Origin of the sequence: Janthinobacterium sp. J1-1, from assembly GCF_030944405.1 — a bacterium.
GTDB lineage: Bacteria > Pseudomonadota > Gammaproteobacteria > Burkholderiales > Burkholderiaceae_D > Janthinobacterium.
In genome coordinates, this window is sequence record NZ_CP132339.1 from 4,554,583 (window position 1) to 4,610,197 (window position 55,615).

General features: G+C 63.5%; 55 protein-coding genes (2 of these 55 running past the window's edge). 22 read left to right on the plus strand and 33 right to left on the minus strand.

The window, feature by feature from the left end:
* The 9 genes from Q8L25_RS20745 to Q8L25_RS20785 all read right to left on the minus strand — a co-directional run.
* A protein-coding gene (locus tag Q8L25_RS20745; RefSeq protein ID WP_308921187.1) for a GMC family oxidoreductase crosses the window boundary here: on the minus strand, nucleotides 1–1,287 show its 5' portion. It extends 318 nt beyond the left edge of the window; the window shows 1,287 of its 1,605 coding nt (coding positions 1–1,287); it begins with the start codon at nucleotides 1,285–1,287; the stop codon falls past the left edge of the window.
* 9 nt (nucleotides 1,288–1,296) lie between these two features.
* Complete coding sequence (locus tag Q8L25_RS20750; RefSeq protein ID WP_308921188.1) at nucleotides 1,297–1,791, minus strand: sugar dehydrogenase complex small subunit; 495 nt, start codon at nucleotides 1,789–1,791, stop codon at nucleotides 1,297–1,299.
* 9 nt (nucleotides 1,792–1,800) lie between these two features.
* Entirely contained in the window at nucleotides 1,801–3,393 is a 1,593-nt protein-coding gene (locus Q8L25_RS20755; protein ID WP_308921189.1) for a methyl-accepting chemotaxis protein, read from the minus strand.
* The gene (locus tag Q8L25_RS20760) at nucleotides 3,390–4,790 is read right to left on the minus strand and encodes a cytochrome c (RefSeq protein ID WP_308921190.1); all 1,401 of its coding nucleotides are present in this window, start codon (nucleotides 4,788–4,790) and stop codon (nucleotides 3,390–3,392) included. The genes Q8L25_RS20755 and Q8L25_RS20760 overlap by 4 nt, the downstream gene beginning before the upstream one ends.
* Complete coding sequence (locus Q8L25_RS20765; RefSeq protein WP_308921191.1) at nucleotides 4,787–6,421, minus strand: GMC family oxidoreductase; 1,635 nt, start codon at nucleotides 6,419–6,421, stop codon at nucleotides 4,787–4,789. Before Q8L25_RS20765 ends, Q8L25_RS20760 begins: the two co-directional genes overlap by 4 nt.
* Nucleotides 6,422–6,440: 19 nt before the next feature.
* Nucleotides 6,441–6,965: a sugar dehydrogenase complex small subunit gene (locus Q8L25_RS20770; RefSeq protein WP_308921192.1), complete on the minus strand. Its 525-nt coding sequence runs from the start codon at nucleotides 6,963–6,965 to the stop codon at nucleotides 6,441–6,443.
* Nucleotides 6,955–8,124 carry a porin gene (locus Q8L25_RS20775; RefSeq protein ID WP_308921193.1) on the minus strand — a complete coding sequence of 390 codons (1,170 nt, stop codon included), beginning with the start codon at nucleotides 8,122–8,124 and terminating at the stop codon, nucleotides 6,955–6,957. The genes Q8L25_RS20770 and Q8L25_RS20775 overlap by 11 nt, the downstream gene beginning before the upstream one ends.
* A gap of 70 nt (nucleotides 8,125–8,194) precedes the next feature.
* Entirely contained in the window at nucleotides 8,195–9,580 is a 1,386-nt protein-coding gene (locus Q8L25_RS20780; protein WP_308921194.1) for a sodium:solute symporter family protein, read from the minus strand.
* Between the two features lie 6 nt (nucleotides 9,581–9,586).
* Nucleotides 9,587–10,432: an IclR family transcriptional regulator C-terminal domain-containing protein gene (locus Q8L25_RS20785; RefSeq protein WP_308921195.1), complete on the minus strand. Its 846-nt coding sequence runs from the start codon at nucleotides 10,430–10,432 to the stop codon at nucleotides 9,587–9,589.
* A gap of 88 nt (nucleotides 10,433–10,520) precedes the next feature.
* Between Q8L25_RS20785 and Q8L25_RS20790 the strand changes: the two genes are divergently transcribed.
* The gene (locus Q8L25_RS20790) at nucleotides 10,521–10,685 is read left to right on the plus strand and encodes a hypothetical protein (protein ID WP_308921196.1); all 165 of its coding nucleotides are present in this window, start codon (nucleotides 10,521–10,523) and stop codon (nucleotides 10,683–10,685) included.
* Between the two features lie 263 nt (nucleotides 10,686–10,948).
* Here Q8L25_RS20790 and Q8L25_RS20795 read toward each other — a convergent pair whose 3' ends face one another.
* The 10 genes from Q8L25_RS20795 to Q8L25_RS20840 form a co-directional block, all read right to left on the minus strand.
* Nucleotides 10,949–14,152, minus strand: coding sequence for a PAS domain S-box protein (locus Q8L25_RS20795; RefSeq protein WP_308921197.1), 3,204 nt, complete (start codon nucleotides 14,150–14,152; stop codon nucleotides 10,949–10,951).
* A 43-nt stretch (nucleotides 14,153–14,195) separates the two neighbouring features.
* On the minus strand, nucleotides 14,196–15,713 hold the full coding sequence (locus Q8L25_RS20800) for a PepSY domain-containing protein (RefSeq protein WP_308921198.1): 1,518 nt from the start codon (nucleotides 15,711–15,713) through the stop codon (nucleotides 14,196–14,198).
* Nucleotides 15,713–17,782, minus strand: a complete 2,070-nt coding sequence (locus Q8L25_RS20805) for a TonB-dependent receptor (RefSeq protein ID WP_308921199.1) — start codon at nucleotides 17,780–17,782, stop codon at nucleotides 15,713–15,715. Before Q8L25_RS20805 ends, Q8L25_RS20800 begins: the two co-directional genes overlap by 1 nt.
* 130 nt (nucleotides 17,783–17,912) lie before the next feature.
* Nucleotides 17,913–18,293: a DUF2946 domain-containing protein gene (locus Q8L25_RS20810; RefSeq protein ID WP_308921200.1), complete on the minus strand. Its 381-nt coding sequence runs from the start codon at nucleotides 18,291–18,293 to the stop codon at nucleotides 17,913–17,915.
* Between the two features lie 32 nt (nucleotides 18,294–18,325).
* Entirely contained in the window at nucleotides 18,326–19,513 is a 1,188-nt protein-coding gene (locus Q8L25_RS20815) for a PepSY-associated TM helix domain-containing protein (protein WP_308921201.1), read from the minus strand.
* A gap of 8 nt (nucleotides 19,514–19,521) precedes the next feature.
* Nucleotides 19,522–21,921: a TonB-dependent siderophore receptor gene (locus Q8L25_RS20820; RefSeq protein ID WP_308921202.1), complete on the minus strand. Its 2,400-nt coding sequence runs from the start codon at nucleotides 21,919–21,921 to the stop codon at nucleotides 19,522–19,524.
* Between the two features lie 98 nt (nucleotides 21,922–22,019).
* Complete coding sequence (locus tag Q8L25_RS20825) at nucleotides 22,020–23,510, minus strand: FecR domain-containing protein (protein WP_308921203.1); 1,491 nt, start codon at nucleotides 23,508–23,510, stop codon at nucleotides 22,020–22,022.
* Between the two features lie 160 nt (nucleotides 23,511–23,670).
* Complete coding sequence (locus Q8L25_RS20830; protein ID WP_308921204.1) at nucleotides 23,671–24,771, minus strand: hypothetical protein; 1,101 nt, start codon at nucleotides 24,769–24,771, stop codon at nucleotides 23,671–23,673.
* 70 nt (nucleotides 24,772–24,841) lie between these two features.
* Nucleotides 24,842–25,600 carry a LytTR family DNA-binding domain-containing protein gene (locus tag Q8L25_RS20835; protein WP_308921205.1) on the minus strand — a complete coding sequence of 253 codons (759 nt, stop codon included), beginning with the start codon at nucleotides 25,598–25,600 and terminating at the stop codon, nucleotides 24,842–24,844.
* A 10-nt stretch (nucleotides 25,601–25,610) separates the two neighbouring features.
* Nucleotides 25,611–26,690: a histidine kinase gene (locus Q8L25_RS20840; protein ID WP_308921206.1), complete on the minus strand. Its 1,080-nt coding sequence runs from the start codon at nucleotides 26,688–26,690 to the stop codon at nucleotides 25,611–25,613.
* Between the two features lie 134 nt (nucleotides 26,691–26,824).
* Here Q8L25_RS20840 and Q8L25_RS20845 point away from each other — a divergent pair, with 134 nt between their 5' ends.
* A complete protein-coding gene (locus Q8L25_RS20845; protein ID WP_308921207.1) occupies nucleotides 26,825–27,652 on the plus strand; it encodes a DUF2306 domain-containing protein in 828 nt (275 codons plus the stop codon).
* Here the strand turns inward: Q8L25_RS20845 and Q8L25_RS20850 are convergent.
* Nucleotides 27,632–28,573, minus strand: coding sequence for a LysR family transcriptional regulator (locus Q8L25_RS20850; RefSeq protein ID WP_308921208.1), 942 nt, complete (start codon nucleotides 28,571–28,573; stop codon nucleotides 27,632–27,634). The two genes, Q8L25_RS20845 and Q8L25_RS20850, sit on opposite strands and share 21 nt — an antisense overlap.
* 111 nt (nucleotides 28,574–28,684) lie before the next feature.
* Here Q8L25_RS20850 and Q8L25_RS20855 point away from each other — a divergent pair, with 111 nt between their 5' ends.
* The 5 genes from Q8L25_RS20855 (at nucleotide 28,685) to Q8L25_RS20875 (ending at nucleotide 33,092) form a co-directional block, all read left to right on the plus strand.
* Nucleotides 28,685–29,461: an SDR family oxidoreductase gene (locus Q8L25_RS20855; protein WP_308921209.1), complete on the plus strand. Its 777-nt coding sequence runs from the start codon at nucleotides 28,685–28,687 to the stop codon at nucleotides 29,459–29,461.
* 17 nt (nucleotides 29,462–29,478) lie between these two features.
* Nucleotides 29,479–30,465 (plus strand): aldo/keto reductase, encoded by a 987-nt coding sequence (locus Q8L25_RS20860; RefSeq protein WP_308921210.1) that lies wholly within the window; start codon nucleotides 29,479–29,481, stop codon nucleotides 30,463–30,465.
* A 42-nt stretch (nucleotides 30,466–30,507) separates the two neighbouring features.
* Nucleotides 30,508–31,434 carry a Gfo/Idh/MocA family oxidoreductase gene (locus Q8L25_RS20865; protein ID WP_308921211.1) on the plus strand — a complete coding sequence of 309 codons (927 nt, stop codon included), beginning with the start codon at nucleotides 30,508–30,510 and terminating at the stop codon, nucleotides 31,432–31,434.
* A gap of 66 nt (nucleotides 31,435–31,500) precedes the next feature.
* Nucleotides 31,501–32,076, plus strand: coding sequence for a DJ-1/PfpI family protein (locus Q8L25_RS20870; protein WP_308921212.1), 576 nt, complete (start codon nucleotides 31,501–31,503; stop codon nucleotides 32,074–32,076).
* A 242-nt stretch (nucleotides 32,077–32,318) separates the two neighbouring features.
* Nucleotides 32,319–33,092 carry a ferredoxin--NADP reductase gene (locus Q8L25_RS20875; RefSeq protein WP_308921213.1) on the plus strand — a complete coding sequence of 258 codons (774 nt, stop codon included), beginning with the start codon at nucleotides 32,319–32,321 and terminating at the stop codon, nucleotides 33,090–33,092.
* A 259-nt stretch (nucleotides 33,093–33,351) separates the two neighbouring features.
* Here the strand turns inward: Q8L25_RS20875 and Q8L25_RS20880 are convergent, their stop codons facing one another.
* The 4 genes from Q8L25_RS20880 to Q8L25_RS20895 form a co-directional block, all read right to left on the minus strand.
* Entirely contained in the window at nucleotides 33,352–34,818 is a 1,467-nt protein-coding gene (locus Q8L25_RS20880; protein WP_308921214.1) for a serine hydrolase domain-containing protein, read from the minus strand.
* Nucleotides 34,819–34,912: 94 nt separating this feature from the next.
* On the minus strand, nucleotides 34,913–35,236 hold the full coding sequence (locus tag Q8L25_RS20885; RefSeq protein WP_308921215.1) for a hypothetical protein: 324 nt from the start codon (nucleotides 35,234–35,236) through the stop codon (nucleotides 34,913–34,915).
* Nucleotides 35,237–35,239: 3 nt separating this feature from the next.
* Nucleotides 35,240–35,569: a hypothetical protein gene (locus Q8L25_RS20890; protein ID WP_308921216.1), complete on the minus strand. Its 330-nt coding sequence runs from the start codon at nucleotides 35,567–35,569 to the stop codon at nucleotides 35,240–35,242.
* 127 nt (nucleotides 35,570–35,696) lie between these two features.
* Complete coding sequence (locus tag Q8L25_RS20895; protein WP_308921217.1) at nucleotides 35,697–36,305, minus strand: hypothetical protein; 609 nt, start codon at nucleotides 36,303–36,305, stop codon at nucleotides 35,697–35,699.
* A gap of 314 nt (nucleotides 36,306–36,619) precedes the next feature.
* Here Q8L25_RS20895 and Q8L25_RS20900 point away from each other — a divergent pair, with 314 nt between their 5' ends.
* Complete coding sequence (locus Q8L25_RS20900) at nucleotides 36,620–36,982, plus strand: hypothetical protein (protein ID WP_308921218.1); 363 nt, start codon at nucleotides 36,620–36,622, stop codon at nucleotides 36,980–36,982.
* Nucleotides 36,983–37,113: 131 nt separating this feature from the next.
* Complete coding sequence (locus tag Q8L25_RS20905; protein ID WP_065308447.1) at nucleotides 37,114–37,362, plus strand: DUF3297 family protein; 249 nt, start codon at nucleotides 37,114–37,116, stop codon at nucleotides 37,360–37,362.
* A gap of 66 nt (nucleotides 37,363–37,428) precedes the next feature.
* Here Q8L25_RS20905 and Q8L25_RS20910 read toward each other — a convergent pair whose 3' ends face one another.
* From Q8L25_RS20910 to Q8L25_RS20920, 3 genes are read right to left on the minus strand one after another with little or no spacing between them, the layout of a single operon-like run.
* Complete coding sequence (locus Q8L25_RS20910) at nucleotides 37,429–38,277, minus strand: DNA-binding domain-containing protein (protein WP_308921219.1); 849 nt, start codon at nucleotides 38,275–38,277, stop codon at nucleotides 37,429–37,431.
* Entirely contained in the window at nucleotides 38,270–39,181 is a 912-nt protein-coding gene (locus tag Q8L25_RS20915; protein WP_308925767.1) for a DUF692 domain-containing protein, read from the minus strand. The genes Q8L25_RS20910 and Q8L25_RS20915 overlap by 8 nt, the downstream gene beginning before the upstream one ends.
* 17 nt (nucleotides 39,182–39,198) lie before the next feature.
* Nucleotides 39,199–41,226 (minus strand): ferritin-like domain-containing protein, encoded by a 2,028-nt coding sequence (locus Q8L25_RS20920; protein WP_308921220.1) that lies wholly within the window; start codon nucleotides 41,224–41,226, stop codon nucleotides 39,199–39,201.
* Nucleotides 41,227–41,554: 328 nt separating this feature from the next.
* Here Q8L25_RS20920 and Q8L25_RS20925 point away from each other — a divergent pair, with 328 nt between their 5' ends.
* The gene (locus Q8L25_RS20925) at nucleotides 41,555–41,803 is read left to right on the plus strand and encodes a hypothetical protein (protein ID WP_308921221.1); all 249 of its coding nucleotides are present in this window, start codon (nucleotides 41,555–41,557) and stop codon (nucleotides 41,801–41,803) included.
* 74 nt (nucleotides 41,804–41,877) lie between these two features.
* Here the strand turns inward: Q8L25_RS20925 and Q8L25_RS20930 are convergent, their stop codons facing one another.
* Together Q8L25_RS20930 and Q8L25_RS20935 are read right to left on the minus strand one after the other, a co-directional pair.
* Nucleotides 41,878–42,696, minus strand: a complete 819-nt coding sequence (locus Q8L25_RS20930; protein ID WP_308921222.1) for a glutaminyl-peptide cyclotransferase — start codon at nucleotides 42,694–42,696, stop codon at nucleotides 41,878–41,880.
* Nucleotides 42,697–42,721: 25 nt separating this feature from the next.
* Nucleotides 42,722–43,639, minus strand: coding sequence for a LysR substrate-binding domain-containing protein (locus Q8L25_RS20935; protein ID WP_308925768.1), 918 nt, complete (start codon nucleotides 43,637–43,639; stop codon nucleotides 42,722–42,724).
* A 98-nt stretch (nucleotides 43,640–43,737) separates the two neighbouring features.
* On the opposite strand from Q8L25_RS20935, the gene Q8L25_RS20940 reads away from it, so the two are divergent.
* From Q8L25_RS20940 to phnE, 8 genes are all read left to right on the plus strand, one after another.
* The gene (locus Q8L25_RS20940) at nucleotides 43,738–44,199 is read left to right on the plus strand and encodes a CidA/LrgA family protein (protein ID WP_308921223.1); all 462 of its coding nucleotides are present in this window, start codon (nucleotides 43,738–43,740) and stop codon (nucleotides 44,197–44,199) included.
* Nucleotides 44,196–44,885, plus strand: coding sequence for an LrgB family protein (locus Q8L25_RS20945; RefSeq protein ID WP_308921224.1), 690 nt, complete (start codon nucleotides 44,196–44,198; stop codon nucleotides 44,883–44,885). Before Q8L25_RS20940 ends, Q8L25_RS20945 begins: the two co-directional genes overlap by 4 nt.
* Nucleotides 44,886–44,951: 66 nt before the next feature.
* Nucleotides 44,952–46,055, plus strand: coding sequence for a tRNA 2-selenouridine(34) synthase MnmH (gene mnmH / locus Q8L25_RS20950; protein WP_308921225.1), 1,104 nt, complete (start codon nucleotides 44,952–44,954; stop codon nucleotides 46,053–46,055).
* A complete protein-coding gene (gene selD / locus Q8L25_RS20955; RefSeq protein ID WP_308921226.1) occupies nucleotides 46,045–47,100 on the plus strand; it encodes a selenide, water dikinase SelD in 1,056 nt (351 codons plus the stop codon). Before mnmH ends, selD begins: the two co-directional genes overlap by 11 nt.
* Nucleotides 47,101–47,123: 23 nt before the next feature.
* Complete coding sequence (locus tag Q8L25_RS20960; protein WP_308921227.1) at nucleotides 47,124–47,990, plus strand: putative selenate ABC transporter substrate-binding protein; 867 nt, start codon at nucleotides 47,124–47,126, stop codon at nucleotides 47,988–47,990.
* 128 nt (nucleotides 47,991–48,118) lie between these two features.
* The gene (locus tag Q8L25_RS20965) at nucleotides 48,119–48,931 is read left to right on the plus strand and encodes an ATP-binding cassette domain-containing protein (protein ID WP_308921228.1); all 813 of its coding nucleotides are present in this window, start codon (nucleotides 48,119–48,121) and stop codon (nucleotides 48,929–48,931) included.
* Between the two features lie 17 nt (nucleotides 48,932–48,948).
* Nucleotides 48,949–49,761, plus strand: a complete 813-nt coding sequence (locus Q8L25_RS20970) for an ABC transporter permease (protein WP_308921229.1) — start codon at nucleotides 48,949–48,951, stop codon at nucleotides 49,759–49,761.
* A complete protein-coding gene (gene phnE, locus Q8L25_RS20975; RefSeq protein WP_308921230.1) occupies nucleotides 49,758–50,564 on the plus strand; it encodes a phosphonate ABC transporter, permease protein PhnE in 807 nt (268 codons plus the stop codon). Before Q8L25_RS20970 ends, phnE begins: the two co-directional genes overlap by 4 nt.
* Nucleotides 50,565–51,235: 671 nt before the next feature.
* Here the strand turns inward: phnE and Q8L25_RS20980 are convergent.
* Both Q8L25_RS20980 and Q8L25_RS20985 read right to left on the minus strand, forming a co-directional pair.
* Nucleotides 51,236–51,544 (minus strand): transposase, encoded by a 309-nt coding sequence (locus Q8L25_RS20980; protein WP_308925769.1) that lies wholly within the window; start codon nucleotides 51,542–51,544, stop codon nucleotides 51,236–51,238.
* Entirely contained in the window at nucleotides 51,429–51,755 is a 327-nt protein-coding gene (locus tag Q8L25_RS20985) for a DUF6444 domain-containing protein (RefSeq protein ID WP_308921231.1), read from the minus strand. The genes Q8L25_RS20980 and Q8L25_RS20985 overlap by 116 nt, the downstream gene beginning before the upstream one ends.
* Before the next feature lie 227 nt (nucleotides 51,756–51,982).
* On the opposite strand from Q8L25_RS20985, the gene Q8L25_RS20990 reads away from it, so the two are divergent.
* From Q8L25_RS20990 to Q8L25_RS21005, 4 genes are all read left to right on the plus strand, one after another.
* On the plus strand, nucleotides 51,983–52,330 hold the full coding sequence (locus tag Q8L25_RS20990; protein WP_308921232.1) for a hypothetical protein: 348 nt from the start codon (nucleotides 51,983–51,985) through the stop codon (nucleotides 52,328–52,330).
* Nucleotides 52,331–52,435: 105 nt separating this feature from the next.
* Nucleotides 52,436–52,798, plus strand: a complete 363-nt coding sequence (locus tag Q8L25_RS20995; protein ID WP_308921233.1) for a hypothetical protein — start codon at nucleotides 52,436–52,438, stop codon at nucleotides 52,796–52,798.
* A gap of 42 nt (nucleotides 52,799–52,840) precedes the next feature.
* Complete coding sequence (locus tag Q8L25_RS21000) at nucleotides 52,841–53,482, plus strand: hypothetical protein (protein WP_308921234.1); 642 nt, start codon at nucleotides 52,841–52,843, stop codon at nucleotides 53,480–53,482.
* Complete coding sequence (locus tag Q8L25_RS21005; protein WP_308921235.1) at nucleotides 53,479–53,967, plus strand: GNAT family N-acetyltransferase; 489 nt, start codon at nucleotides 53,479–53,481, stop codon at nucleotides 53,965–53,967. The genes Q8L25_RS21000 and Q8L25_RS21005 overlap by 4 nt, the downstream gene beginning before the upstream one ends.
* Before the next feature lie 46 nt (nucleotides 53,968–54,013).
* Here the strand turns inward: Q8L25_RS21005 and Q8L25_RS21010 are convergent, their stop codons facing one another.
* Together Q8L25_RS21010 and Q8L25_RS21015 are read right to left on the minus strand one after the other, a co-directional pair.
* A complete protein-coding gene (locus tag Q8L25_RS21010; protein WP_308921236.1) occupies nucleotides 54,014–54,571 on the minus strand; it encodes a response regulator transcription factor in 558 nt (185 codons plus the stop codon).
* Nucleotides 54,561–55,615, minus strand: the 3' portion of a protein-coding gene (locus tag Q8L25_RS21015; protein ID WP_308921237.1) for an ATP-binding protein. It continues 295 nt past the right edge of the window; only the last 1,055 of its 1,350 coding nucleotides appear in the window; its start codon lies off the right edge, out of view; it ends in the stop codon at nucleotides 54,561–54,563. The genes Q8L25_RS21010 and Q8L25_RS21015 overlap by 11 nt, the downstream gene beginning before the upstream one ends.

Here is a 55,615-nt window from a genome sequence, read left to right on the forward strand (position 1 = left end):
GTCGATATGCCAGGACAGATGTGGCGTGGGCAGGCCCAGCGCATCCTTCTTGCCGCTCAGTGTGACGCGGTTTTCAGGGTCGGGCAGTTGTTCCAGCGCATTCTTGAGGCTGACCCGGCGCGCGGCGCGCTGCACGATATTGGCATCGAGCCTGGCGCCATGGAAACCCTCCTGTATCAGCTCCTTCGTCACCGACGCCACCTGCGAAGCGTTCGATATATCGAGACGGAACGGCGCGTGCTCCTTGCGGAAATCGCCATCGCGGAACTGGCCGATGGAACAGGGACTGACGGGGCCACGGCCCGGCCAGACGGCCTCGTCCATGTCGAAGGTGACGCCGATGGCCGGATGGTCGGTCAGGTTGCGGCCCACCTGGCCGGTGCGATTCGCCAGGCCGTCGGGAAATTGCGTGCTGGTCGACATCAGCAGCAGCTTTGCCGATTCGATGGCGTTGGCGGCGATGACGAAGGTCTTGCCCGTCACCTTGTGGCTGGTCTTGTTCCAGTCATAGTAATGGACGGCGGTAATCGCGCCTTGCGCGTCGTGCTCGATGCGGTAGACCACCGCTTCCGTCAGGATCTGCACGCCGGCCTGTTCGGCGCTGGCGGCGGCGATGCCGCCATGGTATTGCGCGTCGATCGGGCATACCGGCATGCAGTTATTGTTGCCGCAGCAGGCCGGGCGGCCGTCGAAACTGCGGCTGTTGCGCGCCGTGCAGTCGTCCTCGACCTTGAAGGCGGGCGCCAGGCGCTCGGTGATACGTTGCTGGAAATACGAGGCCGGCACGCGGTCCATGGGAAACGGCTGCTTGCGCGGCGACCCCGTGTCGGGCGAACCGCCGGTGCCGGTGATGACTTCCGCTTCATAATAATAGGCTTCGAGTTCGTCATACGCGATCGGCCAGTCCTTGCCCACGCCATACATCGACTGGGTACGGAAATCGTTCGGCAGAAAGCGCCACATCTGCGCCGCCCAGTGCCAGCTGGTGCCACCCAGCATGCGGATATATTGCGCCTGGAACGGGTGCGGACCGCCCTGCTCCAGGTAGTTATTCGCTTCCGGCGTAAATACCGGGTGCGGCGCCATCTCGGAAAACGGGTATGGCGCCATGAAGTCGGACTTGAAGGCGGAATGGCGGTAGCGGTTGACCAGCTCGCCACGCGCCACGCGCGGGCCGGCTTCCAGCATCAGCACGGACTGGCCGGCCAGGGCGAGTTTGCGCGCCAGCAAGGACCCGCAAATGCCGGCGCCGATCACGACGACGTCGGCGGAAGGTATGTTTTTCATGGTATTCATTTATTCAGGTTTCGTGGTCCAGGTGCCGATCGGGCCATAGGAGTAGCTGGGCGGCACCAGTATTGGCGCGGCCACCTTGTTGGCCAGCGCTTCGGTATAGGTCACGCAGACGGCTTTTTTTCCTTTGCCGACCACGCCCAGGTACCAGGCTTGCAGGATGGACTGGCTCAGGCTTTGCTCGGCTTTTTGCTCGTCAGAAAATGTGATGTCCTTGCCGTTGATGGCGCCGTGCAGCTTGAGCAAGGTCGTATCGAAGTCTTTGACCGCCAGCTGGAACGCCTGGTACAGGGCTTGCGCCAACGCGGGATCAAGACTGCCGCGCCCCGTCAGCGCGGCGGACACGGTGGTAAAGACAGCAAGATTGCCGGCCGCTGGCGGCAAGCCTGCCCTGGCCTGCTGCGACAGCAGCAAGGGGCCGGCGATGCTGGAGAGCATGACGGCGCCCAGGCCGGCCGCCTTCAGGACCAGCCGGCGTTTGATTTGTTGTGGATGCATGGTTGTTGTTTACTTCAATAAAAGTTGAGCTGGCGCCAAGGTGGGGCGATTGAGCACGAATTTGCCCACCACCTCGGCCAGTTGGCCCGCCTGCGCCTGCAGCGAGGCGGCGGCGGCCGCCGATTGCTCGACCAGCGCCGCATTCTGCTGGGTCACGCTGTCCATCTGCACGATGGCCTGATTGATCTGCTCGATGCCCACCGTCTGTTCGCCGCTGGCGGCCGTGATGTCGGCGATGATGTCGGACACGCGGCGCACGCTGTCGACCACCTCCACCATGGTGGCGCCGGCCGTGTCGACCAGTCTGGCGCCGCTGTCGGCCTGCTCGACCGAGGCGGTGATCAGCTCCTTGATTTCCTTGGCGGCCTGGCTGGAGCGCTGGGCCAGGTTGCGCACTTCGGTGGCGACCACGGCAAAGCCCCTGCCCTGCTCGCCCGCGCGCGCCGCTTCCACGGCCGCGTTCAGGGCCAGGATATTGGTCTGGAAGGCGATGCCGTCGATCACGCCGATAATGTCGACGATCTTTTTCGACGAGGCATTGATGGCGCCCATGGTCTCGACCACCTGCGCCACCACCGCGCCGCCACGGCTGGCGACAGTCGAAGCCGACAAGGCCAGGCTGTTGGCCTGGCGCGCATTGTCGGCGTTCTGGCGCACGGTGCCGGTCAGCTCTTCCATCGACGAGGCCGTCTCTTCCAGCGAACTGGCCTGCTCTTCCGTGCGCGACGACAGGTCCAGGTTGCCGGCCGCGATCTGCACGCTGGCCGTGGCCATCAGGTCGGTACCCGAGCGCACCTGGCCGACAATCTCCTGCAAGCCGTCATTCATGCTGCGCAGGGCCGCCAGCAGCTGGCCCGTTTCATCGGTGCCGCCGACCTCGATGCGGCTGGTCAGGTCGCCGGCGGCCACGGTACGGGCGATGGCCACCGCGCGGTGGATCGGTACCGTCACGCTGCGCGTGATAAACCAGGCGATGCCGGCGCCGAACAGCACGGCCAGCGTCGCCAGGCCCACCGTCAGGTTGCGGGCGAACAGATAAGACCGGGCGGACAGCACGCTGGCTTCCTCGTTCAGCCGCGTCTTGATGGCGACCAGGGCCATCAGTTCCTTGCTCCAGCGGACCTGCAAGGGTTTGAGCTCCTGGAACAGCACGCGGGTCGCCTGCTCGTTGTCATTGGCCTGGCCCAGCGCAATCACCTTTTGCATGACGGGCGCGGCCGCCTCGCTGGCTGCGCCTACGCGGGCCAGGGCCTGGCTTTCTTCGTCGGTCACGCCGAATTGCGCAAATGCGTCCCGCAAGGCTTTTTCCGCCGTCGCGTAGCGCCTGGCGTGCTCGTCAAACAGGGCCGCCTCGGCATCGATATCGGCTTTTTCCTGCAACAGCACCAGGTTGCGCAGGGCCAGCATGCGGTTCGAGACGCCAAAGCGCATGGCGGTGGCCGCATTGGCCTCGACATTGCTGGCCCTGGTGATATAGTCGATTTCCCCCTGCAGCATGGCCATGCGGCTGATGCCGAGGGCCGCCACGCCTACCAGCATGCACAGCACGATGGCGAACGCGGCGCCCAGGCGGGTGCCGATCTTCAGGTTGGCGATTTTCATGCTGATACTTTCCGGCGACGGCGGCGCACGATCAAAACAACGATGGCGATAACGGCCAGCAACCCCGCGGCCATGCCCAGGCGCGCCAGCAGCAACAGGTGCGATGCCGGGCCACCCTGGCGGATGACTTCCACGTCACTCGCCTTGACGGTGGCCGCGTCCGCACCGGCGCCATATTGCACCTGGACATAGTTGGCCAGCGAGGCGATCTCGTCATTGGACAGGCTGTTCAGCGCGTTGGCCTGCTTGCCGAACGGCGGCATAAAGACGTGGCCCTCCTGCGTCTTGCGATCCACCCCCAGCAAAATGGTCGCCAGCAGATTGCTGGTGTTCACCGTGGCCGAGTTGTGGAACAGGCTCGGGTAGTAACTATCCTTCGTGCCTTGCGCGCTGGCGCCGTGGCAGGACGCGCAGTTGGCCGAAAACAGCTGGGCGCCTTGCAGCTGGCCCTGCATGGCGGTCTTGTAGCCGACGCCGCGCAGCTGGTCCAGCGCATGGCCGGGCTGACCCTGGCCGAAACGCGCGGCTTTTTCGCCACTGTCGACCGGCGGCACGCTCTTGATATAGGTGGCGATCGCCTGCAGGTCGCCGTCCGTCATCTTGCTGAAGCTGAAACTGATCGCTTCGGCCATGCTGCCCGCCGCCTGCGCCTTGCCGGCGATGCGGCCGGTGCGCAGGTATTGCACCAGTTCCGCTTCGGTCCAGCCGCCGATGCCGGCCGTGGCATGCGAGGTGATATTTGGCGCATACCAGCTGCCCACCTGCGCGCCGCCGAGGAATTCGCCGGCTTTCTCCTGCATCAGCACGCCGCGCGGCGTATGACAGGTGCTGCAGTGGGCCGCGCCTTCGGCCAGATAGCGCCCGCGCTGCCATTGCTCGGAACGGGCCGGTTCCGGCGTCAATGGTTTGTCGTTGAGGAACATCGCATTCCACACATGCATCGAGGAACGGATATTCATCGGGAATGGCAGCGTCGTTGCCGCAGTTGGCTTGTCCACTGGCGCCACGCCCTGCATGAAGTAGGCGTACAGGGCATGCACGTCGGCGTCGCTCGTGATGGCGTACGCCGTGTACGGCATGGCCGGATACAGCGGCGCGCCGTCGGCGCGGATGCCCTTGCGCAAGGCGTCGGCAAATTGCTGCTCGGTATAGTTCCCTATGCCGAACTGTTTGGACGGCGTGATATTGGTCGACACGATCTCGCCCACCGGCGACGCCATGCGCAGCCCGCCCGCCATCGGCGTGCCATTGTGCACGCTATGACAGGCAATGCAGTCCGAGGCCGTGGCCAGGTAGCGGCCCTGTTCGATCAGCGCCGGCGAAAAGGCCGCCGCGCTGGCCTGCAGTGCCAGCAGGCTGGTCGCTGCCAGAAAACACAGTTTTTTCAAGGTGGTCATGCCGCACCCCGCAGTTGGCGCACGATGGCATCGGCCGCCTTCAGGCCCAGCGACACCATGGTGATGGTGCTGTTGCCGCAGGCCGTGCTGGCCATGGCGCCGCCACCGGGCAGGAACAGATTGTCGTGGTCGTAGGCGCGGCAATCGGCGTCGACCACGGAATCAGCCGCATCGAGGCCCATGATGGTGCCACCCATGATGTGCTTGCTTTGGGCAAATTTCGGGCTGATCTTGATGTCCGTGGCGCCCATCGCTTCGGCGATGCGCTTGCCGATCGGCAAGGAATAGACTTCCGCCGCCTTGCGCGTGTAGTCGCCGACGTCATAGTGGATGGCCGGCTTGGGCAGGCCCAGCCAGTCTTTCTTGTTCGACAGGGTCAAGCGGTTGTCGGCCTGCGGCAATACCTCGTGGGCCAGCACGATATCGGCCGTGCAGGCCGTCATGCGGCGAATTTCCGCATCCAGCGACTTGCCGACCAGCCCTTGTTTCAGGGCATTGAAGGTGACGAAACGGTTGCGGGCAAAATTATTGAAGCGGAAATAGGCGCCCGCGTGTTCCGAGCGGAAATCGCCCTGCGAGGTTTCCATGATCCCGCTGTTGACCACCGGACCCACGCCGGCCCAGTACGGCTCGGCCAGGGTCAGGGTCATGGTCAGCTGCGGATGATCCATCATGTTGCGGCCCACCTGGTCGGAGCTGTTGGCCAGGCCGTTCGGGTTGCGCGGATTGGCCGACATCAAGAGCAGCTTGGCCGTTTCGATGCCATTGCAGGCCAGCACGAAGAGTTTGCCCGTGATGCGGTGGCTCTGCTTGTGCTCGTCGAAATAATTGACGGCTTCGATCTTGTTGCCGGCCGTGGTCTCCACCTTGTACACGACGGCATTGGCCGTAATGGTCGCGCCCTTCGCTTCCAGGCGCGCCAGCGCCGTGGCCGCGTCGTATTTGGCGCCCACCGGGCAGACCGGCACGCAGTTGTTGTTGGCGCAGCAGGCTGGCCTGTCGTCATACGGCATGCCGCTGTTGCGCGCCTGGGCCGTCGGGATATTGTGGTAGCCGAGGGTTTTCACCACCTCGGTAAAGCGCTGCTCGCCGGGGCCGAACGGCAGCGGCGGCATCGGATACGGCTTCGAGCGCAGCGGCGGCCATTGTTCGGCCGGGTCCGACGGGCCGCAGATGCCCAGCAGGTATTCGGTGCGCGCGTAATACGGCTCCAGCGTCGCATAATCGAAGGCCCAGTCGCGGCCCACGCCATAGCGCGTGCGCAGCTGCATGTCCGCCGGCGTCAACCGCCAGCAGGTGCCGGCCCAGTGCCAGGTGGAACCACCCGCGTAGCGGATAAAGGTCTGGGCGTAGCGGTCGGGGCCGCTCAGTTGCAGATACGACTCTTCCGCCGTATCGCTGGACGGCATCGGGTGCGGCGCCCATGGGGCCGGCGGATAGCAGGACGAGGGGTCGCCCTTCAGGGCCAGCGGCAGGTTGCGGAAATTCTCGACGATTTCGGCGCGCGTCACGCGCGGGCCCGCTTCGAGCATCAGCACTTGCAGGCCGGCGTCGAGCAGCTGCTCGGCAATCGCCACGCCGACCACGCCGGTGCCGACGATAACCACGTCGGCGCTTGTTAATTTGGACATATTCTTGAACTTTTCGGGTTTAAAAGTGCGGCATCGGCGACAGCGGCACGATGGCGCGGCTCCACTGGTTGGGGCCGGATACGCCGTAGGACGGGATCGCCACCACGTCGCCGGTGGTCTTGTAGGTCAGCGCTTCTTCGTAGGCGAAGACCTGGGCGTCCTTTTTCGGCGACGAGCAGCCCGTGTACCAGGCAAAGATGATCCAGTGGGCGAAATCCTGCAGCGGGCCGGCCGGGATATCGGCAAAAAAGCCTTCCACCTCGGTGGCCTGCCTTGCCGTGGCAATCGCGATAATGGCCGCCATCATGTTGGCGCCGTCCGGATACTTGACGGCGGCCGCCCTGGCGATGCGCGCTCCGACGCCGGGGTTCAAGCGATGGTTGACCAGCAGGCCGGACAAACGCATGAAGGCGGCGTTATCCACTGCGGGCGCGGCGGCCGGCGCGGCAATGCTCCAGGTCACCCAGGCGCCGGTCAGCGCCGCCGCGCCCAGCAAGAACTTGCGGCGCGACGGCATCGATGATGGCGGGCGCTCAGAATGCATGGCGCACGCCGACCATGAACACATTCTGCTTGCCGTTCGACGACGGCGTGGACACCTGCGAGTCGCCCACCAGGGCCACCGCATCGATTTGCGTCACGCCGTCGGCCGCCAGGGTCTTGCCGCGCGCGTGCTGGGTCGCTTCCAGGATATAGATGGCGGTGCGCTTGCTGAACCAGTAGGTTTGCTGGAATGACAGCTGGCGGTAGTCGGCCGCGTCCTGCACGCCGTTGGCCTTGGTGGCGCGCGTGTAGGCCAGGCCGGCGCCGAACTGCCACGGCGTGGCGGTTTTCCAGTTGGCCAGCAAGGCGGCCGTGTTGAAGATGGCCGTGCCCTGGAAGCGCGAGCTCGCGTTGGGACGGTATTGCACGTTGCTCAGGTTGCCACCGAGGGTCACCGCGCCCAGCTGGTACGAGGTGGCCGCCGCCAGGTATTGCACTTCCTTCGCCGACAGATAGCCGACGTTGATCGGCGACTTGGAGAAGCTGCTGGAGGTGGTCGGGTCCCAGGTGGCCTGGTTGGGGCCGTTTTTCAGCACCTGGTACGCCAGCGCGTGGTGCCAGGCGCCCGTGTCGTATTTGACGGCCGCGCTCATGGCGCCGCCGCTGCCCGTGTGGCCGGCCTGTTCGCCGGACGCCACCATCAGGCCGACGCTGGCGCCGCGCCAGTCGGGCGAGATGTATTTAATGGAGTTATTGTGGCGCACGGTAATGTCGAAACCGTCGATATCGCCCGCATGCGCTCCGGTGGCACCGGTCACGGCAGGCACCGGTCCCAGCGGATTGAGGAAGGCGAAGTATGGCGAATACTGGCGGCCCAAGGTCAACGTGCCGTAGCGCTTGTCGGCCAGGCCGATAAAGGCTGCGCGGTTGAACAGGCTGCCGCTTTGCGCCGCCGCACCGTCATCGATGTTGTAGCCCGCTTCCAGCTGGAACAGCGCCTGCGTACCGCCGCCCAGGTCTTCCGTGCCCTTGAAGCCGAGACGGCTGCCATCCTTGCTACCGCTGCGCACATAGGTATTGGAATTGCCCTTCTGGTTGCTGGTGTAGGCCAGGCCGGCGTCGGCGATGCCGTAAACGGTGACGTTCGACTGGGCCACGGCCGTGCCGCAGGCGCCCGACAGCACGATGCCGCCCAGGAGGAAAAGTTTGTTCTGTTTCATATTCAAGTCCATGCTTCAAGTCAGGGCCAGCGTGAGCGGCCGGAAAAACGCGCCAGGCTGCGGCGCAAAATCAAATGCGGGAAACGGCTTTCCAGTGGAACAGCTTGTCGATAAAGATCACGATCGCCGGCGTCACCAGGGCGATATACATATTGTCGATGCCGTAAGGGTTGTCCAGCAGATACCAGATGGTGGTGGTCACGGTGGCCGCCAGCAGGCCGGCGGTGGCGCCGCGGTTGCTGGAAAAGAAAGGCAGGTAAAAACCGATCATGGCGACGATGGAAATCGACAGGCGCAAGGCGCGCGTAAAAAACGACAGCTGCAGCAGGCCCGGCGCAAAAAACACGAACACCAGGGGAATAAAGCCGATCAGCAGCGCCATGCGGCGCGTGGCCAGGAATTCGCGTTCCGGCGTCGGCTGGCACAGCGGCACGTAAAAGTCGCGCACCACCAGCGAGGAAATCGCCAGCGCCACGGTGCTGACACTGATAAAAATCGACGCCACCAGGGCCACCGTGACAAACCCGGCCAGCCAGACATTCATGCTTTGCAGGAACACCGGCAGCGCATACAGGCTGTCCATGTGCGGGTACAGATAGCGCGCCGCCACGCCGATCAGGCCCAGCGCCAGGCTGACGGGAATGGCCAGGCCGGCGGCGATCAGGGTCGAGCGCCGCGCCGCCTCCGCATTCGGCGTCGAGGCGATGGCCTGGATAATGTATTGGGTGGAAAACACGGAGCCCAGGGTGCCGATGAAATAGGCGACGATGGTGGTGGCGCCCAGTTCGCCATCCCAGGAAAAATACGAGACCGGCAAGGCTTGCATCATCGGCGACAGGCCACCCGTCAGCTGCAGCGCCACGCCCAGCACCACCAGCACGCCTAGGTATTTGACGGCGCTGTGGATCAGGCTGACATAGGCCAGGCTTTTCATGCCGCCAAAGGCAAAATAAAAGGTGCTGACGGCGGCGATCACGCAGGCCGCCACCGGCAAGTCGGTCTTCAGCACCACGGCGATCGAGGCGGCGCCACTGATATAGTTGCCCACATTCACCAGCAGCAGCGCGTAGATCATGATCAGCGACACCACCAGCTGGGTCGACTTGCCATAGCGCTTGAAAATCGCGCCCGAAATCGTGCATTCACCGGTGTTGTACAGGCGCTTGGCCAGCAGCCAGCCGAACAGCGGAAAGGCTGCCGCCGCGCTCAGCACCGCCCACGAGGCCGCCATGCCCGATTCGAACGCGCCCTGGGCCGTGCCGACGGTGGACTTGGCGCCGATAAATTCGGACAGCATCAAAACGCCGACCACGGTAGCCGGCACGGTACGCCCGCCCACCATGAACTCGCTGGCCGTGCGGCTGCGCGAGCGCACCGTCAGCCACGAGGTCCAGCCGATGTAGGCGATGACCATGGCAATGATGATGGCGGTGTCGCCTGAACTGAACGTGCCCATCAGGATTTACTGCGCCGCGCTGGAGGCATAGCCGCCGGTGGCCTGCAGCGCGCGCGCCAGGGTAGACGCCGCCTGCATCACGGCGCCGGCGGTGCCGGTTTCGAATTGCTGCAAGCTGGTTTGCCAGACGGGCGCGGCCACGCTGAGGGCGGCGATCGGCAAGCCGTCGATATCGAACACGGGCGCCGCCACCACATACACGCCGGAGACGTTTTCCTGGTCCGACACGGCATAGCCGCGCGCGCGCACGGTGTCCAAACGCTGCACCAGCGCATCGATATCGGTCAGGGTGGTGGCGGTGCGCTTGATCAGCGGCTGGCCGCGCAGCACGCGCAGCTGCGCTTCGCGCGGCAGCCAGGCCAGGATCGCCTGCCCCACCGCGCTGGAATACGCCGGCACCCGGCTGCCGATGCGCACATCCACGCCCAGCTGCGTCAGCCCCGCCTGCACGCGCTCGGCATACATCACGTCGCTGCCATCCATCACGGCCACCGAGGCGGCTTCATTGACTGCGCCCACCAGGCCGCGCAGGATGGGCCGCGCCAGGGTGCGCAGGTCGGAACGGGCGATCGCATGGAAACCCAGGTCCAGCACTTTCAGCGACAATCGGAACAGGCGCGAGTTGTCGACCTTTTCCACATAGCCGATCTCGACCAGGGTATTGAGGAAGCGAAACGCGGTGGCATTGTCCATGCCGCATTTGCGCGCCACTTCGGCCATCGTCAGCTCGGCTTCCTGGGCCGTAAACGCCTGCAGCACCTTGAAGCCCTTGGCCAGCGACTGCACCGTGTTCTTGGCATTGGCGGGCGCCGGCTTGCCGTTATCAAATGCTGATTGATCTGTCGTATTCACTGCTTCCCCTTTAATAATTCGGAATGCGAATTATAGTTTGAATCTTGTAGGGGAAGATTCCCCGGATGGCCACTTTTCCTGCCGGCGCATGTTGTTTGATAAACCGACTAATTCGGATGGCGAACTTTTATTCGCACTACTGACCGTAAAAAATGCCGATTCGATCGGCGGCAGTGTAGGACTTGCTGGTATTGATGCGGTACAGCTATTGCCCTTCCGCAAAATTATACGCCGTTTACCAGAAAAAATTTGATTTTGATCAAAAATACTATAAGACATAAGACCGCGGAACGCGGGCAAAACAAGGCATGCCCTGGCCCGCAGAGGGGCCAGGGCGCTCGTTTTACTGTCAAGTCAACTGAATATTTTGCACTCACCCGAACGGCGAAAGTGCTGGGGTCGGCGCCCCCTCGTACGCTGGCAATGACCTTTGCGTTAGCGGGATTGAGGGTCTGACCCTGGCTGTTCAAGGGGTTGTTGTTCTGCCGGCGTTTACCCCAAAACAGCCGCTGGATGTTACGGCAGCACCGCCTGCAGGCTGGCAAAGTCATACGGTTTGAGCAACACGGCATCGGCTGGCGCGCCGTCGATTTTTGCCTGGCCGCTGGCAATCACGATATGGATGGACGGCTGCAAGCGGCGCGCCGCCTCGGCCACGGCCGCGCCGGACAGGCCCGGCAAGCCCAGGTCGGTGATCAGGATATCGAATGGCGCCGTTTCCAGCGCGGCCAGCGCCGCAGGGCCATCGACCGCCGCCCGCACTTCGTGGCCCAGCAGTTGCAGCATGTCGAAGGTGATGGCGCGCACCGCCTCTTCGTCCTCGACCAGCAGTATCTTGCGCGCGGCAGGGGCCGCTGGCGCCGCTGACCTTGCATCGGGCGGCGCGACCGGCGCGGCCGGCTTGCGGTTGCCCAGCACCTGGCGGATCTTGCGGGCCAGGCTGTCGCGCGAGTACGGTTTGCCCAGCAACTCCACGCCCGGGTCGAGCCGGCCGCCATGCACGATCGAGTTTTCCGTATAGCCCGAGGTAAACAGCACCGCCAGGTTGGGCAGCAGCTCGACGGCCTTGCGCGCCAGCTCGGCGCTGCGCAGCGGGCCGGGCATCACCACATCGGTAAACAACAGGTCGACCGCGATGCCGCTTTCCAGGATCGACAGCGCGGCGGCCGCATCGTTGGCTTTCAGCACGCGGTAACCGAGTTCGCCCAGCATTTCCACCACGATGGTACGCACTTCTTCGTCGTCCTCGGCCACCAGGATGGTTTCCTCGCCGCCGGCCGCCTCGTCCATGACCACGGTTTCCTGGCGCGCCTCCTCATCCATCGAGCGCGGCAGATAGACCTTCACCGTGGTGCCCTGCCCCACCTCGCTGTAGATCTTGATATGGCCGCCCGACTGCTTGACGAAGCCATATACCATCGACAGGCCCAGGCCGGTGCCCTTGCCTTCCGGCTTGGTCGAAAAGAAGGGGTCGAACGCGTGCGCCAGCACCTCGGCGCTCATGCCGCAGCCGGTATCGGTGACGGATAACGTCACATACTGGCCGGGCGACACTTCCGCGTGGTTGCGGCAGTACGGCTCGTCCAGGTAGGCGTTGCCCACCTCGATCGTCAGCCGGCCCGGGCCAGCCATGGCGTCGCGCGCATTGATGGCCAGGTTCAGCAAGGCCGTTTCCACCTGCGTCGGGTCGACCAGGGTATTCCACAGTCCGCCCGAGACGATGGTCTCGATATCGATCGGCTCGCCCAGCGCATGGCGCAGCATGTCTTCCATGCCGGTGATCAGCCTGCCGATCTTCAGCACGCGCGGCTCCAGCGCCTGGCGCCGGCCAAAGGCCAGCAGGGAACTGGCCAGCTTGGCGCCCCGGTTCACGCCGCCGATGGCGTTTTCCACCCACTGCGCCGCGCGCGGATGGGCGAACGGCACCGTGGCCAGCATCTGCAGATTGCCGGAAATGACTTGCAGCAGGTTATTGAAATCGTGCGCCACGCCGCCCGTCAGCTTGCCGATGGCGTCCATCTTCTGCGACTGTTCCAGCGCCTTTTCGGTCTGCTTCATCGCCTGCGCGGCGGCGCGGTCAAAGGTGACGTCGCGCGCCACCGCGTGGATATACTGCGCGTCGGGCACGGCGCTCCAGGACAGGATGCTGTAGCCACCATCCTTGCGCAGGTAGCGGTTCTCGAACTGGATGGTGCGCTCGCCCGAAGCCATCAGCCGCACGCGCGCCAGCGTCTCGTCGCGGTCGTCCGGATGGACGAATTGCATCAGCGACTTGCCCAGCACTTCGGGCTTGCTCCAGCCCAGAAGGCGGCCGAAGGCGGGATTGAGCGACATCACGTTGGCGTCGAAATCGCTGACCAGCATGATTTCATTCGACAGGCGCCACATGCGGTCGCGTTCGGCGGTACGCATGCTGACTTGCTCGGCCAGGGTCGCGTTCAGGTGTTCCAGCTTGAGGGTATTGAGCTTCTGGTCTTCGATATCGGTATTGGTGCCGATCCAGCTGATGACATTGCCGGCCTCGTCGCGGATCGGCAGCGCGCGGATCAAGTGCCAGCGGTACTGGCCGTCATGGCGCAGCACGCGGTATTCCATTTCGTAGGTGGCGCCGCTGTCGACCGAGGCGCGCCAGCGCGTGATGGCATCGACCATGTCGTCCTGGTGCACGATGGACGGCCAGGTGTCCGCGTTCAGCTGGCCCGGCGCGATGCCGCTATAGGCATGGATCTGCTGGTTGAACCAGTCCAGCCGGCCGTTCGCATCGGCCGACCAGACCTGGTTGGGCATGGCCTGCGCCCACACGCGAAAGCGCGATTCGCCTTCGCGCCAGGCTTTTTCGGCCAGCACCTTCTGCGTCACGTCCGAGCCCTGCACGAAGATGCCGAACACGGCGCCGTCCTCGTCCTTCAATGGCTGGTAGACGAAATCGAGGTAGCTCTGGTGCGCCGCCGTGCTGCCGGTGGCGGCCACGCTGAACGGCACCGCCGTGCCGGTATATGTGTCGCCGCTGGCATAGATGGCGTCGAGCAGGCCGACAAAGCCCTGCTCCGCCGCCTCCGGCAAGGCGTCGACCACCGGTAAGCCAAGCACGTCGCGGTGGCCCACCAGTTCGACATACGCGCGGTTGGCCTGGGTGATCGTGTGCTCCGGCCCCAGCAACAGCACCATGAAACCGGGCGCCTGCTCGAACATCTGCGCCAGGCGCGCATGTTCGCCCTTGATCTTGCGCTCGGCATTGACCTTGCCGGTGGTATCGACCACCACGCAGATAATGCCGACCGCCACGTCGTGCTCGTCGAAGATGGGCGAATAGTCAAGGTCGAGCCAGTAGCGCTGCAGTTTGCCGTCGCGCATCCACGTCAGTTCCTGGTCGCGAAAGCTCAGCGCCTGGCCTTGCAGCACGGTGGGAATCACGCCGCGGTTGAAGTCGGCGATTTCCGGAAACGCGTCGGTGGCCGTCATGCCCATGATTTCCGGGTGGCGCACGCCGGCAAAGGTGGCATACGCTTCGTTATAGACCAGCGTACCGTGCTCGCCCCACATGGTGACCATCGCCACCGGCGAGCGCACCATCATGGCGACCAGGCTGCGCATGGTGGGCGTCCAGCCGGCGATCGGCCCCAGGGCGGTGGCGGCCCAGTCCCTGGCCAGGATAATGTCGCCGACTTCGCCCGCGCCCTGTAGAAATGTGGAAGTGGTAGCGGCTGGAGCGGCAGTCATGGAATCCCGGCGTGGATGGAAGGAACGAATTGATCGCGGTCAATTATACCGGCTTCAGCCTTGCTCGCCACCAAGTGCGCAGGCGCCGCCAGCCGATCACGATGCCAGTGGCACTCAGGGCCAATCCGCCCAGGCTCAGCAATATCAATACGCCTTCACGCCACGGTCCGGCGCGCAGCAGCGGCGGCAAGTCCCAGCTGTGCAGGAAGCTGAACAGCCAGCGGCCAACGCGCTGGCGCCGGTCCACAGCGAGGGCCACGGTGCCGGTATACGGGTCGAGATAGACCCAGTTGGCTTGCGGGTCATCGAAGCGTACGCGCAGCACGGGCAGGCGGCGTTCCATGGCGCCCATCATCGCTTCCGGTTCGCGGCCATAATAATAGGCGTCGTATGTCCTCAGCCACTCGCTGCCGGCGGCCATGCCCGGCATCAGCCTGTCCGCCGCCTGCAACAGTGGCTCCTGCGGCCATTGCTCGCGCACCAACATCTGGCCGTCGTGCCGCATCAGCAGCCGCGTGCGCGCCGCCCCGTCGCGGGCCAGCAGATAGGGCTGTTTGTCCAGCACCCGCCATTCCAGTTCGACCGCATGAAAACCGTGATCCGCAAGCAGATTCAACGCTTGCGGCGGCGTCACGTCCAGCCGGACTGTCGCCGGCGTGGCGCCCTGCCAGGCGGCCAGGTCCGGCCGCTGGCCATGGGGATCGAAGATGCGCAGCGGATTCATCGACATCAGCCCGCTGAAGATCCAGGCGCACACAAAGCCGGCAAACAGCAGCCCCGTCACATGGTGCCAGCGCATCCACGATTCCCGGTACGGCGTGCGCGCGCCCGACTTGTAGCGCCCCTTGAATCGCCAGCGCCAGATGCCGGCCACGGTACCCGTCAGGGCCGTGAAGGTGGCCGGCGCCGAGGCGATGATCACGATCCAGCTCCACACGGGATCGGTGGAATGGTTGCGCAAGGGATAGACCCAGTGCAGCCAGGCACCGATAAAATTCCATAGCCGCTGCTGGCGCGGCGCATCGAGCAGCACCTCGCCGGTGGCCGACGACAGGTACAACATGGTCTGCGCACCATCGTCCAGTTGTACCTGGTGCAAGGGCCGGTGGGTATCGAGGGCGCGCGAGTGCGTCCAGCGGTCTTCCTGTACCAGGCCCAGGTAGTGCGCGTCCGCACCCGGCACAAAGGCGCGCGCCGACGCCAGCGCGGTGGCAACACTTGCCGGCCCGATCGCCTTGCCGCTGCCCGCATCGAACAGCCGCGGGCGGCCAGCCCCATCGCGCACGCGGTAGGCGGGCCTGCCTGCCACCGTGGTCAGCACGATCTCGCGCGCATCGACGGGGATCGCCACCCGCGCCAGGGGCTGGCAGCAGCCGGCCGGCGACACGGTTGACGCCAGGGCGGGCAGCGCCCCCAGCCGCTCCCACGGCGTCAGCTTCGGGTAGCCGACAAACAGCATCACCATGCCGCTGACAAACCACAGCAGCATCAGCACGCAGGCAGCGATACCCGTCCAGCGGTGCAACTGATACAGCAAGCGTTTGAGTGTGAATGTCATCATCAGAAGCGGTGATGCACGGTCGCTTCCACGCTGCGCCCCGGCCCGTTGAACCACTGATTGCTGGTGTAATAGGCGGTCGTGAAATAATGTTTGTCAAACACATTGGCCGCGCGCAAGGAAACGGTGGTGTCCGGCGCCGCCTGCCAGCGCAGCGCCAGGTCCGCCGTGGCGTAGGCCGGCATGGCGATACGGTTGGCGCTGTCGGCATAGCGGCGGCCCACATAGCGGGCGCCGCCGCTGGCGCTCCAGCCCGGCATGAAATTCCAGCTCAGCCAGGCATTTGCCAGCTGCTGCGCCACATCGGGCGGCACCTGGCCGGCGCGCGAGACGGCGCGGCCGGCCTCCGCCTCGACAAAGTCGTCATAGCGGGCGCGCAGCACGCTGGCGTTGGCGTCCAGCCGCCAGCCATGCGCCACGTCCATGCCCAAGGTCGCCTCGACGCCGCGCGAGGAACGCTGGCCCACCTGCACCCGCAATTGCGGATTGAGCGGGTCTCGCGCCAGCAGATTGTTCTTGCGGATGGCGTAGGCGGCCAGAGTCCACTCGCCGCGCCGGCCCCAGAATGACTGTTTCAGGCCCACTTCCAGCTGCTTGCCGGTGGACAGGTCAAACTTGCTGTTGGCGCTGGAAATCATCAGCAGGCCGCCGACCGGATCGGCCGCGCGCGCAAATTGCGCATACAGGGCCAGGTCGTTCATGACGTCGAACACCGTGCCCAGCCGCCAGCCGGTATTGTCATACGACTGGTCGAACTCGTTCTGGCCGCTGACCAGGTTGCGCCGGCGCACGTCGGCATGGTCGTGGCGCAGGCCGGCGATCACGGCCCAGGCTGGTGTCAGTTCGATGCGGTTTTCGGCAAACAGTGCGTATTGCCGGGCGCCATTGCGGTAGCGCGGCAAGGTGGGCTGCTCGCTGAGAAAATGGCCGGCTATCGGGTTGAATGGGTCGACCGAGGCGGGATCGGGCCTGCCCGCATAGGTATTGTTGGTGTGCTGGAAGCGGCTGCTGCTCAGGTCGACGCCGACCGACGCCTGGTTGGCCAGGCCCAGCAAGGTACCGGTATGGCTGACGGTGGCGGTGGCGCCGTTTTGCCGCTGGTCGTGCAGGATCTCGGTATCGCCCGAGCGGTCGACCAGGCCGGTGCCCGCATTGTAGGCATAGGTTTCGGCATTGCGGTAATGGCGCTGGCTGTCGATATGGTAGAGCCTGGCGCGCACGCTGGTGGTGCTGGAGGCCGTCCATTCCATGCCCAGCCCGCTCCAGCGGTCGTCATAGCGGATGATGCTGTCGCTGACATTGTAGTTTTTGTCGCGCAAGGCGCTCAATTGGCGGCCGTTGACGGTGGGCGTGCCGAAATAGCGCATCGGATGCTGCAAGCCCTGGGCATGGCGCAAGGTGAAGCGCAGGTCTGGTGTCGCATTCCATTCCAGCGCGCCCGAAAACGCCAGTTCGCGCGACTGGCCCATGGCGACCCAGCCGTCCGAACGGTTGCCGCTGGCGTCCAGCCTGTACGACCAGTGTTCATCGATGGCGCCGCCGCTGCCCAGGCCCAGGCGCTGGGTGTTGTCGCTGCCGAGCGTCGCCTGCACTTCGTTGCGGATGGCGCCGCGCGTGGGTTTTTTCGGGATCACATTGACCACGCCGCCGATCGCGCCGTCGCCGTAGATCACGGACGCGGGCCCGCGCAGCACCTCGATGCGTTCGACCGACCAGGTGTCGAACGGAAAAGTCAGGCCCACGCCGCCGTACTGGCGCACGCCGTCATACAGGCGCATGACGGAGCTGGTGTCGGTAAAGCCGCGCGCCGACAGCGAACTGCCGCCATTGCCCGGATGGGCCATGGAACTGATGCCGGCGGCGCGCGTGATGGCGTCGGCCAGCTTGCTGTCGCCGCGCTGTTCCAGCTGCTCGCGCGAGATCAGCTCGACGCTGGCCGGGGTTTGCATGAGTGTCAGCGCCAGGGTGGAGCCGGTCGAGGCCGGCGTGTTCAAGCTGCCGGCCTTGTCGGCGGTGACGGTGACCGATGGCAAGGTCGCCTCTTCGGCCGCCAGGGCGGCGCAAGGAAGCATGGCCAGCGCGAATGCGCACCGGCTTGAAAGAGTGATATTCATATGGGACAGGCAAAAGAGTGAGTCGTCGGCATGCCGCCACCCGCGCGTTGTGGCGCGCAGGGACGGTCAGCCAGCAGTAAAGACGGTCTTAAGCCAGGGCGGGAGGCCCGCGCGGATTGCCGGACGACCACAGAAACAGCGGCGCCGGCGCGCGGTAATACAGGGGAGGATAGACATCATGGCCGCCGCTGACGGCAAAGCTCAGCGACAAACCAGGCAGCAGGGCAAACGAGCCCGCATGCGTGCTGCAATACGGGCAATGCTCGAAAGCATGAACGACCGGGTCCATGCCCGGTTTTTTCACGTCCGAACCCGCCTCCATCACACCGTCGACGGTACAGATCTGCATCAGCAGCGACGATGGAATGGAAACGGCGGGCGCGGCCAGCGCATGCGAAATCGACGGCGCAATGGCGGCAAACAGCACGGCCATGATGGCCAGCCAGATCTGCAGCGTTCGTCGTTTCATCGATATCAACATGGCGGCATTATAGCCGCTGTTCAGCCCATGGCGATGCGCCCTGCCCGCCTTTTTCTGAGCCACACATGCACGCCCGTCACGCTCAGCACCGTTACCGCCAGCCCCATCAGGCACACCAGCAGCTGCAGCGGCCAGCCCCACATGGCCGCCATGTGCAAGGTGGCCAGCCAGGTCGACAGCGTATCGCCGGCCGCCGCGCCGGTCGGCAGCCACAGGCCCTTGAATGCGCCTGTCTGCGCATCCATCACCAGCCGGGTATGGCCGCCCTTGTGGCGGATATCGTGGCTGCTGCGCACGTCATAGCGGTAGATGCCGCGCTGGGGATCGTACAGCAGCGACTTTTCCGCCAGCACGGTAAAACCGCGCGCCTGCGCCTGCTGCGCCATCAGCCCGCGCGCGGCCGGCAGCGCCTGTTCCCAGGCCAGCACTGGCGCCAGCTTCGGCCTGGCCAGCTTCGGGATGGTTTCCAGTCCCCGCTGGTGGGCAAGCACGGCTTTCATGGCGGGCTCATAAACTTGCGGCAGGTTGAAGGCCACGCTGCTCCAGGCCAGCACGAACAGCATGGCCCAGGTCCACAAACCGCCCGCGCGGTGCAGATTGAAGCTGATTTTATACGTGCTGCCGCTGCGAAACTTCCACGCCTGCCACCAGCGCGCCGGCCACCGCCGGGCCGGCTCGCCGCTGGCGGGCCTGTTCGGCAAGGTCAGCCAGGCGCCGGCAAAACAGTCCAAGGTCCACAGCAGGGCCACGATGCCGAACAGCACAGTGCCGATGCCGTCCAGGGCCAGCGAATAATGCAGCCGATAAATAAACGGCATCAGGTTTTTCGCGCCCTGGCGGATGTCTCCCCAGCGCCGCTCGCCCAATGTCTGGCCTGTATAAGGGTCGACAAACACCTGGTCGTTCGGCAAGGGCTGGCCCTTGGACAGTGGCCGCAAGGCGAACAGCACCGAACGGCCATCGCTGAACTCCAGCGGCAGCCGTGCCGCCAGCGCGTGCGGGTAGCGGGCCGCGACCCGCGCATGCAGCAGCACCGGGTCGATCCGCGTTGCCGTGGCTGGCGCCGTCACGTGGAACAGTTGCGGGCTGATGGCCGCTTCCAGTTCCTCGTTCCAGGCCAGCAAGCTGCCCGTGATGCCGGCCATCGCCAGGAATACCGCCAGCAGCAAGCCCACGTAACGGTGCACCGGCAACATCACCGCGCGCATGCCGCCCCTTACCACTGGTAGGACAAGGTGGCGGTGGCCTGGCGCTCATCGCCATAGCGGCAGATGGCAAACTCGCAATAGGTAAATTGCTTGTTGGCCAGGTTGCTGACATTGCCTGTCAGCTGCCAGTGGCGGCTGAGGCGGTAGCTGAGCATGGCGTCCAGCACGGTATACGCCGGCATGGCGCGGGCCATGCCGGACGGCTGGGTCGACCCTTTGTAGCGCGCGCCGGCGCCGGTGGTCAGCTGCGGCAGGCCCAGGCCGGCGAAGCTGTAGTCCAGCCACAGGGCGGCCTGGTGGAACGGCGTGTCTTCGCTGCGCTGGCCGATTTCGCTGGCAATCGTGCTGCGCGTGGTGCGCGCATCCGTATAGGCGTAGGACGCGATCAGGCTGGCGCCACGGCCGAGATCCGCCTTCGCTTCCAGTTCCAGCCCTTTCGAGCGCACCTGGCCCGCCTGGCGGTAGACGTCATTGCCGGCGTCGTATTTCAGCACATCGGTTTGCGTCAGCTCGTACACGGCCGCGCTCAGCAGCATATTGCTGCCGGGCGGCTGGTAGCGCACGCCGGCTTCATACTGCTTGCCGCCCGTCGGCTTGAAGGACTGGCCGTTGGCATCGGCCGCCGCCACCGGGAAGAACGATTCGCTGTAGCTGACATAGGGCGCGATGCCGCCGGCCGTCTTGTAGACCAGGCCGGCGCGCCAGGTGGTGGCCGAGTCGTCCTTGTCCACCCTGGCGCCGTTGCGGCGCAGGGTCTGGTCCTGACTGGCCCAGTCGTGGCGCGCGCCCAGCAGCATGGTCCAGGTCTCGCCCAGGCTGACCTGGTCCTGCAGGTAGATCCCTTTTTGTAGCGTTTCTATGCGCGAACCGCGGTCGACGCTGCGCGCGCGGTTGACCACCACCGGCTGGCCATAGTTATAGGTGAGCAAGTTCAGGGTCGGTGCGTTGCCGCGAAAGTTGCGCGAGTCATAGGTGGTCTGGTAGGCGTCCACGCCGGCCAGCACAGCGTGTTCCATGCCCATCCACTGCCAGTTGCCGGCCATATTCGTGTCGCTGACGATGCCGCGCGCCCGTTCGCGCCGGTCGCTGTACTGGCGCGCCAGCAGGCCGCGCTCGCTGGCGTTGCGGATCGCCGCCGCCGTGGTCTGCGCCTGCAGGTAGTTCCACGTCACGTCCGCCTCGAAATAGCGCAGCTTGTGGCTGAGCTTGAGCCTGTCGCTGAAGCGGTGCTCGAATTCATAGCCGATCGCGTGCATGTCGCCCGTCATCTTGTCGTAGTCGGGCTCGCCGATAAACGCCTCGCGCCCTATGCGCACCGGGCCGGTACCGACGCCTTCGACCAGCTGGTACGGCAGCGGCGCGGAAAAACGCGTGGCCGTCTTCTGATAGAACGACAGGATGGTCAGCGAGGTAGCGGCGCTGGGGCGCCAGGTCAGCGCGGGCGCGATATACAGCTTGTCGTCGTTCAGGTAGTCCTGCGCGGTATTGCTCTTGCGGTCCAGCATGGTCAGGCGATAGTCCAGCGTGTCGCTGCCGGGCACCTTGCCGCCCACGTCGATGGCCAGCTGCTTGCGGTCATTGCTGCCCGTTTGCAGCTGGAGTTCGCGCACCGGCGCGCTGGTCGGGCGCTTGCTGACGGCGTTGATCACGCCGCCCGGCGACAGCTGGCCGTACAGCACCGAGGCCGCACCGCGCAGCACTTCCACCCTTTCCAGGCCGAACGGCTCCTGCGTGCCGTCGTAGGAATTGCTTTGCAGGCGCAGGCCATCGCGCATGGAACCGCTGGTGGCGGACTCCACATCCATGCCGCGGATGCGGAAACGGTCGGCCGTGCGGTTGAAGCTGGTGGGCTGGCTGGTGAAGCCGGGCGTGTAATTGAGGGCCTGCGACAGGGTTTCGGCCTGGCGGTTGCGCAATTCGTCATTGGTGACGACCGAGATCGACTGCGGCGTATCGATGATGGCCGTATCGGTCTTGCTGCCGGCGGCCGAGCGTTTCGCTACATAGCCGGTCACCGGGCCGGTCGGCGTTTCGCGCTCGGCGCTGGCCGTGACGCTCACTCCTGCCAAGGTCACGGTATCAGCCTTGGGGACCGGCTTGACCACGACCACCCTGCCTTCCTGTGCCGCCTGCAAGCCGCTGCCGGCCAGCAAGCGCTCGAGCGCCTGCTGCGCGCTCAGGCTTCCCGACACGGCCGGCGCATTCTTGCCGGCCACCAGGTCGGGATGGACGAGCAACTGGAAGCGGGCCTGGCGCGCCAGCTCATTGAGGGCCGCGCCCAGCGGCTGGGCCGGCAAGGCGATGGCGTAGGTGGCGGCGCCTTGTGCCAGCACAGGCGCGGCGGCCAGGCTGGCGGCGATAGCGACGACGATGATCAGGGGAACAGGATAAAAACGGGGCTGCGGCATGCGGGTAGTCTCCAGGGTCAACACGGTAAATAAGAATCACTACCAATGCAGACGCATGAGCTTGCCACTAGTTGATATGTATTTTCAATTATTTTGCATTATTTGGCGGGCTTGCCCGCCGCCACGATTTCCGTCACGCCACCCTGCTCGCGCAAGCGCACCGGCAACACCAGTGGCAAGGCGCTGCCGAAATCGGCCGCCAGGCGCGCATCGAAACTGCCATTGACGCGCATGGCGGCGACGATGGGATCCTTGATCACCAGCCGGGTATCGCCATAGCGTTCGAATTCCGCCACCGCCTGCGCCAAAGGCGTGCCGTCGAAATTGATGCGGCCTTCGCGCCACAGCAAGGCGCCGTGGGCAAGCCGGGTGTCGACCGTGCCCAGCGCGCCTGCCCGGTTGGCCTGCACCGATTCGCCGGCCGTCAGTTCCACCGCGCTGGCGCTGCCGGCCGTGGCAACCCGCACACGCCCGTCCTCCACCGTCACGGCTTCACCCGCCTGCCCGAAGCCGGCATGGGTATTGCGTACGGCAAAGCGCGTGCCGACCACGGTCACGCGCAAGGTATCGGTCAGTACCTCGAACGGTTTCTGGCTGTCGTGCCGCACCGAAAACATGACTTGCCCTTCCGGCAGGCGCACTTCGCGCCGCTGGCGGTACAGGGTCACTTCCACCCTGGTGGCCGTATCGAGCTTCATCACGCTGCCGTCGGGCAGGTGCACATCGAGCAGTTCGCCGCGTGCGCTGGCAAAGCTTTGATGGAAAATCGGCTGCCGCTGGTAATGATCCCAGCCCAGCCAGCCGGTGCCCAGCACGCAGATGGCCAGTGCTGCCGTCGCCAAGCGCCGCAGGCCGAACGCCGGTTTTTTGCGCGCCGGCACCGCCCTGGCCAGTTGCGCCACGGCAGTGGGATGCAGTTCGCCCAGCCCGCTCCACACGCCTTCCATGCGCGCATAAGCCTGCCGATGCGTGGCATCAAGAGCCAGCCAGGCCTGGAACTGCGCCTCTTCCTGTGTGCTCAAGCCATCCTGGCGGCGCACCTGCCAGCTGGCCGCTACCAGGTCGAGGTCAACGGTGTGGCTGATCGTGTCATGCTGGTTCATGCCGGCCGTCCCCGCTTCACCGCCTGCGGCCAGGTGGCGGGCACGCCCAGGCGTTCCTCGCAGGCCTTGCAGGCCAGTACCGCGCGGATAATATGCTGCGCCACCATGTGCTTTGAAATACCCATTTGCTCGGCCACTTCCTGGTGCGACAGTCCCCTCGAAACGGTTCAGCACGAATGCTTCGCGGCAACGCGGCGGCAGCGCGTCGATCACGGCGACAAACGCCAGCGCATGCTGTTCGTGGGCATACACGGATTCCGGTTCCAGGTGCGCGGGCGCGGCCGGCTGTTCCGATTCGGGCAGGCCGTCGAGATCGTCGTGCTGGCGGATCGCCTCGCGCCGGTGGTGGTCGATGATCAAGCGCCGCGCCGTCTGGTGCAGCAAGGCGCGTGGCTCGGGGATCTCCTGGCCGGCATTGCGCACGGCCAGCACGCGGGCGTAGCTTTCCTGCACCGGGTCGGCGGCAGCATCGCGGTCGCGTACCATGCGCGCGCAGAAATTCAGCAGTCCTCGTTAATAACGCTCAAGCACAGGCATGGCACGGCCGTGAAAGGTGAACCGTCCAGATATCGCGGCGGCTGATCTGTAGGGGCAATTGCAAATAAGAAAGATTCTCATTATGCCGGGCGCGGCCTGGACTGTCGAGTTAAATCGCGGCGGCCAGCGTGCGGTTCAGGATCAGCAATTGCCTGGTGCTGTCCTCATCGCCGGCCATCGGATACAGCACCACCGCATAGGCGTGCTGTGCCGTGCGGTTGAGGCTGGAAATGACCAGGTTGTCCTGCGGCAGTGGCAGCAGCTCGCCGTTCAGCAGGTTGCGATAGCCGCTGTCATCCTTGCCGTAATACAGCTCAAGCAGCTGGTCCTGGCGAGTGGTCAGCCAGCCATTGCCGAACTCGCAGTTAAAGCGGGTTACAAAGGTATCATCACCGATCGCTTCGGGCCGCCAGGTATTGAAGAATTCGTCCTCGAAAGCGATCAAGTTGACCAGCTCGCTGTTGCCGGCCATATCGATTTTGACGGTCACGATATGCCCAGCATGCTGGGCCAGCAAGTACGAATCGCCGTCAAACGACAGTGCCAGTATCTGCAGGCCATAAATACCGTTGGCCGCAATGCTCCTGCGCCGCAGTTCATTGCCCTGCTCATCGATTTCACGATGCAGCCAGTTGTCGTCCACGTGAGCCAGCAATTGTATGGTCGAGTTGGTGACCGCCACCTTGTTATTGCCCGGCAGTGCCAGCTTGAGATTGCTTTTCTTTTTCAGCAAGCCATTCTCGAACCGCATCACCAGCATCTTGTCGGGCTTGGTATCGGACCAGTCCGCATCATGAAAGATCGCTGCCGTTTCCGTGCTGCCAATAAAGTCGCCCACAAACGGCCGGTTGCCTTTCGGCGCCTCGACCTGTTCGCGCCGGAACACGGGAATGCTGATTTCCAGTTCCTTGTCGGGGTGGTACGGCACGATGGACACCCAGGCTTCCTGCCGCGGGCCGAGAAACAGGGTCGGCAGGATGCCGTCGTCTTCGGCGAAATGCTCGGCCTGGCCATCCCGGTCCACCAGCGTGTACACCAGCTGGTAGGTGCCGTCCTCGCGGTACACATAGTTCGTCAGCAGGCTTTTTTCGCCCGAGGCGATGCTTTCCTTGGCCGACAGCGAGGTATCCACCGTCAAGGTGGTCAGCGCGCCATGGCTGGTGGTGGTCACGCTCGCTTGAAATGGCTGGACTGGACTGAGGTTTTTCATGGCGCTCCGAAGGAATGGCTACCCGAACAAGATTTCCGCAGATTATGCTCCATGGCAGCCCGGATGCCGCTCACATTTGGCGGAAATGATGCAGATAGCTGCGGCTGACGGGCAATACCTGGCCCCCGCCGCGCAGATGGAGTTCCGCCGTTTCGTTGAGGCCCCGCACCACTTCGCTGACATGGGCCAGGTTGACGATCACCGAGCGGTGGGTCTGCACGAAACGTTCGGGGTCCAGTTGTTCGGCCAGCTCGCGTATGCTCTTGCGTATCAGCGCCTCGCCCTCCTCCCACGCCACCAGCGTGTACTTTTCTTCGGCGCGCAGGAAGCGCACCTGCTCGACAGGGATCAGCCGCACGCTGGCGCCGACCGATGCCTTGATCCATTGCAAGCGCGCTGGCGGCTGTGCCAGGCGCGCGGCCAGCTGATCAAACATGGCGTCCAGCGCGCCTGCCGGCGGCGCACTGGTCAGGCGCTGTCGCAAACGGTCGATGGTGTCGGCCAGGCGATCCGCATCGACGGGTTTTACCAGGTAGTCGACGGCGCCCTGCTCGAACGCCTGTACCGCATATTGTTCATACGCGGTGACGAACACCAACTGGGCGCGGCGCGCCATGGCGCGCGCCACCGCGATGCCGTTTATTCCCGGCATATGAATATCGAGAAAGACGATCTCCGGCTGGTGCAGCTCGAACAGTTCCAGCGCCTCCTGGCCATTGCGTGCGTCGTCCAGCAGTCGCAGCGCGGGCCACAGCCTGGCCAGGTGGCTGCGCAAGCGTTCGCGCAGCAGCGGTTCGTCGTCGGCGATCAGCGCCGAAACTGGTTTCATGACGGGTTCCTCATGCCGCTAGGGGCGCAGTAAAACACAATTCGGCGCGCATGCCGTGCGGCGCCACTTCATGCAGGACCAGGCGTGCACCGGCCCCATAACAGCCTTGCAGGCGGCTGCGCAGATTGGCCAGACCCGTGCCGGGCTGGGCGGTTTCGCTCATGCCCACGCCCGTGTCGCTGACCCAGACGGTGATTTCTCCGCTGGCCGCCGCGACGCTGGCGCCGACCTCGATGCTGCCGCCCTCCAGGGCCGGATCGATGCCGTGGCGCACGGCGTTTTCCACCAGGGTCAGCAAGGCCATGGCAGGAAAACGCAGGCTGCCGGCCCAGGCGGCGTCAGCCACGGTAAATTGCAGGCGGTCGGGCATGCGCAGGCGCATCAGTTCCAGATAGGCGCGCACCAGCTGCAATTCCGTCGCCAGCGTGGCATCGGCATCGTGCAGGCGCGGCATGGCGGCGCGCAGGTAGGCAATCAGGTGGCGCAGCACCGGCCCGGCATTGGCCGACCCGGTGGCCACCAGTGCTTCCACGTTGGCCAGGGTGTTGAACAGGAAATGCGGCTCGATCTGCGCCTGCAGCAGGCGCAGGCGCGCGTCCACCAGTTCGCGCGCCAGGGTGTTTTTTTCCAGTTCGGCCTGCAGGCGGTCGGCGCGCTCGCGCTCCTTGCGTTCGCTGCGCATCGCCAGCAGGGAAAACAGCAGGCCGAACAACACGGCCAGCAGCACCATCAGGAAGTGGCCGACGCGGGTCTGGGTGTCGGCCAGATAGGCGATGAACTGGCCGCGCTGGGTGGCGACCGCCGTCGCCAGCGCCGCCACCGGCGCGGCCAGCACCACCGCCAGCAGGCGCGCCGCGCCCAGCGGCAGCCAGCGCGGACGCAGGGCCTCGGCCGCCGCGTAGGCCATCAGCAAGGCGGCGCCGATAAAGCCGATGCGGCCGAACACGCCCAGGTAGGAGGTACCGCTGAGCAGGTGCAATATCCACGACAGCCCCAGCGTAAATAGGGCCACCACCAGCACCTGACGCGCGGTGGGCAGCAGCCGGCGCGCGCCAGCGGAAACAGCAGGAGTGGATAGCGGTGGCGTCATGCCTACACGATAACCGCTATGCCAGCGTGGTTCAAGCCCGGAAAACCGCCGTTCGTCGCAGCGATCGCGCGATTGCCCGCATCCTGCCCGGCGCGCGCCTATCTTGATGCCTGCACAACCACCGGGAGCACTTCATGACATCGATTACTTTCAGCAATACCGGCAATCCCGCCTTGCCGCGCCTGGCCCTGGCCGGCGCCGCTGGCCTGTTCTTTCTTGTCACCGTCGCCGGCCAGCTGATCTTTGCCGGTTATATCGTCCTGCTGTATGGCGGCCACGCCGCGCGCGGCAATCTGGCGCTCTGGAACCAGGTCATGACGCACGGCCATGTGGCGGGCGACGGCGTGGGCAATGCCGCCACCGCCGTGCATTTGCTGCTGGCGGCCATCATCATGCTGGGCGGCGCCCTGCAGTTGCTGCCCCAAGTGCGCCGCCTGGCGCCGCGCCTGCATCGCTGGAATGGCCGCGTGTATCTCGCCGGCGCCGTGGTGGCCGCCCTGTCCGGGATGTATATGGTGTGGTGGCGCGGCGCGGTCGGCGATACGGTGCAGCATGTGGGCATCAGCGTCAACGCCGTGCTGGTGCTGCTGTTTGCCGGCCTGGCCCTGCGGCGCGTGCTGCAAGGCGATATCGCCGCGCACCGCCGCTGGGCCTCGCGCCTGTTCCTGGCCGTCAGCGGCGTCTGGTTCTTCCGGGTCGGGCTGATGTTCTGGCTGGCCGCGAATGGCGGGCCGGCCGGTTTCGACCCCGCCACCTTTCGCGGTCCCTTCTTGAGCTTTCTTTCCTGGGCCCAGTATCTGCTGCCGCTGGCCGTGCTGGAGCTGTATCTGCGCTGCCGCGCGCATGGCGGCGCGCTGGCACACTGGTGCATGGCGCTGCTGCTGGCCAGCTTGAGCCTGGCGATGGCGGCGGGCGTTGCCGTGGCAACCATGGGCCTGTGGCTACCGCAACTCGCCCAGTGACTGCTGGCGCCGGATAATGTCCACCAGGGTCCGCAAGGCCGGATGATTATGGCGCCGGCTGCTGTAATACATATGGAACGGTTCGCCCCTGGCGGCAAATTCGTCCAGCACCACGCGCAAGCTGCCTTCTGCCAGCTCGGCCGCGATGCGGCTTTCCAGCAGATAACCCAGGCCGACCCCGGCCTTGGCGGCGGTGATGGTGGTGGCCGTGTCGTTGATGGTGATCAGGCCCGGCACGCGGATGCCGCGCTTGGCCGGCTTGTGGGCGCCGCTGCCGCTGGCGCCACTGCTCAGCTCCCAGCGGTAGCTGGAATTGTCTCCCAGCAGCAATTGCAAACAGCTGTGCTGTGCCAGGTCTTCCAGCCGCCGCGGTACGCCATGGCGTGCCAGGTAGTCGGGCGAACCGGCCACCACCCAGCGCTGCGGTCCCGACAGCGGCACGGCGATCATGTCTTCCGGTACATAGTCGCCGTAGCGGATGCCGGCGTCATAACCGCCTGCCACGATATCGATGGGCCGGTCTTCCACCACCACGGTCAGTTTCACGTGCGGGCACAGGCGGGCAAATTCGGGCAGCGCCGGCGCGATCATCAGGTGGGCCGCGTCGGCGAACACATTGATGCGCAGCTCGCCGAAGCGGCCGGCGCCGGGCGCGTCGATCTCGGCCAGCGCATGGCCGATGGTATCGAAACCTTCTTCCAGCCGCGCGGCCAGGGCCAGGCCCGTATCGGTCGGCGCCACGGCGCGGCTGGAGCGATTCAGCAGCTTGGCGCCGAGCCGCTCTTCCAGCCGGCGCATGGCGTGGCTGGCCGCCGACGGCGTCAGGCCCAGCTGGATGGCGGCCGCCTTGAAGCTGCGCGTGCGCATAATGGTGAGAAAGACCCGCAGGTCGGCAAGTTCGATACGGTCAAAGACAGACATAAGTGAATTTCAGTAATCATTTCAATGAATCAGATTCACTTCAAATCTTATCATGGCCGCCCTCATCCACAGTACGATGGTGCCCACAACAACATCAACAGCGGAGCGGCAATGAATCCATCAACAAGCATGACCCTGGGCGACCTGGCCGGCAAGCGCATCCTGATCACGGGCGGCTCGACCGGCATCGGCGCGGCCGTGGTGCTGGGCTTTGCGGCGCAAGGCGCGCGCGTGGTGCTGCACTACAACGCCAGCGCGGAGCCGGCCGAGCAGCTGCGCGCGCAGTATCCCGAGCAGATCATCGTGCTGCAGGGCGACCTGGGCGCTGCGGGCGAAGTGGCACGCGTGGTCGGCGAGGCGGCGCGCCTGCTGGGCGGGCTCGACGGCCTGATCAACAACGCGGGCAGCATGCTGGGCCGCATTCCCACCGTGCAGGCGACGGACGCGCATTTCGACGAGGTGCTGGACCTGAACGCCAAGTCCGTCTGGCAGGCCAGCATCGCCGCCCATCCGCACCTGAAGGCGGCCGGCGGCGGCTTTATCATCAACACCACCTCGATTGCGGCCAGGAATGGCGGCGGTGGCGGCGCCGTGCTGTATGCGGCGGCCAAGAGCTTTGTCAGCAGCCTGACGCGCGGCCAGGCCAAGGAATTCGTGGCCGACAAGATCCGCGTCAACGCGGTGGCGCCCGGCTTGATCCTGACGCCGTTCCACGTGCGCGACACGCCCGACGCCATGATGGCCGCGCAAAGCGCCACCATCCCCATGGGCCGCGCCGGCCTGCCGCAGGAATGCGTGGGAGCATTTTTGTTCCTCGCTTCGGAAGCGCTGTCCGGCTATATCACCGGGCAGATTATTGAAGTCAACGGCGGCCAGTTAATGCCCTAACGATAGAAAGATAAAACATGAAACAACGCGTATTCGGCCGCACCGGCCACAGCATTTCCGAAATCGGCTTTGGCGCCTGGGCCATCGGCGGCGCCTGGGGCGACGTCAGCAGCGAGGACGCCAAAGCGGCCCTGCATGCGGCGCTCGACGCCGGCACCAGCTTTATCGACACGGCCGACGTCTACGGCGACGGCCGCTCCGAGCGCTTTATTGCCGAAGTGCTCAAGGAACGCGGCGGCGCACGCCCCTATGTGGCCACCAAGGCCGGGCGCCGTCTGTCGCCGCACGTGGCGGATGGCTATAACGAAGAAAACCTGGTCGCCTTTGTCGAGCGCTCCCTGGTCAACCTCGACACCGATTGCCTGGACCTGGTGCAGCTGCACTGCCCGCCGCCAGACGTGTATTACCGCCCGGAAGTGTTCGACGCCATGGACCGCATGGTCACCGCCGGCAAGATCCGCCACTACGGCGTGTCGGTGGAAAAGGTCGAGGAAGCGCTGAAAGCCATCGAATACCCGAACGTGGCGTCTATCCAGATCATCTACAATATTTTCCGCCAGCGCCCGAACCAGCTGTTTTTCGCGCAGGCGAAAAAGCGCGAGATCGGCGTGATCGTGCGCGTGCCGCTCGCCTCCGGCGTGTTGACGGGCAAGATGAACGCCAATACGGCGTTTGCCGCGGACGACCACCGCGCCTTCAACCGCAATGGCGAAGCCTTCGACAAGGGTGAAACCTTTTCCGGCGTGCCATATGAGGTGGCCCTGGACGTGGTGGAGGAGATTCGCCGTCTGGTGCCGGACAACGCCACGATGGCACAGTTCGCCTTGCGCTGGATCTTGATGGAAGACAGCGTCAGCACCGTGATTCCGGGCGCGCGCAATGCGCAGCAAGCCAAGGCCAACAGCGCGGCCAGCGGCCTGCCCGCCTTGAGCCCCGATACCATGGACGCGCTGCGCGCTCTTTACCAGCATCGCATCGCCCCATTCGTGCATCAGCGCTGGTAAGATTGCAACTCCTGTGTGACTTAGAAGAAAGAGAAATATTCAATGCCAGCTATCAAACTGGGGATTGTCGGCGTCGGCAAGATTGCCACCGACCAGCATCTGCCCGCCATCGCCGCCAACGGCGACTTTCAACTGCTGGCCTCGGCCAGCCGCAACGCCACCATTCCAGGCTTGCCAGGTTTTACCTCGATCGACGAGATGCTGGCCCAGCAGCCGGACATCGAAGCGGTCGCCCTGTGCATGCCGCCCCAGCACCGCTACCAGGCGGCGCGCGCCGCGCTGTTGGCCGGCAAGCATGTATTCATGGAAAAGCCACCCGGCGCCACCCTGTCGGAAGTGGAAGACCTGGACCAGCTGGCCCGGTCCAAGGGCGTGACCCTGTTCGCCAGCTGGCATTCGCGCCATGCGCCGGCGGTGCAGGTGATCAAGGCTTTCCTGGCCAAGCATGCGCCGCGCCAGGTGCAGGTGATCTGGAAGGAAGACGTGCGCCACTGGCATCCGGGCCAGGAATGGATCTGGGAAGCGGGCGGCCTGGGCGTGTTCGATCCGGGCATCAACGCCCTGTCGATCGTCACTGAAATTTTGCCGAACGCCATGTTCCTCAAATCCGGCGTGCTCGAGTTCCCGGCCAACCGCGACGCGCCGATCGCCGCCGACCTGCGCTTTACCGACGCCAACGGCCTGGATGTCCATGCCGAATTCGACTGGCGTCAGACCGGCAAGCAAAGCTGGGACATCATCGTCACCACCGAGGCCGGCGTGCTGCGCATGGCCGATGGCGGCGCGAAACTGTGGCTGGACGACGTGGCGCAGGAACTGGGCGACGAAGGCGAGTACCCTTCCCTGTACCGCCATTTCGCCGGCCTGGTGCAGAGCGGCAAATCCGACGTCGACCTGTCGCCGCTGCGCCATGTGGCCGACGCCTTTATGCTGGGCAAGCGCAAGGTGGTCGACGCGTTCGAAAGCTGATCGCTGCTGACAGGAACTGACGGGCGCGCGGCCTATCATATCAATCTGACTTCACAGGAGATTCACATGCCGCGCGCCATCACCATCCTTACCGAACAATTCGCCGACTGGGAAACCGGTCTGTTCAATGCCACCGCCCGCCTGTATTACAACTTCGACACGCGCTTCGCCACGCCGCAAGGCCAGCCCGTGCTGTCGTCGGGCGGCATGCTGGTCACGCCGCAGCTGGCCATCGATGACATTGAGCTCGATGGGCTCGATGTGCTGCTGGTATGCGGCGGCCCGGCCTGGCAAGGCGCGGATGCGCCCGATATCAAGGCCCTGCTGCTCGACGCGCACCGGCGCCAGGTGGTGCTGGCCGGCATCTGCGACGGCACGCGCGTGCTGGCGCAGGCGGGCGTGCTCGACGAGGTACGCCATACCTCGAATTCGGCCGACAATCTGGCGTCCATCATCACCTATGCCGGTGCGGCGCTGTACCAGGACGTGCCGCATGCGGTGGCGGACCGGCGCGTGATCACGGCGCCCGGCACCGCGCCGGTGACATTTACGGCGGCCGTGCTGGCGGCGCTGGGCATCGCCGATGATGGCTTGAAGGGTTACCTGGCCTTGCATGCCGCCGAGCACGGCCGGCAAGGATAAGCGCCAAAACTGCCTCAGATCAAGATTTTCGCCCTGTCCACGCCCCCATTTTCGTGCTTTTGCAGCCGGATCTTGCCATCGGCACTATAATGTCGGCACCGCGTGCGGCGACATTGGCGGCGATAGACGGTAACAATTTCGCGTCGGGGCCGTTACAATAGGGGTTGACCTACGCAGGATGTCACTTTTTTTGCCAGCAGTTGCCAGCACCTAACCATTTTTTTGACCAGCAAACAAATACTATGAGTTCGATGAATGAAGAGCGCGTCTTAAGCGTGCACCACTGGACGGATACCCTGTTCTCCTTTACGACTACGCGCGATCCTTCGTTGCGTTTCTCGAACGGTCATTTCACGATGATCGGCCTGCGCGTCGACGGCAAGCCGCTGCTGCGCGCCTACAGTATCGCCAGCGCCAACTACGAAGAGCACCTGGAGTTTTTCAGCATCAAGGTACCGGGCGGCCCGCTGACCTCGCGCCTGCAGCACCTGGAAGTGGGCGACACCGTGATCGTCGGCCGCAAGCCGACCGGCACCCTGGTGTCCGACTACCTGCTGCCAGGCAAGCGCCTGTACATGCTGTCGACCGGCACTGGCCTGGCACCCTTCCTGTCCATCGTGCGCGATCCGGACATCTACGAACGCTTCGATCAATTGATCCTCGTGCACGGCGTGCGCCAGGTCGATGAACTGGCTTACCACGACCTGCTGGTCGAGCACCTGCCGAACCACGAGTTCCTGGGCGAAATGGTGACCGACAAGCTGCGCTACTACCCGACCGTCACCCGCGAAGACTTCCGCAACATGGGCCGCATCACGTCCCTGATCGAAAGCGGCAAGCTGTTCGAAGACCTGGGCGTGCCTGCGCTGGACCCGGCAGTCGACCGCGTGATGATCTGCGGCAGCTCCGACATGCTGCGCGACCTGAAGGAAATGCTGGAAGAGCGCGGCTTCAAGGAAGGCAACACCTCCACGCCTGGCGACTTTGTCGTCGAGCGCGCATTCGCCGAGAAGTAATCTCTCTCCTGCTCCCGGGGGCCTGGCCTTGCCGTACGCGGCAACGCCAGGCCCTTGGCGTTTCCAGCGGTGATTTATGCGGAAAAGCGGCGTCAGCAAGTTGATCATCGACGTACGCGCGAATGGCGGCGGCAATGGCGACATATGGATAGACGGCGTGCTGCCCTACCTGGCGAATCAACATCAGCGCCTGGCCTCGACCTATCGCAAGAAAGTCATCCAAGGGCGCTGGTCGACGCCGCCGTGCAGGCCCTGTAGCCTAGTTCGGCGCCAGCGCTTTCAGGCGGGCGATGGCGTGCTGGTTGCCCGGATCGAGCTCGACCGAGCGGCGATAGTGGGTGACGGCAAGCGCGGTGTCGCCTGCCGCCTCGCCGGCCTCGGCCAGGCTGTCGTGGCCGTTGGCGCTCCCTGGGTACAGCCTTACCGCCAGCTTGAACACGGCGATGGCGTCGCTGGCCTGCTGCCGGCGCAGCAGGCGATAGCCCCAGGCATTCAGATCGTTTTCGTCCGGCGCGGGCAGCGCATGCTGCTGGCGGATGGACGCCAGTTGCTGGTCCATTTTGTCAAAGCCGCCCTTGCCGATGGCTTGCCGCAGCAAATACAGGGCATGGCTGCCGCCCAGTTCCTGGCGCAAGGCGGGCAGATAAAAGCCGGCCACCGTATCGATCAGCTGCTCGGGTTGTCCGCCGGCCAGGTTGGTCAGGATGATGATCGCCAGGTCGTCGTTTGGATACACATAAAAGGCCGAGCGTGCGCCGCCGATACCGGCCACGGCGCGGTGTGCGTCGCGGCGGATGGCGGGCCAGCCCAGCGCCCACGGCGCCGGCTTGCCATCATTGAGCGTGCTCAGCTGCCACAGCCGTGTCACGCTGGCCGCTTCCAGCAAGCGGCCGGACTGCAGCGCGATCAGCCATTTGGCCAGTTCACCCGTATTGCTGTTGATGCCGGCGCCAGCGCGCATGAAGACGGGGAAATCCTCGATCACATTGCGGTAATCCTTGCCTGCGAGATAGTAGGAGGTGGCCTTGTTGCGCACCACGTCCTTGGCGTCGCCAAAGCCGCTGTCGGGCATGCCGGCAGGATCGAACTGCCCGCGCCGGATGAACTCCACGAAGGCCAGCCCGCTTTGCCGCTCGATCAGCTGTGCCAGCAAGACGTAATTGGTCTGGTTGTAGCGGTAGCGCTGGCCCGGCTGGAAGTCCATCGGCAACGCCTGCACGGCTTTCCAGGCCGCATCATTGTCATCGGGCTGCGGTCCGACCAGCTTGCCCGTGGCCTGGTTCAGCACATCGGGCAGGCCGGAAGTATGGTTCAGCAACTGGGCCACCGTCACGGCTTGCCAGGCTTGCGGCAGGTCGGGCAGATAGCGCGAGATGGGCGCGTCTAGCTCGACCTTGCCCTGCTGCACCAGCTGCATGACGGCCACGCCCGTGAAGGCCTTGGTGGCGGAATTGATGGAAAACAGGCTGGAGTCAATCACCGGCACGCCATATTGCAGGGAGGCCAGGCCAAAATTGCGCGCCAGGACCACCTTGCCGTGCTGTATCACCGCAATCTGCAAGCCGGGAATTTGCCGCTCCTGCATTTCGTTTTGCAAAAAGGCGGCGACGCCCTGCTCGACCGTGCTTGCCTGGCCGGCTGGCGCCGTCTTGGCCGCAGCACTGGCGCTGGCAGGTGCGGCAACGAGCGCGATCAGCAGGGCAGCCAGCGGCAGGCGACGGTTCATGGTGACTCTTTCCATATAGAAATATTACAAGAAGGACTCGCAGTCTTGCATATCTATTTATCAAGGTCAAAACAAATCGCGGGGCACGCGCTGCTTACTCTTCCATCCACACATCCTCGTATCCATCGCGGTCGAGAATGAACTTCGCGCCACTGGGCAAGGCCAGGTAGTCGAGCACCTGCGGCAGCAGCTCCCGCAGGTGCGCCGTGTGCAGCGGCTGGTAAAAATCCGCCGCATCGGAATGTTCGCCGCAATGGATAAACCAGCTGATGGTGCCGTTCTCGGGCAAGGCGATGCGGGTGCCGTAGATGGGCGACTGGTCCAGGCTGGCGGTCGCCACGGCCACCATCGCTTCGGGCGCCTGCGCGGCCAGGCCGTGCCTGGCGCAGATTTGCTGCTGCTTGTCGTTGATGGCCATGCTTCAGGATCTTATGTATTGGTAATGCAGGGTCGGAACGCCGTCCTGGTCGGCAACGTCCAGGTGCAGTCTCGCCTCGCCTGGCTTGCCATCGGCAAACAGCTCGCACGCCATGCCCAGCGCGCCATCGTTCATCGGATACCAGTCAGGGGCCGGTCCCAGCGCAAGGGCGACGCCGCGCTGGAAATAACTGTCCATGGCCTCGAATACTTCGTCCGCGCAGGCGCTGGAAAAATGGCACAGCGTTTGTATCGCTTCACTGTCGCGTGTATTGATGGCGGCCAACAACTCGCTGACCAAGGCGTGGGCTTGTTTGATTCTATTTTGATCCATAAAGATGATGATTATGTAGATAAAGAAATTTGACACAAGCCGAACGATTTTCCACATCTACTCAACCGACCTCTTCCGCCGGTAGCTAGCTGCACTTCAGCCATGGCGAGGAATCTTCTGACCTTTGCTAGACGCGACAGGCACTAAACTGCTCTGCAACAATATACGACCGCCCAAATTCAAGTACTTGCAGTTTCCCATAGCCCACGTGCTTTGAACCGTCCCAGCGCGTTGGCAGGTGGCCGGGTAATGCGTTCGTGATAACGGGCTTGTCCTTTAACGCCTCCAGAATGTGTTTTGCCACCGACTCGGGGAATCTCCCGAGTAGTCCGTAGTTCGAACTGGATATTCCCTTGATGGTCGGCGCCGCATTCATGAATCTTGCGATGCTTTCCGGCCTGCCCATGACTTCTATGCAGCATGAACAAACAATACCGAACAAAGTCTCAGGCGCCACTGCGTTTTTGAAAAACATGATGTCGACTACCGGCTCTAGAAAAGGCTTCAGCAATGGGGAATCATTCGAAAGGGAAAGCGCCTCTGCCCCGCTTGAACAAAGAGACTCCTCGACGACTCCAAGACAAGAAATCTCCCACATTTCCGGGTCACGGCCATCGTAAAATTGAATCGACAGATTTAACTTGAGGTCATTTGCAAACCAGTTAGCATCGACAAGTCGAATCCAACCTTCAGCATCGTCAAAATTTTCGTTTAAGGATTCCAGTAATTCTTTCATATTCCTCAGTACAAGTTTGTCATATCCGACTGTCCGTCTTCGGCCTATTGTGTTGAAATACGCGGGTACGTTGACGTTTAGATAGAAATCATACCTGTAAAAAAAATACGATTCAGAAATGGTTGCCTTGTACCACAGAACTTTCCTACATGCCAGCAGCCTGTATCCCTATGCACAGACTGGGCCATGGCGGTGACAATGTTTTCTCCGACGGCGCCCTCCATTGCACGCCAAGGGACGGCGCATCGGAAGCAAGCAGGCCAGGCAGCCAGAGGCTGTCATGCATATGTATCCCACTTACAAAGGAAACTATCATGAACTCGAACAAATCGAACCAGACCAGCAAATCGTCGTCGGACAAGCAAGCCGATACCATGCAAAAAGGTAATCAACAGTCCGGCAATCAACAGTCAGGTAGCCAACAAGGCGCCGGCAAGCAAGGCGGCACCCATGAGCAGCACGTGGAAGCGGGCCGTCAAAGCCACAAGAACGATGCCAATCGCGGTGGCGCCTCGCAACAATCGGGCAATGCACAGGGCAACCAGCAGTCCGACCGCTCGCAAGGCAATCAGCAGTCGGCGTCCGGCTCGGGTTCCAGCTCCGGCTCGCGCGGCGGCACGCATGAGCAGCACGTGGAAGCCGGCCGTCAAAGCCACAAGAATGACGCCAAGCGCTAAGCCTTGCGGTCCAGCCGGACCAGCACAGCTTCGCTAGCGACAGCCAGGCCGGCAAACTTGCCGGCCTGGCTGTTTTATTGCGCAGCATGCAGCCGTTGTCTGCTGGCGCATTCTGCGCGATAATGACGCCCATGAACGATACCACTACCTTACCCCCATTGCCCGATCGCCTGTCGATCGACCCCAGCAGCCCTTATCACGTCGCCGCCGTGTTTGAAAACGACGTGGGCATCAAGTTCAACGACAAGGAACGCCTCGATGTCGAAGAATATTGCATCAGCGAACGCTGGATCAAGGTTGCCTCGACCAAGTCGCTGGACCGCCGCGGCCGCCCGCTGCAAATCAAACTGAAAGGCAAGGTCGAAGCGTTCTACCGCTGATGCTTGTCCATCTTGTTGTAAAAAAGGCCGATCCGATCGGCCTTTCTTGCATCTGGCGACCGCGTCTCAATCCTCGCCGCAAGTGATACCGGCTGCTGCGGCAAGCGGCAGCCACAACATGGCGTCGGCCAGCACCTGGTCGACCGGCAAGGCGCACTGACGGGCTGCATGCAAAGCGCAGGCCTGCAGGCTGCCGGCATCGTCGCTTGCCGCCTGCAGCAAATGAAATTGCCACGGCAGCAAGCTGTGCATGCCGAGCCGATAATGCAAGCGCGCGATGGCGACATGGCCGGGCCCCGGTGCGGGCTGGGGCGGCATGGCGTCATCGGGGGCGGCCTGTGCTTCGCGCCAGAATGCCTGCAGGGAAAACGACAGGGACAGCAGGCGCGTGCACGGCGCCAGCCGTATCCGCGTCTCGCCGCCGGTGAGCCAGGCCAGGTCCGGCATGGACACCGCCGCCCGCTGCTCCAGTCCCCGCGCCCTGCCCGCCTCGCTGCGCGCGCGTTCCAGCCGGGCCAGCTCAACGGGAAAGCGCAGCTGTTCGCCACCGCCCGCCGGCTGGCTGGCCGCAAGGAAATCGGCAAAGCCGCCCCCCAGGTCATACAAGGTGGGCGAGCGCGAGGGGTGGCGCCAGACATAGGCGCGGGCGAAAAAGTCGAACAGTTCCGCGCCCATGGTCTTGCGCAGCACGGGGAAATCGACCTGCAGGCATTCGAGCAGGCGCTGCACATAGCCGTCGGCGTAGATATGCAGGCGCGCCTGGCGGCCGGCCGCGCTCTTAAACACCTCGTCCCGGCTCAGGCCATGGTGATGCTGTGCCAGTTCCATGCCGCGCTGCGCGCCGCCGGGCGCCGTCATGGCCGTCAAAAACCAGACCTGCAGCCGCGCCAGCGATTGTTGCTCGGATTCATGCATGGACATCTCCCAGGTGAAAGCTGAGCGGGCTGGACACGGCGCCGCGCGCAGGCACCAACGGTGCTTCGTCCGAAAACTCGCCCCGTTCGGCCGCGCGCGCCTTGGCCAGTTCCGCCAGCAGCTGCGGATACGGCGGGATATTCGCATCCCATTCCAGCAGCGCCGACACGCCGCCCGTCAGCCGCTGCGCCAGCGCATACAGCCGCCAGACAGCAGCCGGCACGGGGGCGTCATGCGTGTCGATCAGCACCTCGCCGCAATCGGTGGGGCCAGCCAGGTGGAGTTGCACGATATGCCGGTGCGGCAATTGGCGGATATAGTGCGCCGCGTCGTAGCCGTGGTTGTGCGCGCTGACGTACACATTGTTCACGTCCAGCAGCAGGCCGCAGCCCGTGTCTTCGGCCAGGCGGCCCAGGAATTCCCATTCCGGCATGCTGGAGCTGGCGAACTCGACATAGGTGCTGGGGTTTTCCAGGATCAGCGGACGGCCGAGGAAATCCTGCACCTGGCGCACGCGCGCGGCCACATGCCGAAAACTGGCCTCGTCCAGCGGCAGCGGCAGCAGGTCGTGGCTGTTGACGGAGGCGGCACCGGTCCAGCACAGATGGTCAGAAATCCAGGCCGGCCGCACCTCCTCGGCCAGCTGGCGCAGCTTGGCCAGGTAGCGCAGGTCGAGCGGATCGCTGCTGCCGATCGACAGCGACACGCCATGCATGACGATCGGCACTTGCGCCGCCACTTGCTCCAATACATGGCGGCCATAGCCATGGTTGTCGATAAAGTTCTCGCTGATGATCTCGAACCAGTCCACCTGCGGTCCGTGTTCCAGGATGTGCTGGTAGTGTTGCGGGCGCAGCCCGACGCCCAGGCCCAGATGCGGCAGGCCCAGGCGGGGAGCCGCCAGTTTATTGGCGGCCATCATCAGGTCGACGGTGGCAGGGCCATGCGCAAATCGGTCGGCGCCGGCTTGGCTGCGGGGGTTGCGCCGCGCGCCGCCATCACCTTGACATACGCTTCCCAGGCCTTGTCATACACGCTTTCGCCAAGGGCGAAGCTGACGGTCTGGCCCAGGGATTCCGACTTGTGGTCCGGGCCCGGGCCGAAGTTGTACAGGGTCATGGTGCCTGGCGTGGCGTTGGGGTACAGCTGGGAGGCCGAAATCGGCACGGCACAGCCGCCGAAGGTGGCGCATTTGTTGTCGCTTGGTGCGCTGTAGACGTCGTCCGCCGGCACCGGTGGCGGCGGTTTGGGCGCGCCGCACAGATTGCCCGCCACCTTGGTTACCTTGGCCGAATGGCCACAGGACGAGCCGCCGCACTGGCCGCCACCCGTATCGAGCTGGGCAAAGCCGCAGCCGCCCTGGGCATGGCAGCCGTTCGAGCCGCGACAGGTATGGTAGACGGCCAGCGCCGCGCAGGTGGCTTCGGCCTCGCCTTCCAGGTGCATGCCCTGGCAGGCGTGGTACAGGATGTCCTTGTCGCGCACCGGCACGCCCGTTGCCAGGTTGGGCGCCTGGCCCAGCACGGCCCAGCACAGCGCCATGCGGTCACCGGCGCCGACCATCGACGGATACGGAAACGCCGTGCTCTGGTCTTGCCAGTAGGTATCGAGCACCGAGGTGATGCCGTAGATGGCGCCGTTGGCGACCGTGCTCAGCATCGTCAGGGTGTCGGACTTGTCTTTCAAGCGGTTCAGCGCGCCCGCCACATCGTCGGGGCCGGGAATATTCTGCGGCGCCGTGGCCTGATTATAGTGCTCGTTGGTCAGCATGGCCGCGTCCCAGACATGGCCTTCCGCATGCCATTGCGCCCAGGTCTTCACCGGCAGCATGTGCTTCACATGGCCGAAGCGCTCGTAGTGATCATATTTGGCGCTGTCGTGGCGGGCCGCCGCGTCGCGCGACTCGGCGTCGCCGCCGTCGTTGCTGTAGGAGGGATAATCGACCTTCAGCGCCGCATCGTCCTCGCGGTAATCGGGTTGCACCGCCATCAGCATGGCGCCCACGTTGCGGCGGTAGCGCTTGATGGCGCCATCGCTGCCCTCGCCCTGGTCGGTAATCGCGGCCATCATGTCGATCGCCTTGTTGAACGAGGTGATATTGCCGCCATCCTGGACATTCGGCCCGAAGCTGGTGTCGAAGCGGGGGAACTCGGCCTTTTCATGGCCCTTGACGGTGGTGTTGAACATGTCCTGCTGCACCGAGTTATTGACGAACAGCTTCTGCCACAGGGTTTCACCATCGGTGTACTCGATGCTGATATAGGCCGCATAGCATTCGTACATATAGCCGATGGTGCCGAACAGGGGCAGGTCGTGCACATGCTTGCCCGGCGTCCAGCCGTCCAGCGGCACTTGCGGGAAATACTTGGTGTGATCAAGCTTGTCGAAGGCGCGCAGCTGCTCCCGCGCCTGCTTTTCCGGCTGCTCGATGGCGCGGAACAGCTCGCACTGGTTCTCGTTCAGCTCTTCCAGGTTGACCCGCACCTTGCTGTAGCCCGAGGTGTCCTTCAGGTCGACGATATGCGGAATCGTGGTCAGATCTGGTCCGTAGCAGGTCCAGCCATGCTGCTGGTTCTGCAGTTCCGCACCCGTGAAGCACGGCGCGGCGCCGATCGCGGTGGCGATATTCGACGCCATCTGCAGGTGCAGCATTTCCTGGATAAACACGCTGAAGATGATGTTGAAGGCCTTTTGCTCTTTCGACTCGGGCCGCGCGGTGGTGCTCATGCCCGGCCATTGCCGGCCTTCGTAGTAGCGCACGCCCTTGGAATTGATCTGGTGCGTGCCGTAAATCGAATACATGGTGGCCATGTACAGCGGGATGGTAAACAGCTCCACGCTGACGGCCGCCTGCGCAATGGCGCGCACGGCCGCCGTATCGGTGGCCAACTGGTCGAGCGGACGGTGCTTGATCGGCGACTGGGTACTGCCTGCTTCGGGCATTTTCATGCTGGTCTCTCCACGGGAAGATTGCGTATCGGATGGATGCCCTGCCCGCGCCATTCTGCGTGGCGCCGGGAAAGGCTGGAATATGATACTTCGTGAAAAGATATTCTTACGTCAAGATTTAAATGCCGTGAAAAAGAACGCTTTTTACCGATTCGGTCGCTGCCTTCCCTGTAAAAAACAGTGTTTTTCCTTATATCCATGACAATTGGATAGATTTTGCAAATCGCGCGTGTATAAGCCGTGCGCCGCGCTGCACTGGCTAGTGACTATCGATTCAATAGTCACTGTGATGGCCGCAGGAAAGCGCAATCGGGTGTCTGCGCATTACATGCGCTACCAGCCCAACTATCCGGGCTGGCGCTCAATACTCGACGCCAGGAGAATATTGCTCTCCGCATGCTTGCTCGAGGCGACAGCGCTGGTGGCTGGCAAGGTCGAATGGACCGAAGGACGCAAAATGGAATCTCTGATTCAGGAAATTGCCCATGGCAATGTGAGCATTTCGATCTATCACCTCGATGGCGTCGAGGTTGGCCAAGTCCAGCCAGACAAGGTACACGCCTTTCCGCGCACGTGATGAAACACCTATCGTGTTATATCGTCCCGCGACCTGGAACCTGATGCCTCAACTAACGTTGCCCATCGCCCGCATCAATGCCGCTGTATCTCGATCAGCTCGATCTCGAACAGCTTGGGCCACAGCTTGCCGGTGACAAACAGGCGCTTGCCGTGCTTGTCCCAGGCGATGCCGTTCAGCACGGCGTCCGGGTTTTCGGTGCCGCGCTGGGCCGGCGGCAGCAGGCCGGTCAGGTCGATCCAGCCCACCACCTTGCCGCTGGCGGGGTCGATGCGGGCGATGACGTCGGCGCCCCAGACATTGGCAAACAGCTGGCCGTCGACGATTTCCAGTTCGTTCAGGCGCGCGATCGGCTTGCCCTCGGCCTTGACGTCGAAGCGGCGCACTTCGGCCATGGTTTTCGGGTTCAGCACGCGGATGGCGGCGCTGCCGTCGCTCATGTAGACATATTTTGCATCGCTGGCCAGGCCCCAGCCTTCGCCCTGGTACTCGAACTTGCGCTTGAGCTTGAAGCTTTTCTGGTCGAACACATAGCCGGTCTGCGTGGTCCAGGTCAGCGCCATGATCTCGTCGCCCACATCGGTGATGCCTTCGCCGAAAACGTTCTGGTCCAGCATTTCGCGCTGCAGCACCCTGCCCGTCTTCAGGTCCACCTTGCGCAACGAGGACTGGCCGTTCTGGCCCGTGCTTTCATACAGATGGCCGTCCTTGAACAGCAGGCCCTGGGTAAAGGCGCGCGGATCGTGCGGATAGGTATTTTTTACCAGAAAGCCATAGACGGGGATGGCGGCCTGGGCATAACCCATTTCGCTCATCAGCCCGACCGTGCATGCCAATCCCAGCAGCATGGAAGTGGTTGTGCGCCTGAGTTTGGTCGTGACGGTGGTGTGCATGTTCTGGTGGAGTGGTTGCGGTCGCCTATTGTAATCGCACTGCGGGCACGGCATTGCCCATATGCGCGCGCACCAGGTCCAGCCAGGCACGGGCGGCAAACGACAGGCGGCCGGCGCGGCGCCAGGCCAGCATCAGATTCCATTCCACCGGCGGATCAAGCAGGGGCACAATGGCGAACTGGCTGGGGTCCAGGGTGTCGCAGAACATCTTCGGCAGCAAACACACGCCCACGCCCAGGCGCACCAGGGAGGCGATAAAGTCCCACTGGCCGCTGCGGCTGGTAATGCGTGGCACGAAACCGGCGCGCTGGCAGGCGTCCAGCACGATCTCGTTCAGCGCAAAGGCGTCGCCATAAAAGACAAACGGACTGTCCGCCAGCTCCGCCAGGGCCACCGCGCTTCGCCCCTGCCAGCCTGAATCGGGCGGCGCAAGCAGGCACAAGGGCGAGCGCACCAGCGGCAGTGATTCGAACTCCTGCCAGCTGGCGACGTTGCCCGGATAGTCCAGCATGGTGCCCAGCTCGATGCTGCCCTTGCGCAAGTCGCGTTCGATCGCCTGGGTACCGCTTTCGACCATTTTCAGTTCGATGCCCGGATAGCGCTGGTGATACTCGGCCAGCCACGGCGCAATCACCGTATGGGTTTGCGGCGACACGCCCACGCGCAGCTCGCCCCGCTCCAGGTGCTGCAAGTCGCGCAATTCCACCTTCAATTCCGCATGCAGGGCCAGCAATTCATGGGCGCGCGACAGCACCACCTTGCCCGCGTCGGTCAGGGTAAACCGCTTGCCCACCCGGTCCAGCAAGGCCAGGTCCAGCGACTGTTCCAGCTGCGCGATCATCTTGCTGACGGTGGGTTGCGTCACGTGCAGCTTGCTGGCCGCGCGTGTAAAGCTGTTCTGTTCCACGACTTCGACGAAGTAGCGCAGCGAGCGGATATCCATCATGCATTCCAATATCGAATGAACTTCATAAGTTTAAGTCATTTTATCTTTTAATCATGGCAACCTACAATGCAATCTTCCGCCATTGAAAGCCTGCCATGCACGCCAACTGTTCCAGTCCCGCCTTGCCTCCAGCCAGCACACCGGCCTGGCGCCGGCCCGCGCAAACGCTGTGGCAGGTGGGTGTGCTGATCGCTGCCTGGTGGGCCGCCGACCATGCGGCTGCCGCTTTGCATTTGCCTTTTTCGGGCGGCGTGGTGGGCATGTTCCTGCTGGTGGCATTGCTGGCCTCGGGCTGGGTCAGGCCAGCGGCGGTGGAACTGGGCGCCAACTGGCTGCTGGCCAATATGCTGCTGTTCTTTATACCGCTGGTGGTCTCGGTGGTGCAATTTACCGAGCTGATCAAGGCCAAGGGCCTGATCTTGCTGCTCGACATAGGGCTGGGCTTTGCGTGCGTGATGCTGGCGACGGCCTTTACGGTGGAATGGGTATGCCGCATCGAGCGCCGCCTGCGCCTGAAAAAACTGCTGCGCCAGCGCGCCGCAAGGACGGCCCCATGAATACGCTGACCCTGTCGCTGCTGTTTTTGCTGCTGACGCTGGTGCTGTTCTATGCCAACCAGGCCCTGCACCGCCGCCATCCGCACTTTTTGCTCACGCCCGCCATCTGCACCTCGGCCATACTGATTATCATCGTGCAAGCCACCGCCACGCCTTTCAGTACCTATTTTGGCGAAACGCGCTGGCTGCCCTGGCTGCTGGGTCCCGCCACCGTCGCGTTTGCGCTGCCGATCTTCCAGGAACGGAAGCTGATCCGCAAGCACTGGCTGGCCTTGTCGCTGGGCAGCTGCGCCGGCATCGTGGCCTCGCTGGCCGCCACCTTGCTGCTGGACCGCCTGCTGGGCGTGCATGGCGACATGGCGCGCAGCCTGCTGGCGCGGTCGGTCTCCACGCCGTTTGCGCTGGAGGCGTCGCGCCAGATGGGTGGCTCGGCCCAGCTGACGGGCATCTTCGTGGTAATGACGGGCTTGTTCGGCCTGATGCTGGGCAAGCCGCTGTTGAAACTGCTGCCGCTGCGCATGCGCATCGCCCGCGGCGCCCCGTATGGCGCGGCCGCGCACGGCTTTGGCCTGTCGGTGGCGCGCCGCGTCGGCACGGAAGAAGGCGCGGTGGCCAGCCTGACCATGATTTTTTCGGGCGTGGTCACCGTCCTGCTGGCGCCCGTGATTGGGCATGTGCTCGCTTAGGCGCGAACGTGAAAGCCGTTTATCGGGGATAATACCGGCTTCACCAGTCCACCCGGCGCCGCCAGTATGAAATACCCCGCTGTTTTGCCCTTCGCCGAGATCCTGCCGCGCCTGCATGAATTCGACGCCATTCTCGATGTGCGCAGTCCGTCCGAATTTGCCGAAGATCACTTGCCTGGCGCCATCAATCTACCTGTGCTGGACGATGAGCAACGCATCAAGGTCGGCACGCTGTACAAGCAGACCAGCGCCTTCGAGGCGAGAAAACTGGGCGCCGCGCTGGTGGCGAAAAATATTGCACGCCATATCGAAGAAAACTTTCTCGGTCATCCGCAGGACTGGAAGCCGCTGGTGTATTGCTGGCGCGGCGGCAACCGCAGCGGCAGCATGGCGCATATCCTGGCGCGCATCGGCTGGCCCGTGGTCCAGCTCGACGGCGGCTACAAGGAATACCGGCGCCATGTGAACGCCGAACTGACCACCCTGCCCGCCGCGTTCGACTTCATCAATGTGCTGTGCGGCCCCACCGGCAGCGGCAAGAGCCGTTTGCTGCAGGTGCTGGAGCACCAAGGCGCGCAGGTGATCGACCTGGAACACCTGGCGGCCCACCGCGGCTCGGTGCTGGGCGGCTTGCCGACGGCGGACCAGCCCTCGCAAAAAGCGTTTGAAAGCGGCTTGTGGCAGCAGCTGCGCCACTTTGATGCCAGCAAACCCGTGTTTATCGAATCCGAAAGCAAGAAGGTCGGCCGATTGCGCGTGCCGGACGCGCTGATGGACAAGATGCGCGCCGCCGACTGCACCGCGGTGCAACTGTCTACCGCCCACCGCGTGCAGCTGCTGATGCAAGACTATGATCACTTTGTTGGCGACCCGGAAAAACTCAATGTGCAGCTGGCGCTGTTGACGCAGCTGCATGGCCGCGAGAAAATCGGCCACTGGCAGCAACTGGCGCTGGCCGGCCGCATGAGCGAACTGGTCGAAGAGCTGCTGGTCCAGCATTACGACCCCGGCTACCGGCAGTCGATCAAGCGCAACTTCCGTCGCTACGAACAGGCATCGCCGCTGGTGCTGCCCGATATCTCCGATGCTGCTTTTAAGCAAGCTGCGCTCAGCTTGTGTACTATCGTCAGCAACAACACCAACATCAGCAGGAACTCCCATGTCAGATAGCATTGCAGCACCGATCCGATTGACCGAATTTGCCCATGGCGGCGGCTGCGGCTGCAAGATCGCGCCGGGCGTGCTGGCCGAGATATTAAAAGGCAGCGGCGGTTTCCCGATGCCGAAAGAACTGCTGGTCGGCATCGAAACAGCCGATGACGCCGCCGTCTACCAGCTCAACGACGAGCAGGCGCTGATCGCCACCACCGATTTCTTCATGCCCATTGTCGACGACCCGTTCGATTTTGGCCGCATCGCCGCCACCAATGCCATTTCCGACGTCTACGCCATGGGCGGCACGCCGATCATGGCGCTGGCCCTGGTCGGCATGCCGATCAACAAGCTGCCGGTGGAAACCATCGGCCTGATTTTAAAGGGTGGCGAAACCGTGTGCGCCCAGGCCGGCATTCCGATCGCTGGCGGCCACACCATCGATTCGGTCGAGCCGATCTACGGCCTGGTCGTGCTGGGCCTGGTCCACCCGTCGCAAGTCAAACGCAACGCGGGTGCGCGCGCCGGCGACCAGCTGGTGCTGGGCAAACCGATCGGCGTGGGCGTGCTGTCGGCGGCGCTGAAAAAGAATGCGCTCGATGCCGACGGCTACGCGGCCATGATAGACAACACCACCAAATTGAATACGCCAGGCAAGAAACTGGCCCTGCTGGACGGCGTGCATGCGCTGACCGACGTCACCGGCTTTGGCCTGCTGGGTCACACGCTGGAACTGGCGCGCGGCGCGGGGCTGCAGGCGCGCATTGCTCTTGAGCAGGTGCCACTGCTGCCGCAAGTGCGGCAACTGGCCGAGCAAGGCAATGTCACCGGTGCGTCCGGGCGCAACTGGCAGGGTTATGGCGAGCAGGTATCGCTGGCCCCATCGCTGAACAGCGTCGACCAGGCCATCCTCACCGACCCGCAAACGGCCGGCCCGCTGCTGGTGTCGTGCGCACCGGAAGCCGTGGAACAGGTGCTGGCGATTTTCCGCGCCGAAGGCTTTGCGGAAGCGGCGGTCATCGGCGAGATGCAGGCAGGCAGTACTGGCGTTTCCGTATTTTAATAAATAACCTAAAAGGTAATCGCATGACAACGTTCTCCAAATTCCCCGCCATCCTGGCCACCGTCGCCGCCACCCTGGCCATCCACAGCGGCATCGCCCAGGCGCAGCAAGTCTTGCGCGTCTCGGCGATTCCCGACGAAGCGCCGACCGAACTGCAGCGCAAGTTCAAGCCACTGGGCAGCTACCTGGAGAAAAAACTGGGCATGAAGGTGGAATTTACGCCCGTGACCGATTACGCCGCGTCCGTCGAAGGCCTGATCAACCACAAGCTGGACATGGTCTGGTTCGGCGGCTTTACCTTCGTGCAAGCGAACGTGCGCAGCGGCGGCAAGATCGTGCCGCTGGTGCAGCGCGAGGAAGACACCAAGTTCCGTTCCGTGTTCGTCACCACCAACCCCGACATCAAGCAATTGTCCGACCTGAAAGGCAAGAATTTCACCTTCGGTTCCGAATCGTCGACCTCGGGCCACCTGATGCCGCGCTACTACCTGCTGGCCGCCAAGATCAATCCGGACACCGACATGAAGCGCATCGCGTTCTCGGGCGCGCATGACGCCACCGTGGCGGCCGTAGCTGGCGGCAAGGTCGATGCGGGTACGCTGAATATTTCGGTATGGGAAAAACTGGTCGAATCGAAAAAAGTCGACCCGGCCAAGGTCCGCGTGTTCTACACCACGCCCGGCTATTACGACTACAACTGGAGCGTGCGCTCGGACATGAACCCGGCCGTGCGCCAGAAGCTGACCGACGCCTTCCTGGCGCTGGACCCATCCACGCCTGAAGGCAAGGAAATCCTCGAGCTGCAGCGCGCCACCAAGTTCATCCCGACCAAGGCCGAGAACTACAAGGATATCGAAGCGGCTGCGCGTGATGCGAAGTTGTTGAAGTAATTTACGTCAACGCGTTTTACCGTAGGTCGGATTAGCGGCGAAGCCGCGTAATCCGACACCACCAGGGACGCCAACAATGTTGTCGGATTACGGCCTCCGGCCTAATCCGACCTACTGATCTCACAAGCATGACATTCCAACTTCATAAAGTCAGCGTCCACCACGCGGGCGCCGCCGGCAATGCGCTGGCGCTGCGCGAACTCAGCCTGGACGTGGCTCAAGGTGAACAGATCGCCCTGATCGGCCCGTCGGGCGCCGGCAAGACCAGCTTGCTGCATACCCTGGCCTGCGCGCTGCGGCCCGAGTCCGGCACCCTGAACATTCTCGGCGCGGCACCGTGGCAACTGGCCAGCCGCGCGCGCCACGCCTTGCGCGCGCGCCTGTTCCTGGCGCCGCAAACCCCGCCCTTGCCGTCGCGCCAGCGCGTGGTCAACGCGGTGCTGGCCGGCAGGCTGCCGCAATGGACCTTGTGGACGGCGATGCGTTCGCTGCTGGCGCCGACGGACCCGCGCGCGGCCTGGGAAGCGCTGGGCAAGTTCAATCTGCAGGACAAGCTGTACGCGCGCGTCGACCGCCTGTCCGGCGGCGAACGCCAGCGCTGCGGCATGGCGCGCGCGCTGGTGTCGAACGCACAGGTGTTCCTGGTCGACGAACCGTTGTCGGCGCTCGACCCCACCCTGGCCGTGCAGACCATCGCCGTGCTGCAGGAAGAAGCCACGGCGCGCAACGCGACCTTGATTTGCAGCCTGCACCAAGTCGAGATCGCCCGCGCCTGCTTTCCCCGCATTATCGGCCTGCGCGATGGGCAGATGGTATTCGATGCGCCCGCCACGCAAGTGACCGACGCGATGATCTCCGCACTGTATCAAAACAAGGCGGACCCCGCACCAGAATTCGACCCTGTCGCGGAAAAACTCGAAGCGGCGAGGCCCCATTGCTGACGGCAGCAAAACCGGCCATGCCGCGCGATCCGGCCTGGCGCGACCGCCTCATCACGGCGGCCGTGATAGTGATCGTGCTGTGGCCGATGCTGGTGCAGGCCGAATTCAAGCCCTGGATCTTATGGGACGCGCAAAGCCTGGAAGCGACCTGGAATTTTCTGTCCAGCTTCGTGCCGCCGGCCCATTCTGCCGATTTTTTGCAACTGGTGCTGGTGTCGAGCTGGGAAACCATCGCCATGGCGACGGCCGGCATGGCGCTGGCCATGCTGGGTGCGATACCGCTGACCCTGCTGGTCACCGAGCGCCTGTCCATTTCACGCATCGGCACTGGCCGGGTGTCGCCGCTGGCGGCCGCCCTGCGCCATGGCGTGCGTACCCTGCTGGTGTTGCTGCGCAGCGTGCCGGAACTGGTCTGGGCGCTGCTGCTGGTGCGCATCGTCGGCCTGGGCCCCACGGCCGGCGTGATCGCGATCGCCCTCACCTACTGCGGCATGCTGGGCAAGGTGTATGCGGAAATCCTCGAATCGTCGGACGCTTCCGCCTGCAATGCCTTGCTGAACAATGGCAGCGGCCGGCTGACCGCCCTGCTGTATGGCGCCCTGCCGGAGTCGGCCGCCGAACTGGTGTCGTACACGATTTACCGCTGGGAATGCGCGATCCGCGGCTCGGTGGTGATGGGTTTTGTTGGCGCCGGTGGCCTGGGCCAGCGCATGGATGAATCGATGAAGATGATGGCCGGCAGCGAGCTGGCCACCATGCTGATGGTATTCGTGCTGCTGGTGGCCGGCGCCGATGCGGTGTCGGCCATGCTGCGGCGGAGGCTGTCATGAAGCACGATTTCACACTGCCGCCCCTGCCGGTCGCGGAACCGGTACGCTGGTCGACCTGGTGCTTGCTGGCGGGCCTGGTGCTGCTGGTCGTCGCCAGCTTTGCCAGCCTGCCCTTGAAATGGGGCGAATTCTTCAGCGGTGAAGCGGTGCACACGACTGCCGACTTCCTGCACGGCTTTGCGCCGCCGGAACTGACGCCGGCCTTTCTTTCCAAAGTAGGCATCGCCACCTTTGAAACCCTGGCCATGTCGGCCATCGGCACGGTGATTGCCGCCATCCTCGGGGGCCTGCTGGCGCTGCCCGCCAGCGGCCGCTTTGGCGTGCTGGCGCGCAACATCACGCGCGGCTTCCTGAACGTCTTGCGCTCGATCCCCGAACTGGTATGGGCGTCCATTTTGCTGATCGCCGCCGGCCTGGGGCCATTTGCCGGCACCCTGGCTCTGGCGCTGCATACGGTGGGCGTGCTGGGCCGGCTGTTTGCCGATGCGTTCGAAAACTGCCCGCCGTTGCCGGCCGCCACCCTGCGCATCAACGGCGCGCGCCCGGCGGTGGCCTTTTTGTACGCCACCTTGCCGCAGTGCAGCCCGCAGATGATGTCCTACACACTGTATCGCTGGGAAAACAATATCCGCGCCGCCGCCATCCTGGGCGTGGTGGGTGCCGGTGGCCTGGGGCAAATGCTGAAATACCATCTGTCGCTGTTCCAGATGCAGCAGGCCGCCACCGTGATCATCGCCATGCTGCTGATGGTGGCCGCCGTCGACGCGCTCAGTTATGTGTTGCGCCGGGCTATGACTCGCTAAATTACTTTTATAAGGAGTACCCATGCCAAGCTGATGGATGATCATATCTACAGGCACTCCGGAGCACATAGCCGATTCGCGAGCGAGACCTAAACGACAATGGATTGAACGCCCCTTTTCATTTTTCCCAAAATACAACATTGGATAAAATAAACTCTTATAATTCATTGATTAATTGCAAACCAATTAAAATAAATGCAAAATAGTTCTTTTTTGGTTGCGAATTATGAAAAAATTTATAGCAATATTAATGATGTCAGCTTTACTATCCGGTTGTGCGACAGCACCCAATAGCTCCTACAACGTTGAACGCAGTGCCAACAGTCAACATTCGACAAATGGCCAATACGACTCGCAGTCATCTGCTACTGGACGGTCGACAAGTTCCTCGTCGTCGTTCTCATCCGAAAAGCCATTCTGGACAGGTACCACAATCTTTTGGACAATAGTTAGTATTGCCTTGGTGGGAGTCGCTGCAAAGAAATCAAGTGATAAGACATGCCATACCGGACCGCGCGGTGGAACTTATACCATAACGGCAAATGGCAACAAGAATTATTCTGGTTGCTGATTTAGCGAAAATTTAACATTGAAGTATTTTTTAGCAACTACTCAACTAAGGGCTGGCTGATCCGAGTTTCCGGCTTCGTTGGCGCGCAGCAACAGTTCGCTCATCCTGACGGGCCAGCGCTCGCCGGTGACCTCTTCAACATAAAGCAGCTCGCGCAGCAATAGGCATTGCACAGAGCGTGCGGGCCGGCTAGTTGCCAGTACGGCGCCCAGCAATTATGGATCAGTACGCCAAGCCGTTGCGGCAAAATCACTTGCGCGGTGATCGCCTCCATGCCGCGCTTGGCGGGTACGTCATACCAAGTGTGGCTGTCGTTGGCGGCCACATGCAAACAATGCAATTTCCCGGCGACGCGCAGAACCGATTCGTCGGAGTGCAGCAGGCGGGCAGTCGCAGCGCTCGCATTGATTGGACAGTTGGTGAATGTCGATCCGGCTCGGCTTGCCAATCTGTTTGAGTGTGCCGCCCTTGTGACCAGGCTGGGAGTTGGGCTTGTTGCCAGATGGCTCGCGCAGCGAATTGGTCTTGCGCAAGCCATCGGAAGACGGCGGCTGGCAGAAGTTGCGGCTGTTCTTGCCGACCTTCGATTCAAGCTCCTCCAGCCGCTCCCAAAGCGTCAATACGACGCCCTCAAGCTTGCCGCGCGTGAGCGCGGAGAGATCGGGAGGAGCGCGTTTTTGCGATGTTAGTATGATGAGCCGGTTTAAAAAGGGTTACAACTGTTTTGTAAAAAACGTTCATCCTGAACAGTGACGAATAATCTAGATATAAGAGCGTTCAACCACTTGCTACAACACAAGCGAAATTATCGAAATAGAAGGATTAAAGCATGCTGGGATGGTGGACCGTGATTTCAACTGAAACCCTGGCGCAGCGCGCCCTGCCCGGTGGCGGCAACAAGGAAGCAATCCTGGCGACCTGGGAAGCGGGTTTGGGCGGCATGGACTGGATTGTGGATCTGTGCAAGCAGGGCAAGGCCGAGCAGCACAGCTTTAACGGCTATCCGAACCGCTTTACGGCGCTGGCCAGCGAGATCACGCCGATTCTCGCGCAGGGCATTCCGGATGGCACCATGCGCGATTTCCATGGCAAAGGCCCGGTCGGCTGGAAAGGCAGCATCAAGGTCCATCAGGACCGGATCACGGCCTGCGCGCCGGATCAGCTGTTGACGGTGGAAGTGTGGGACCAGTCATAAGCGACGACGCCCACACAATCACAAGTTTCCCGCCAAAATCTCCCTGTGGAAATGCTAATATTACTCAAAGCAATCCATCTCGCGATTGCACCACTGGAGAAGAGCGTGAACATGAAAAAACTGGTATTGGGCGCAGCCGCCATCCTGTGCACGTTGGGTGCCCATGCCGAAGGTGTCGATGACTATATCGGCACCTGGCAACTGGCGCGCACAACCGTGCCAGACATGGTGGTGATCAAGAAGGATGGCACCGGCCTGGTCGCCGTGCGCTATGTGCGCAATACGCTGACTGGCAAGCTGGTCGAGACGCGCTTTCCCGCCACCTATGCCGATGGCGCGGTCGACGTGCCCGCGCTTGAAGCGAAGCTGGAAACGGCGCTGGTCGCTGGCGTAGCCACATTGACGGTGATGGGCGAACCTTTCCAGAAGGTTTCGGCCGCCACCAGTACACCCAAGCTCGGCAGCTAAGCTCCCACGCACACACTCACAGACCGAATAAGGAAACACAGCATGGGACTGGCAATTTCAGTCGGCGCACTGGCCGACCTGCAGGACGAAGACCCGGAAGGCGCGCAATGGCTGCAGGACGCCATCGGCGAGGCAAACGTCCTGCTGCAACAGGCAGGCCTGCCGCAGCATACGGAACCGGCGGCATTGCCTGACCTCGCTTCACGCGCGATGCTCGACTCCTTCCCCTACAGCTTCTTGCACTATCTGCGCCGTGCCTACGCGCATGCGGCGCTCGACGGCCAATGGCGCGCCACGCCGCTGCCAGACGGCGAAGAGCCGGCCGACGATCCGGTGCTCGACGAAGCGCAGACCATGTTCGACAGCCACCTGATCTGCCATTCCGACTGCGAAGGGTTTTATTTTCCCATCGTTTTCGACGACGTCATCTTTGCCGACGATGACCATCCACTGCTGGGCGGCATGCTCGGCTCCTCCTACAAGCTGCGCGAAGAACTGGTGACGGTCGCGCCCGCGCTGGGCATCTTTTTGCTGGGCGATGTTCTCGGCGACGAGGAAGCCGAGCGCATCAACACGCGCATCGAGGCGGAGGAAGGACTCGATCGCGAGCTGGCGGCCTGGCTGGCAGCCTATGAAGCTTGCCGGCTCAGCATCGAGCACAAGACGGCGATCGTGTTCAATTGAAGCTGGTCATACGCGCCACCGAAGCGGCGGACTGGCAGGATCTGAAGACCACCCGCCTGGCCGCCCTGCTGGACGCGCCGACCGCGTTTGGCGTCAGCCATGCCAGCGCGGCGGCCTACCTTGACGAGGACTGGCAACGCCGTGCAGCCAGCACGCCTGAGCGTGCCTTCCTGCTGGCGTATATCGCTGGCGTACCGGTCGGCATTGCCGCGCATGCCGTCAGCGGCAAGGGCGAATGCAATCTGCTGGCGATGTGGGTGCGGCCTGAGTATCGCGGCATGGGGATAGCGGCAGCACTGGTCGACGCCGTCAAGCAGCGCGCCGTGGCCAGCGGCCATGATCGGCTGGTGCTTGATGTGTCGCCCGACAATGCGCGGGCGTCGGCGTTCTATGAAAAGCAGGGGTTTGTGTTTTTGCCGGAGTGGGAACCGCTGGATAGCCATCCGGAGATACAGGTGCAGAAGATGGAGTGGCTGGCAGCGTAATTTTTTAACCCAACACCTGAAGTGCCGGGGTCCTTGCTTTCGGGTTTCACTTCACCCGCTGCTTCTCCAGCTTCCTCGCCAAAGTCCTGCGGTGCATGCCCAGCCGCCTTGCCGTCTCCGAAATATTGAAATCGGTCTCGGCCAGCATTTCGTGGATGCGTTCCCATTCCAGAGTCTTGATATTGGTGGCGCGGCTGGTCAGTTCGATTTCCGAGCTGCCTGCCACATGGCCGAAGGCCGCTTCGATATCGTCGGTATTGGACGGCTTGGCCAGGTACTGGCAGGCGCCCAGCTTGATCGCCTCGACGGCCGTGCTGATGCTGGCGTAGCCGGTCAGCACCACGATCAGCATCTCCGGGTCATGCTGGTGCAGCATCTGCACGCAGGCCAGGCCCGAGGTATTGCCGTTCAATTTCAGGTCGACCACGGCGTAGTCGGGGCAATGCTGCTCCAGCAAGGCGCTGGCCTCGTCGAAATTGGTGGCCAGGATCACCTGGTAGCCGCGCCGTTCGAACGAGCGGCCCAGGGTGCGCGCAAAGGCGGCATCGTCTTCGATGATCAGCAGCAGGCGGTCCTGGCTTGCCACTTGTACTTCAGTTGACATGGCTGTCGCTTTCTCTTTCCAGTTTGATGGCCGCCAGGGGCAAGGCCAGGTGCACGGCCGCCCCGCCCTGCACCCGGTTGCGCGCCGTCACGGTACCGCCCAGGGTGCGTGCCACGTTGACCACCAGGAACAGGCCAAGCCCACTGCCCGGCTTGCCCTTGGTCGACTGGTAGGGCTTGCCCAGGTGGTTCAGCATCGACGGCTCGAAACCCGGACCGGTATCGGTGACGATCAGGTGCAGCGCATCGGCTTCGCGCGTGGCTTCGAAGCGCAGCCAGTCGGGCGACGCTTCCAGCGCATTGTCGAGCACGTTGCAGATAGTCTGTTTCAGGGTCGAATCGAAGACCACCGGCACGTCATGCTCGATGCGGTTATCGTACTCGAAATTGTGGATCGGCCGGCTGCTGCGCCATTCAAGCGCCAGGTCATCCAGAAAAGTGTTGATGGTGGTTTTCACGGAAGATTCCCCGCGCGCCTCGCCGGCCGACAACAGAATGCCGCTGACGATGCTTTTGCAGCGCTGCAGCTGGGCCTGCATTTCGGTGATCTCTTCCAGCATCTCTTCGTTCTTGCTCAGTTCCGGCATGCGGCGCCAGTCGCCAAGGATCACCGACAAGGTGGCCAGCGGCGTGCCCAGCTCGTGCGCGGCGCCCGAGGCCAGCAGGCCCATGCGGATGATATGTTCTTCTTCGGCCGCGCGCTGGCGCAAGTCGGCCACCTTGGCGTCGCCGGCGCGCTGGTTGCGGTTGATGCGGGTGATGAACAACACCAGCAAGGCGGCGTTGAGCATGAAGCAGATGAGCAAACCCTGCACATACAGGCTGGCAAAACCGCGTTCGGGGTCGATCGGCAGGATCAGGGGGCCGGGCAGCAAGGCCAGGCCGGCCAGGCACAGGCCGGTGATGGCCACCATGATCCAGGTCGACCATACTTCCAGCAGCACCGCGCTGAGGATCACTTGCAATAAATACAGGAAGGCGAACGGGTTGCTGATGCCGCCGCTCAGATAGAGCTGGGCGGTCAGCACGGTGACGTCGACCAGCA

What these genes read in the sequence shown, in the direction of transcription:
- Q8L25_RS20750 (WP_308921188.1), bottom strand. Translation starts at nt 1,791, where the DNA reads ATGCATCCACAACAAATCAAACGCCGGCTGGTCCTGAAGGCGGCCGGC.
- Q8L25_RS20755 (WP_308921189.1), bottom strand. Translation starts at nt 3,393, where the DNA reads ATGAAAATCGCCAACCTGAAGATCGGCACCCGCCTGGGCGCCGCGTTC.
- Q8L25_RS20760 (WP_308921190.1), bottom strand. Translation starts at nt 4,790, where the DNA reads ATGACCACCTTGAAAAAACTGTGTTTTCTGGCAGCGACCAGCCTGCTG.
- Q8L25_RS20765 (WP_308921191.1), bottom strand. Translation starts at nt 6,421, where the DNA reads ATGTCCAAATTAACAAGCGCCGACGTGGTTATCGTCGGCACCGGCGTG.
- Q8L25_RS20770 (WP_308921192.1), bottom strand. Translation starts at nt 6,965, where the DNA reads ATGCATTCTGAGCGCCCGCCATCATCGATGCCGTCGCGCCGCAAGTTC.
- Q8L25_RS20775 (WP_308921193.1), bottom strand. Translation starts at nt 8,124, where the DNA reads ATGAAACAGAACAAACTTTTCCTCCTGGGCGGCATCGTGCTGTCGGGC.
- Q8L25_RS20780 (WP_308921194.1), bottom strand. Translation starts at nt 9,580, where the DNA reads ATGGGCACGTTCAGTTCAGGCGACACCGCCATCATCATTGCCATGGTC.
- Q8L25_RS20790 (WP_308921196.1), top strand. Translation starts at nt 10,521, where the DNA reads ATGTTGTTTGATAAACCGACTAATTCGGATGGCGAACTTTTATTCGCA.
- Q8L25_RS20795 (WP_308921197.1), bottom strand. Translation starts at nt 14,152, where the DNA reads ATGACTGCCGCTCCAGCCGCTACCACTTCCACATTTCTACAGGGCGCG.
- Q8L25_RS20800 (WP_308921198.1), bottom strand. Translation starts at nt 15,713, where the DNA reads ATGATGACATTCACACTCAAACGCTTGCTGTATCAGTTGCACCGCTGG.
- Q8L25_RS20805 (WP_308921199.1), bottom strand. Translation starts at nt 17,782, where the DNA reads ATGCTTCCTTGCGCCGCCCTGGCGGCCGAAGAGGCGACCTTGCCATCG.
- Q8L25_RS20810 (WP_308921200.1), bottom strand. Translation starts at nt 18,293, where the DNA reads ATGAAACGACGAACGCTGCAGATCTGGCTGGCCATCATGGCCGTGCTG.
- Q8L25_RS20815 (WP_308921201.1), bottom strand. Translation starts at nt 19,513, where the DNA reads ATGCGCGCGGTGATGTTGCCGGTGCACCGTTACGTGGGCTTGCTGCTG.
- Q8L25_RS20820 (WP_308921202.1), bottom strand. Translation starts at nt 21,921, where the DNA reads ATGCCGCAGCCCCGTTTTTATCCTGTTCCCCTGATCATCGTCGTCGCT.
- Q8L25_RS20825 (WP_308921203.1), bottom strand. Translation starts at nt 23,510, where the DNA reads ATGGTACGCGACCGCGATGCTGCCGCCGACCCGGTGCAGGAAAGCTAC.
- Q8L25_RS20830 (WP_308921204.1), bottom strand. Translation starts at nt 24,771, where the DNA reads ATGAAAAACCTCAGTCCAGTCCAGCCATTTCAAGCGAGCGTGACCACC.
- Q8L25_RS20835 (WP_308921205.1), bottom strand. Translation starts at nt 25,600, where the DNA reads ATGAAACCAGTTTCGGCGCTGATCGCCGACGACGAACCGCTGCTGCGC.
- Q8L25_RS20840 (WP_308921206.1), bottom strand. Translation starts at nt 26,690, where the DNA reads ATGACGCCACCGCTATCCACTCCTGCTGTTTCCGCTGGCGCGCGCCGG.
- Q8L25_RS20845 (WP_308921207.1), top strand. Translation starts at nt 26,825, where the DNA reads ATGACATCGATTACTTTCAGCAATACCGGCAATCCCGCCTTGCCGCGC.
- Q8L25_RS20850 (WP_308921208.1), bottom strand. Translation starts at nt 28,573, where the DNA reads ATGTCTGTCTTTGACCGTATCGAACTTGCCGACCTGCGGGTCTTTCTC.
- Q8L25_RS20855 (WP_308921209.1), top strand. Translation starts at nt 28,685, where the DNA reads ATGAATCCATCAACAAGCATGACCCTGGGCGACCTGGCCGGCAAGCGC.
- Q8L25_RS20860 (WP_308921210.1), top strand. Translation starts at nt 29,479, where the DNA reads ATGAAACAACGCGTATTCGGCCGCACCGGCCACAGCATTTCCGAAATC.
- Q8L25_RS20865 (WP_308921211.1), top strand. Translation starts at nt 30,508, where the DNA reads ATGCCAGCTATCAAACTGGGGATTGTCGGCGTCGGCAAGATTGCCACC.
- Q8L25_RS20870 (WP_308921212.1), top strand. Translation starts at nt 31,501, where the DNA reads ATGCCGCGCGCCATCACCATCCTTACCGAACAATTCGCCGACTGGGAA.
- Q8L25_RS20875 (WP_308921213.1), top strand. Translation starts at nt 32,319, where the DNA reads ATGAGTTCGATGAATGAAGAGCGCGTCTTAAGCGTGCACCACTGGACG.
- Q8L25_RS20880 (WP_308921214.1), bottom strand. Translation starts at nt 34,818, where the DNA reads ATGAACCGTCGCCTGCCGCTGGCTGCCCTGCTGATCGCGCTCGTTGCC.
- Q8L25_RS20885 (WP_308921215.1), bottom strand. Translation starts at nt 35,236, where the DNA reads ATGGCCATCAACGACAAGCAGCAGCAAATCTGCGCCAGGCACGGCCTG.
- Q8L25_RS20890 (WP_308921216.1), bottom strand. Translation starts at nt 35,569, where the DNA reads ATGGATCAAAATAGAATCAAACAAGCCCACGCCTTGGTCAGCGAGTTG.
- Q8L25_RS20895 (WP_308921217.1), bottom strand. Translation starts at nt 36,305, where the DNA reads ATGAAAGAATTACTGGAATCCTTAAACGAAAATTTTGACGATGCTGAA.
- Q8L25_RS20900 (WP_308921218.1), top strand. Translation starts at nt 36,620, where the DNA reads ATGAACTCGAACAAATCGAACCAGACCAGCAAATCGTCGTCGGACAAG.
- Q8L25_RS20905 (WP_065308447.1), top strand. Translation starts at nt 37,114, where the DNA reads ATGAACGATACCACTACCTTACCCCCATTGCCCGATCGCCTGTCGATC.
- Q8L25_RS20910 (WP_308921219.1), bottom strand. Translation starts at nt 38,277, where the DNA reads ATGCATGAATCCGAGCAACAATCGCTGGCGCGGCTGCAGGTCTGGTTT.
- Q8L25_RS20920 (WP_308921220.1), bottom strand. Translation starts at nt 41,226, where the DNA reads ATGAAAATGCCCGAAGCAGGCAGTACCCAGTCGCCGATCAAGCACCGT.
- Q8L25_RS20925 (WP_308921221.1), top strand. Translation starts at nt 41,555, where the DNA reads ATGCGCTACCAGCCCAACTATCCGGGCTGGCGCTCAATACTCGACGCC.
- Q8L25_RS20930 (WP_308921222.1), bottom strand. Translation starts at nt 42,696, where the DNA reads ATGCACACCACCGTCACGACCAAACTCAGGCGCACAACCACTTCCATG.
- Q8L25_RS20935 (WP_308925768.1), bottom strand. Translation starts at nt 43,639, where the DNA reads ATGGATATCCGCTCGCTGCGCTACTTCGTCGAAGTCGTGGAACAGAAC.
- Q8L25_RS20940 (WP_308921223.1), top strand. Translation starts at nt 43,738, where the DNA reads ATGCACGCCAACTGTTCCAGTCCCGCCTTGCCTCCAGCCAGCACACCG.
- Q8L25_RS20945 (WP_308921224.1), top strand. Translation starts at nt 44,196, where the DNA reads ATGAATACGCTGACCCTGTCGCTGCTGTTTTTGCTGCTGACGCTGGTG.
- mnmH (WP_308921225.1), top strand. Translation starts at nt 44,952, where the DNA reads ATGAAATACCCCGCTGTTTTGCCCTTCGCCGAGATCCTGCCGCGCCTG.
- selD (WP_308921226.1), top strand. Translation starts at nt 46,045, where the DNA reads ATGTCAGATAGCATTGCAGCACCGATCCGATTGACCGAATTTGCCCAT.
- Q8L25_RS20960 (WP_308921227.1), top strand. Translation starts at nt 47,124, where the DNA reads ATGACAACGTTCTCCAAATTCCCCGCCATCCTGGCCACCGTCGCCGCC.
- Q8L25_RS20965 (WP_308921228.1), top strand. Translation starts at nt 48,119, where the DNA reads ATGACATTCCAACTTCATAAAGTCAGCGTCCACCACGCGGGCGCCGCC.
- Q8L25_RS20970 (WP_308921229.1), top strand. Translation starts at nt 48,949, where the DNA reads ATGCCGCGCGATCCGGCCTGGCGCGACCGCCTCATCACGGCGGCCGTG.
- phnE (WP_308921230.1), top strand. Translation starts at nt 49,758, where the DNA reads ATGAAGCACGATTTCACACTGCCGCCCCTGCCGGTCGCGGAACCGGTA.
- Q8L25_RS21000 (WP_308921234.1), top strand. Translation starts at nt 52,841, where the DNA reads ATGGGACTGGCAATTTCAGTCGGCGCACTGGCCGACCTGCAGGACGAA.
- Q8L25_RS21010 (WP_308921236.1), bottom strand. Translation starts at nt 54,571, where the DNA reads ATGTCAACTGAAGTACAAGTGGCAAGCCAGGACCGCCTGCTGCTGATC.